This window comes from Empedobacter sp. EJD.6dd (assembly GCF_057369435.1).
Window position 1 is genome coordinate 1,441,790 of sequence record NZ_CM170667.1, and the last position, 57,671, is coordinate 1,499,460.

Below are 57,671 nucleotides of genomic sequence, written 5' to 3' on the forward strand. Positions count from 1 at the left end.
GAAATTGTTGCTATATCTTTAGATTATGATCAAAAAGCATTTGACAACGCTACAAAAGATTTAAATTGGTACAATTACACTGATCTTTTAAGATGGGATTCTCCAATCGCTGCTGAATACGGAATTGAGTCAACTCCTACTCTATTATTAGTAGATAAAGACAATAAATTAATCAAAAGAGTCAATCATATTTCCGAATTAGGTGTATCGAAATAATCATAAAAATAAAAAAGCTACATTTTATAAAATGTAGCTTTTTTTATGTATCTATTTTTAAATAAATCCTTGACTATTTTTGTAATGAATGATTAAGAAAATTCCAATCAAAATAGTGAACCCCCACAACGAACTACCTCCATAACTAAAGAATGGTAACGGAATTCCAACTGTAGGAAAAAGACCAATAACCATTGAAATATTAATGAAGAAGTGGAAAAATAAAATTGAGGCTACAGCATATCCATAAAAACGAGCAAATCTATTTTTTTGATGTTCGGCTAAGAAAAATAATCGTCCGACAAAAATTGCATATACAATTACCAATGCTGTACTTCCTATGAAGCCCCACTCCTCTCCAACTGCTGTAAAAATGTAATCGGTTTGTTGTTCTGGTACAAATCGTCCTTTCTTAATTGTTCCTTGATTATATCCTTTTCCATACAATTCTCCAGATCCGATTGCCGTTTTTGCATACAATAAATTATATCCAGAAGTATCTCGGTATTTCGCTTCTCCTTCGTACAATACCATTACACGTTCTTTTTGATGTTTTGGTAATTTTTCGAAAATAATTGGCGAAATAAAACTGACTGTACTCGCAAATAATAATAAAACGATTGAAACTATAATACTAAAATTTAGCACATTTGCGGCTAAACCATTTTGTGTTTTGAAAGGTGAATTATTTATCTCTTTTTGTTCTGTTAATTTTAAAATTAATATTGGAATAATTGAGATAACAAAACCTATTAATCCAAAGAAAACGGTATTAAAAAAGATTGGTTCGGAGAAAAATAATGAACGCATTGGAAAAAGATGTCCAAAAGATTCTCTCGTTGTTTCTGATAAATCTTCTACTAAATAACAGATTGCAATTAACAATATAAAGTAAATTGATAAACCTATCAAAATACCATGCATCGCATCAATTACATTTTGATTGTAGTTAAATGCTAAGATTATTAAAGCTATTGAAAGAACTATAAAACCTACAATCAATAGTACGTAAAATGGTATTTGTACAATAGAGATTAAAAAGATAATCAATAAAATAATAGGTGCAATAATAATCCAAGGATTAAGTCCTTCGCGGTATAATGCTATACTTAAAGAGCAGAAAATAATTACCGAACCTAGATCGGGTTGTAATAAAATTAGTACAACGGGAACTGCAATTACAAGTAAAATTTTACCTATAAAGCTGATATCTTTTAGATTAGCATTAGAATGATTGATAAAATTGGCTATCAATAAAGCTGTTCCAATTTTTGCAAACTCTGCAGGTTGCAAACTCAATGGACCAAAACGATACCAAGCTTTTGCTCCATTAATTTCTTTTCCCACAATCAAAACGCCAACCAAGAGGACTAATGAAACTATATAAAAAACGGGACTATAAATCTCGAAAAAATTACGATTGTTTCCACTCGCTATAATCAAGGCTAAAATCATCACCATTCCAAGTCCAAACCAAATCAGCTGTTTTACGCCTAAATCTGGATTGACACTATAAACGTTCATAATTCCGAAGGTTACTATGAGAAACCCAAGGATCAAAACTGTCCAATCAATTCCTTTTAGTAATCTGCTTTGACTCATTTTTTAATTTTGCTGAATCTTTCTTTAATAATTTTAAGGTATCTATTTTATTTCCGAAAGAATCCTTTTTAACGGGTTCTATATATAATCCTTTTCTTTTTAAATAATCTATCCATTGACGACGATATTCTCCTTGTAGATTACCATTTTTCATACGCTCTAATAACGGCTTACGTTTTATAGTATCTGTAAGGTATAATTCTGCAACTAAACTTGTCATCGGACCAGCCCAAGTGGCTCCGTAGTGTCCGTTTTCTACAATTGCAGCAATTGCAATTTTAGGCTTATCAGCTGGAGCAAAAAGAATAAACAAAGAGTGATCTTGACCTTGTGAATTCTGTGCAGTTCCCGTTTTCCCATATTGTACAAAAGCAGCTGTCTCAAAACTACGGGCAGTTCCTATGGTAAATACATTACGCATTCCACGGTGAATAATATCAAAATATTTCGGATCAACCAATGTTTTTTTCTTTACCATATATGTTGAATCTGTCAATGGCTTTCCATCAATACTGTGTACAATATGTGGTGTATAGAAAAAACCTTTATTTGCTATAGCGGCAGTATAATTCGCCATTTGCAAAGGTGTTGTATTGATATCTCCTTGTCCCATTCCGTTGAAAATAATACGATAAGGATTCCAAACTCCTTCCCCAAAGCGATTATCATAAAATTCAGAAGTAGGAATAAGCCCTTTACTACCCACAGGTAAATCTGTTCCCATGAATTTTCCTAAGCCAAAACTATTCATAATAGCTGCCCATTGATTCATCCCAACACTATAATCGTTTGGATCTTTTTTAACAATATCTCGATAAGCTTCAGAGAAATAATTATTACATGATTTTCCAATCGCATGCTCTAAACCTTGTGGTGCATAATACATTCCACAATGACAACCAATATGCATACGCCCATAACGATAACCATGTTTACAAACATAGGTCGTTTGTTCTGTCATCGTTCCCATTTGCATTCCAGCCAAAGCTGTCATTACTTTAAAAGTAGAACCTGGTGGATATGCTCCTTGTAACGCTCTGTCATATGTAGGACGAGAAATAGAATCGTTAATTAAAGCATTTCTCAATTTAGAATTCAAATAATCATTTGGATTAATTGTAGGTGCTGAGGCTAATGCTAAAATCTCCCCATTTGAAGGATCAATCGCGACAATTGCTCCTCGCTTATTTTTTAACATTTGTTCAGCTAATTCTTGCAATCGAAAATCTATAGTTAAATTAACTGTTTTACCACTTTTTACTGGTCGATCATAATCTCCATTTTTATATGGACCAACAACATTCATTGTTCTATCTACAATCCAGTTCTTTACTCCTTTTATACCTCGTAAATCTTTCTCATACGATTTTTCTACACCTGCAATACCAACCAAATCACCTGGTTGATAATAGGTAGAATCACTTTTAATATAAGACTGATTTGCTTCGTTTATATAACCTAATATATTTCCTGCAGAGGCAACCATATATTTACGCTCAGGACGTTTGATAATGCTAAATGCAGGATACAAGTACAATTGCTCTTGCATTCGAGCAAAATTTTCTCGAGAAATATTTTTCAGAAATGGATAAGGCGATAATTTTTTATAATCTTTTGCAGAAGTAATTTTTCCTAAAATAGAATCAAATTGTTTTGTCGAAATACCGACCATTTTAGAAAACTTCGATTTATCAAAATCATTTATAACTTCTCCATCTTTGTCCACAACTTTAGCTGGAATAACATCTAATTCGTATGAATAGGTATTACTTACTAATAATTTTCCGTTACGATCAAGAATATCACCACGATTTGGATAGACAATCTCTTGTTTGATTGATGTATTAAACGCATTCAACGTATAACGATCTGTAAATAATTGCAAATACGCCAAACGCCCTATAAATAGAAAAACTATAAATAGGATTAACGCATAAACAACCATCAACTTTTTCATACTCCAACTTTATTTTTAAATAAAATTTTATAAATGAAGACAAACACAAAAGTTATTCCTGAATTAATCAATGCTTTTAACATTAATGGACCAATTCCTGATGGTTTAAAATTTTCTAGGAGTAATAAAATAATATGATGAGCAAGGATTAAAATAATTAAATAGAATAACCATTGTGCAAAACTAAACGAATTGAACGAGAAAAATTCCATTTCATAATCTTGTTTACCTGCTAACAACTTAATAATTGGACTGCGTAAAAAAGCTACAAGCGTTAATGCAAATGCATGTATTCCTCCAGTATATTCAAAAATATCAATCATTAATCCTAACATAAAAGATAGAATTAACAAAGCATATTTGTTTTGATAAGGTGGATAAAACAATACAAAAACAATATAGATATACGGTTGATAGCTTCCTAAAAAGTTGATGTGATTGAAGACAAAAACTTGTAGTAAAGCTAAAATTATAATCTTGATAATATTGATTAAAAAATCTTTATTGAACATTTTGTCTATTTGTTATTGTATCTGATTTTTCGACTTGTTGAATTTCAACTTTATTAAGGTTCGTCACCACATAAGCTTGTGCTAAATTGGCAAAATCTTGTTTCAATCTTACTTGAACTTTCATTTCTCCAGTTTCGTCAATTCCTTTGCTTACAACTTTACCAATAATAATTCCTTCTGGGAAAACTGGTGATTTACCATCTGTTTCGATGATATCACCTTTTTTGACTTCGATGTATTTCGGAATTTCATATAATTGAACAAAACGAGGATCTTTTCCGTCCCATTTTACTGTTCCAAAATATTGATTTCCTTTGATACGCGCATTAATATTGATGTCTTTGTTTAATAAAGATATTGCACGAGAATAATTTTTTCCAGCAAAAGTCACAATACCAATTACACCATTATTTGTGATAATACCATCACCTTTTTCTATTCCATCGTTTGTCCCTTTATCAATCGTCAAAAGATTTTGCGTTTTGATAATAGAATTATTTACAATTTCTGCCGGAACAAAAGAATACGTTTGATGATAACCTAAAGTATCTGCTTTATAAAACTTTTTAGTTTTCGCATCTTTGATACCTAAATGCACCAATTGCTCACGCAAGAAGGCATTTTCGTCCATCAAATCTTTATTCGTTTGCGGTAATTGAATAAAGTTTGTCACCTTCGCAATTTTATCATCTACATAACCTGTAAAAGACGTACTCGCAGAGGCAAGAATAGTTTCGTGATAAATATTTTTCTTAAAGACAAGAAACAATGCAATTAACTCTAAAAAGACAAAAATTAATAGCATTCCATTTCTTCTAATCGCATTCAGAATATATTGCATTGCTCTTTACTCTTCTATTTCATTAAGAAAGTGAATTTATCAATATTTTTAAGTGCAATACCTGTTCCACGAACAACAGCACGTAAAGGGTCATCAGCCAAGAAAACTGGTAAACCTGTTTTTTTAGAAATACGTTGATCCAAACCTCTCAACATAGCTCCACCACCTGCCATATAAATACCTGTGTTGTAAATATCAGCAGCTAATTCTGGAGGAGTTTGAGATAATGTTTCCATTACACCATCTTCTATACGTAGAATTGATTTGTCTAATGCACGTGCAATTTCACGATAATTTACAGTAATTTCTTTTGGTTTTCCTGTTATTAAATCACGTCCTTGTACTGGCATATCTTCTGGTGCATGCTCTAATTCTTCTACAGCAGCTCCTACTTCTATTTTAACACGCTCGGCAGTTCTTTCTCCGATATATAAATTGTGATGGGTTCTTAAATAATATGCAATATCATTTGTAAAGACATCTCCTGCAATTTTCACAGACTTGTCACAAACAATACCACCTAATGCAACAACGGCAATTTCTGTTGTACCACCACCTATATCAATAATCATGTTACCTTTTGGTTGAGTGATATCTATTCCAACTCCTATTGCAGCAGCCATTGGTTCGTAAATAAGACGAACGTCTTTCGCATTTACGCGTGCACAAGAGTCCTTTACAGCACGTTTTTCAACTTCTGTAATTCCAGAAGGAATACAAATTACCATACGTAATGAAGGGGAAAATAATTTACCTTGAATTCCAGGAATTTTCTTGATGAACTCTGTCAACATGAATTCTGAAGCTTCAAAATCTGCAATTACTCCGTCTTTCAAAGGACGAATTGTTTTTATATCGTCATGCGTTTTTCCTTGCATGTGTTTTGCTTGTTCTCCAACAGCAATAACTTTATTTGTTCTTCTATGTATAGCGACGATAGATGGACTATCTACTACAACCTTATTATTGTGGATAATTAAAGTGTTAGCAGTCCCCAAGTCAATCGCAATTTCTTGCGTGAAAAAATCAAATAATCCCATCGTTGATTATGTCTCAGTATTATTAAAAATGAATGTACAAAAGTATAATAAATTTGGATGATTATAAAAGAGAATTTAATTTTTTAATCATCTAAATATTTTTACTAAAATAGGAAGTTTTTAACGAAAAAAAAGGGTTAATAAAAAATTAACCCTTTTTTATGATTTTTATTGAATTTGAATATCATAAGGTAATCGTAATTGAACACCTTTTTGTTCATTCATCATCTTTATTTCTTTATAAATTCTAATTCCATCCGAACCTAATTCTTTTGCGATTGCAGCTTCTGTATTTTTTCCTTTTAAATTATCCATAAATTCTTCGAAAGAATCTTTACGTTTTGGAAAACTTTCTGTCGAATATTTTTCGATTTTCGCCAATTTCGCTGCTTCTTTTATTGCTGTTTCTAAACTTCCAAAATCATCAACCAAACCAATCTGTTTTGCACGAGTACCAGACCAAACACGTCCTTCACCTATTTTATCCACTTGGTCGTAAGTTAATTTTCTATTAGCAGCAACATGATTTACAAACTTACCATAGATTAATACAATCGATTTTTGCATTGTATTTTTTGCAGTTGGTGATAAAGGCGTTGTCAATGATTTCAACTGATCTGCATTTGCATTCGTTTTTACTTCGTCAAAATCTAATCCAATATTATTGAATAATTTTTGCGCATTTGGTATCATTCCGAAAACTCCAATCGAACCAGTAATTGTATTGGGTTGAGCATAAATTTTGTCAGAAGCTTGTGCGATATAATATCCACCAGATGCCGCAACATCACCAAATGACACTACAATCGGCATTTTCGTTTTTAATTGCATCAACTCATATAAAATTTCTTCAGATGCATTTGCACTTCCTCCAGGAGAATTTACACGTAAAACTAACGCCTTAATTTTATCATTTTCTGCAATATTACGAATTGCATCAACATAGGTTTTGGACTGAATTCCGTCAAAACCATCTCCTTCTGTAATTGTTCCAGAAGCATAAAGGACTGCAATTTTATCTTTTTCTGATTTTTCTGATAAAGTTTCAAAATAATCTTCAACCTTTATTGTATGTTTCTTTAAAACCTCGAAAATCGTTTTTGATTTTTCTTCTTTTAAACCAAGCTTTTCAAATAACATTTTTTGATAATCATTTTCTTGCGCGATGATATCATATATTTTATTCTCCTTTCCAACTTCAGGAATAAATGCATATAAACTATCTGTTACAAGATTAAACTTCTCAGGAGATATTTTTCGAGATTTTGAAACAGAACCAGCAACATTTCCCCAAACATCATTCAATAATTCTGATAATTGTAAACGATTTTCATCAGACATATTCGTTCTCATATAAGGCTCTACAGCGCTTTTGAATTGTCCGTGACGAATCACTTGAAAGTCTACACCATATTTATCACCTGCATTTTTATAAAACATAATGTTTGAACTTAATCCCTGTAAAAGAGTTCCTCCTAAAGGGTTTTGATAAATTTTATCTGCAACACTGCTTATATAATATGATAATTGGCTTCCTGAATTTGAATAAGAATAAACAAATTTTCCAGATTTTTTAAAATCTTCTAGAGCATTACGAATATCTGTAGCTTGTGTTGCTCCACCAGAAAACTGATCAAGCTTCAAACTAATTCCTTTAATCTTATCATCATTTTTAGCTACTTCTATTGAATGTAGAATATCTTGTAAAAAAACACTTGATTCTTCTGACATATTAAATAATGATACTGAACGATCCATATCACTTTCCATAATTGGATCTTCGAGTGAAATTTCTAAAACAGAACCTTCTTTCACACTTTTGGAAGGTGTAGATAAAGCTGAAACAAATATCAAAACGAAAAGCAGAATGATAAAAACACTAAACGTTAATAGATTTCCTATAATTGTTGAGAATACTCTCCCGAAAAAGTTCTTCATTTTTAAATTATTATTACTTTTGCACTATATGTCGCAAAATAAAGTCATTTTGTTACTAGGAACAAACTTAGGTGACAAAAAAAACAACATAAACTCAGCTAAAGAGTTTATAAACAGAGAGATTGGAGAAATTAAAAAAGAATCAAATATTTTAGAAAACAAAGCAGAAGGCTTTACAACAGAAAATTTATTTCTAAATCAAAAAATCGAAGTATCAACATCTTTGTCTCCTTTCGAAGTTTTACAAAAAGTAAAAGAAATTGAAAAGAAAATGGGAAGAATATATATTCAACCTAAAGGAAATGAACAATATGTTGATCGCTTAATCGATATTGATATCTTATTCTATAATAATCTTTTAGTTGATTCTAATCGATTAAAAATACCACATCCACAAAATTTTGAAAGAGACTTTATTAAAAGTTTATATTTTTTTTAAGATATTAATTATTAATTCATTAGTTTTGTATAATATATTAATTATGCTTTATATTAGTTATAAAAATAATTCTAACCTATGAAAAAACTTTTATCTTTATTAATCTTGGGAGCTGCTGCATGTGTTTCTGCACAGACCAAGTACGATGAAAAACCATTCAACAACAGTAAGAAAGAATTCAATGATTGGTCTGTTTCTGTATTTGCAGGAACTAATGCCATTCAAAATTCAGATTTAGTTTCTTGGATGGGCGGAGGATATTTTACTCCTGGATATGATTTTCAACTTCAAGTTAATAAACAAATTTCGCATGCATTTGGTCTTAGTTTACAATATCAATTAGGTCAAACTAGACAAAAAGGTATGATATACGATAATACTCCCTGGGGAAATGCATATCAGGGCAAAGCTCATGGAAAAACTAAATACCAAGGTGTATCAATTTTAGCTGATATAAATGCTTCAAACTTATTGAGAAGAGTTGATAATAGAACAGAATTTAAATGGGCTATGCATTTATATGGAGGGTTTGGTATCTTAGGATATAAAGCTTATCGTCAACATTATTATGGTTCTGGCAACGATTATGGTCTTGTAACTGATCAAAAATTAGCAGACAAATCTGTATTTGGACAAGTTGGAGCTGGTTTACGTTATAAACTAAGTGACAAACTTGATTTAGAATTACGTGGAATGTATGTAATGTCTGGTGACGAAGAGTTTGATGGCTCTGGAAAACCAGAACCTAAATACTGGACTGCTGCTGATACCGAAGAAGGTCGTGATGATAATATGATCACTTTCTCTTTAGGTTTACATTACAAAATTGGAAAACATAAAGATGCATTACAATGGGTATCTCCTTTAGCTTACAAAGCTCCAGTAGAACAAACTCCATTTGAGTGTATTGATGAAGATCGTGACGGTGTTTGTGATCAATGGGATAAATGTCTTGGTACACCAGAAGGAATTCGTGTAGATGGATCTGGATGTTCTTTAGATTCTGATGGTGATGGTATTCCAGATAGTGAAGATAAATGTCCTACAATCCCTGGTCCTCCAACAAATGGTGGTTGTCCAGAGAAGGTTGTAAGAATTTCTGGCGAAGATGTAGCGACTACGATTAATGCTTATTTAGAAGGTATTGAGTTTGATTATAACTCTGATCGAATTAGAGAGCAATCTTACGAAAAATTAAATCATGCTGCTGAAGTTTTATTAGCAAACCCTGATTTTAAATTCGTAGTTGAAGGTCATACGGATGCTGCTGGTGGTGTTGATTACAACCAAAAATTATCTGAAAGACGCGCTGCTTCTGTTGTTCGTTATTTAGCTAATAAAGGAGTTGACACAACTAAATTATCTTCTGTTGGTAAAGGTAAATCTGACTTAAAATGGGCTGAATGTAACCCTGTTACTAACTGTCCTGCTTGGAAAAACTTAGAAAACAGACGTGTAATCTTCAAAGAAATTAAATAAAATAGTTTCATATAAAAACAAAAAGGTCAGTATTAAACTGACCTTTTTGTTTTTTTCAATTATAATAATAAAGGCTTAGAATTTTACTTTCTAAGCCTTTATTATTACTATTATATTTTAAATTAATCCAATAATACAAGTTGATTTGGATTAGATGAAACTTTATAAAGAAAATACTTTAGCATATTTTTTATTTCATCTGTTTCTTGAATAGGAATTAAAATATTATGAATTTTTTCAAGAGATTTTATTTGATGATGAAATTCATAATAACCATATCCTTTAAATTCTCCATTTTCAACTAAATAAAAAGATTTTTCAATCCCTTTTCTTCCTTTATCTATAATTAAAAAAGTCTCAGAAGGATATTCTGTTGTCCTAATAAAATCTTCAATTCTTTTATTATAATCTTCTCGTGATTCTTTTTTCACGCAAGCACCATTACATTTGTTGACTTTATATTGAAAACAAGGTTCGTCTGATTTCACACCTGCATTTACTTGTTGACAAAGGTAATAATCATTCAAAATCTTTTCTAAAACTTCTTTTGCACGTTCCTTTGTTTTGAATTTTAATACCGGCTCAGCCTTTCTAACTTTGCCAATTTCCAAACGAGAGTACCCTCTTTTTGATTCTAAATAATATAATCCATATGGATATATTTTATTTTCAATCAATTTAAGATTATACATGGGTTGATTATTCAACACTTCATTATTTTCTTTAATGGCTGCTAAAAATCCACTTCCAGTTTCTTCAAATTTTATGGAACGTGTATAACGTTTAAGCTTATTCGCCTTTAAAGTTTTAGATGTAAAAATCTGATTGATAGATCGTGCAATATTATTACTTCTACTAATATAAATCAATTGCTTTCTACTATTATATAAATAAAAAACACCAATTGTATTTGGCAAATTCTCTAATAATTTCTGATATTTTGAATGTGCTTTTTTAGGTTGTTTTAAACCTGTTTTCTTTGTAATAATTTTCTCTGAATCTTTATCCAAAAGCATTTTAAATAAAGAAATAGTAGCTCGAGCATCTCCTGAAGCCCTATGACGATCAGTTACCACAATACCTAAAGATTCGCAAAGCTTACCTAGCGAATAAGAAGGTAAACCTGGAATTAGCTTCTCACTATATTCGAATGTATCAATCCATTCTTTTTCAAAATTGTATCCTAAACGCTCAAACTCTTGTTTCAACATTCGATAATCAAACATTACATTATGTCCAACTAAAATACAATCCTCTGTAATTTCAACAATTCTCTTCGCTACTTCATGAAATTTAGGCGCTGTAAGCACCATTTTATCTGTAATATGAGTTAGTTTTTGCACATATTTATCAATCTTTTTTTCAGGATTAACCAATGATATAAATTGATCGACAATTTCTTTTCCATCATATTTATACACAGCAATCTCTATGATTGACTCTTCTCCTACTTTCCCGCCAGTCGCCTCTATATCTAAAATCGCGTACACTTGCTTATTTTTTTCCTTTTAAAAAATTAGTTAACATTTTCATTCCAAAATCAATCAATTTTCGAGTTGCGGTACGACTTACTTCTCTTACCACAGGATTATCTGTCCAATCTTTTTCTTGCGGAACTCTTTTTGTCGAAGTTGTTTTACTTGTAGACTGTTCACTATTTTTTTGTTGTTCTAATTTTTGTGATAATATTTCGTTTGCTGATTCTCGATTAACGTCAATAGAATATTTATTAACTAAATCAGAATTAGAAACTATTGTATCAATTTCATTCGAAGTCAATACGTCCATTCGTGAATTTGGAGCCCGCATATATGTATATGCTAAAGTCGTTGGAATTCCTTTTTCATCCAAAGCTGTTACAAAAGCTTCCCCAATTCCCAATTGCGTGATTACCTCATCGGCTTTATAATAAGTCGTTGTCGGATAATTTTCAATTGCTTTAGTAATTTCCTTGCGATCTTTTGCTGTAAAACCTCTTAAAGCATGCTGAACTTTAAGCCCTAATTGACTTAAAACGGCATCTGGAACATCGCCAGGAACTTGTGTTACAAAATATAAACCGACTCCTTTTGAACGAATTAACTTCACCATTGTTTCAATTTGATTCAACAAAGCCTTTGTTGCTTCTTTAAAAATCAAATGAGCTTCGTCAATAAAAATAACCAATTTTGGTTTGTCCGCATCTCCAGATTCAGGAAATTGAGAATAAATCTTACTCAATAAACTCAACATAAAAGTTGAAAATAAATTGGGTTGATTCTGAATATCAATCAATCGAATAATATTTACAATTCCTTTTCCATCTTTTGTTTTCAACAGATCTTGTACATCAAAACTCGGTTCTCCAAAAAACTTAGTTGCTCCTTGTTGTTCTAACGCAACAATTTTACGCAAAATAGCTCCTAAAGAAGCTGGCGCAATTGTTCCATAATTCGAATTCAATTCAGCTTTTCCTTCAGCAGAATCTGTCACATATTGCAAAACACGGCGAATATCTTCCAAATCAATCAATGGTAAATTTCGATCTTCACAATATTTAAATATAATTGAAATAATACTTTCTTGCGTTTCATTCAGTTCTAAAATTTTACTGAATAAAATTGGTCCAAAATCTGTTACAGTTGCACGAAGTCTTGCTCCTGGTTCATCAGAAATTGATAAAAATTCTACAGGTGAAGCCTGAGGACTAAAAGGCAAGTTAAGCGCTTCCATTCTTTCTTTTGCATTCGCATCTTCTGCATTTGCTGCTGCCCCAATTCCTGATAAATCTCCTTTGATATCCATCAATAATGTTGGAACACCTTTTAAAGATAGTTGTTCTGCTATAATCTGTAGTGATTTCGTTTTTCCAGTTCCTGTTGCACCTCCAATCAAACCATGTCGATTCATTGTTTTTAAAGCAACAGAAACCTCTGCTTCTTCTACAATTTCTCCATCTAATTTGGCTTTGCCTAAAATTATTTTATCATTTTTATAGGAATATCGACTTTGAATTTCCTGAATAAAGCTTTCTTTCTGGTTCATTTTGATTGATTATTGACTAAATATAGGAAAAATTTATTCTGCAAGTTTATATTTTACAACCACAGGATAATGATCTGAGAATTTTTTACGGATTACATATGCTTCAACTGATTTAAAATCCTTTGAATGAAATAAATAATCAATTCTAATTGGAAATTTAAATCCATGAAAAGTTGTGGCATTACCTTTGCCTACTTCAATATATGAATCGTGAAGATATTTTTTCAACTTTTCATATTCATACGAAACAGGTGTGGAATTAAGATCCGTTCCTAAAATAACTGGATGACGAGACGATTTGATATATGGAATAATTGCCTCCAATTGTTTTTGGTGTTTTTGCATTCCTTTAACCAATTTCAACTCTACTTTTCTACTCGAAATTTCGGCTGTTTGAGAATTATCTGACTGAATAATTTCTTTCACCATCGCTTTATCAATATACATTGGCTCCAAATAAACATTAATTACTCGAATCGTATCCGTTCCCAAATCGATATCCGCATATGCAGCAAGACCATTCAATTCTTCGTTATCTTCTGGTGTTATTTTTTTGGTTTGAATAATTGGATATTTACTATATATCGTCAATAAACCATAAAATTCTGAATAATAATTTTTAAAGTCTTTGTTTTTTAAGCTTTTCTGTTGACCTTCATACGCTTCCTGAAGCAACATAATATCTGCTTTATTATTAATCAAAAGTTCTTTTGTTCCCTCTTCTTTAAAACCATGCGTATTGTAAGTCAAAACTGTTAAATCAGCTTTTTTATCTTCTACTTTATTAAATTGAATAATTGGATAAGATAAATAAATTGGATAAAATAACCCGGCTGAAAGAACCAAAATCAATAAAAAATGACGCCAGCTAAACATTAACCAGTACAACAAAAAAAATACTCCAAATGCAAATAAAATAGGAAAACCAATCGAAATAAAATTGAAATAAGGGATTTCGGTAGGAGTAAAAATTTTATTTAAATAAACACAATAAGCCACCAACAAAAAAACGATATTAATTGTTAGCACTAAACGATTAAAATAATTTAGTTTAAACTTACTGATTATACTCATCTTACCTACCTTCTTTAAATAGAAAGTCTTTTTCTTCTTTAGACAAACTCTCGTATCCTGAACGTGAAATTTTATCTAAAATTATATCTATTTTCTTCTGTTTTTCAACTTTTTGATGATTAAAATCGTAATCATCTTTCGGAACATTTGTTCGACTTGACGTTGAAGAAGTATTTTTATATGTTTTGAACGTTGTTTTTTCTTTCTTTTGAAACAATCCTTCTATTTTAAAAATAAAGTTACCTAAAAAATCATTTCCTTTCTCAAATTGTTTCATATAAAGGTAACCAAAAATAGCTCCTCCTAAGTGCGAAATACTTCCACCTGCATTTTGGCTCGCTATAATATTATACACATCAAATGCAATAAAAACATAACCAACATATAACAACGGAAACGAAGTTGGAATTAACAACAAACGAACTGGCATTTTTGGATTATACGAAATCATTCCAAAAAAAACGGCATAAACAGCTGCTGATGCTCCTACTAAATGTTGATAATTAAACACATTCTGAAACAATAAAAAGAAAATTCCGCCCGCTATTCCACCAAACAAATAGAATGTAATCAAATTTCTGTTTTGAAATTGCTGCAAAAACATTTGTCCAACAAAATACAATAAAACCATATTCATAATCAAATGGAAAAGATTTCCATGTAACCAAGAATATGTTAGGACTTGCCAAGGTCTTACAATCAAATCATCGAAAGATGACAAAGCAAACAAACCAGTTGTTGTAATCGTAGAATTTACTACCGTTCGAAGAACAAAATCAACAATTAACAATGTAAAAAACAGCACAACGTTAACGTAAATTAATTTTGTTGCGCTATTTCCTGATGAATATTTTAATTTTAAATCGTCTAAGATATTATTTGCCATTTCTTAATTCCATCTATATAAATTCTTTTTCCAATGTCTTGTTAACAAGAAACCAATCAATCCACCTCCTAAATGCGCAAAATGTGCTACATTTCCAATATTTTGATATCCCATATAAAACTCAATTAATACCATAATTGGAATAAAATATTTTGCTTTTATAGGAACTGGGAAAAAGATTAGCATCAACTTTTCGTTTGGATATAACACTGCAAATGCCAACAACAAACCATAAATTGCACCTGAAGCCCCAACCATTGGTGTAACATAATTTGTCAAAAGTTCTGATGCAGCTTGATTACTTTGTATAATTGAATTTGTATGATATGCGCCTTGTAAATTTAATTTTGCAGCTTCATAAATCTGACTCAGACCAATTCCTTGTGACTGAATTGTTGTTTTCAATTGTTCTATTTGAAAATAATTCACTGCATTAAAAAGAATAAATCCTCCCAAACCAGCTAATAAATATAATGTGATAAACTTTTTTGGTCCAAAAGTTTGCTCCACTACAGAACCAAACATCCACAACGCAAACATATTAAACAAAATATGCGAAAAATCGGCATGCATAAACATATGCGTCAAAATTTGCCAAAATTTGAAGTTAGGAGATTCTGGATAAAAAGCACCTAAAATCACTCTCAAATCGATTCCTTTCGTATTAAAAACAAAAGTCGCAAGAAAGAACAAACCATTTATTATCAGTAAATTCTTTGTAATTGGTGGTATAGATTGTCTCATTTGGTTATTGTAATGTTTTTTTGATATCACCCGTGTTCATCTGCACAAAAATTGGTCGTCCGTAGGGTGTATAATTTGGATTTGGTAACTTTAGCAATTCTTCGACCAAAGTTTGCATTTGTTCAGCTTTTAATGAAACTCCTTTTTTAACAGCAGCATTTTTCGCTAAAATTTTCGCAAATGTATTTTCTAATTCAATTGATTCTTGGTATTCTAACTCTTCGATAAAATCCATAAAGACAGATACTACATCTTCTTGCTGTACATCTACAGGAATCGCATTAATCTGAATTGCTTCTTCGTCTAATGAAATGTCAAAACCAAAACTCAACAATTGATGTTCTACGTTGATTAATTTCTGACGATCATTTGGCGAAAGCTCCAATTCTATCGGGAAAAGCATTTGTTGTACCAAAGCACTTCCGTTATTTGAATGAATAAATTTTTCGAATAATATTTTTTGATGTGCTCTATGTTGATCTATTATTAACAATTCGCCACGATATTCCACAACCAAATATTGATTCATCCATTGAATTACTTCAAAACTATCATGAAAATCTTCAGATTCAAATAATTGATGCGCATGATTATTTTCAATTTCTAACTCAACAGCATCTTTATAAAAATCCATATTCGCACGAATATCAGATGGTTTTGGAGATCTTGTTTGTTGATGTTCAAATGGATTAAAACTTGAATCTACGGTAATTTCAGGCATTTTAATCTCTGTATCTTCTGTTGCAGAAGGTATAAATGCCCAGTTTGGATCTTGTTCAAAATCCAACGAAGGAATCACATTAAATTGTCCCAAAGCATGTTTTACAGCAGCTCTAAGAATGGTAAATATCAACGCTTCATCTTCAAACTTTATTTCTGTTTTGGTTGGATGAATGTTAATATCAATTTTTGAAGGATCAATTTCTAAATACAAAAAATAAGAAGGACTATAACCTGTAGGCAACAAACTTTCGAAAGCATCTACAATTGCATTATGCAAATATCCACTTCGAATGAAACGATTGTTAACAAAGAAAAACTGTTCTCCACGCGATTTCTTGGCTGCATCTGGTTTCCCTACAAAACCTTTTACTTTTACAATTTCTGTATCTTCTTCAACCGATATAATTTGAGAACTTAATTTCTTTCCAAAAATCTGAGCAATTCGTTGCTTTAAATTCCCTGCTTTCAAATGATAGATTTCAGCATCATTGTGATGCAAAAAGAAACTAATATTTTCATGCGCCATCGAAACACGCTGAAATTCATCTTGAATATGACGAAATTCAACCTGATTTGATTTTAAGAAATTACGGCGAGCAGGTACATTGTAAAAAAGGTTTTTGACAGAAATAGAAGTTCCGACAGGACAAACAACTGGATCTTGATTACGAACCTCTCCGCCCTCTATTATTAATTGTGAGCCTACCTCATCTTCTTCTCTTCGCGTTTTCGTTTCTACTTGTGCTACAGCAGCAATAGAAGCCAAAGCTTCTCCACGAAAACCTTTTGTATGAATATTATAGATATCCTCTGTCTTTCTAATTTTAGAAGTTGCATGACGCTCAAATGCCATTCGAACATCTGTCACACTCATTCCCGAACCATTATCTATTACTTGAATCAAGCTTCTACCAGCATCTTTTACAATAATCTGAATAGAAGTCGCTCCAGAATCCACCGCATTTTCAATCAACTCTTTTATCACCGAAGCTGGTCGTTGCACAACTTCTCCTGCGGCAATTTGATTCGCTACATGATCTGGCAATAATTGGATAATATCGTTCATCTTTTCGTATAAATTGATTTAATATTTGACTATTTTTTTAATCAAACTTTACAAATATACAAACAAATCTCCCTTTTTTACCCATTTCGAAGAAGTGAAACTTATCAACAATTTGATGAATTTAGAGTTCTCAGTTATCAAGAGGAAACTAATAATTTTCTATCATAAAAAAAGGTAGACAAACGCCTACCTCTTTTTAAAAGTTTATTTATGTAATTATTTCTCTTTCAAAACAGTTTTCATTTCTTCAAATTCTTTATCAATTTCTTGATTTGGTTTTTGAGTCAATAACGAAACAACATAAATTGCAATAACCGAAGAAACAAATCCAGGAATCATTTCGTAACAATCTTTATATGCGTGATTTGCATAAACCCAAGTTAACACAACAATTCCTCCTGTTAACATTCCTGCTAAAGCACCTTGCCAAGAAGTTTTTTTCCAGAAAAGTGAAAAAACAATTACTGGTCCAAATGCAGAACCAAATCCAGCCCAAGCATTTCCTACTAAATTTAAAATTGAATCTTTTGGTGTTAAAGACAATAAAACTGCAATAACTGCAACAATTAAAACTGATAAGCGACTTGCTGTTAACAATTGTTTTGGTGTTGCTTTCTTATTTAAAAATGCTTTGTAAATATCTTCTGTTAATGAACTTGATGTTACTAATAATTGTGAAGAAATTGTACTCATTACGGCCGCTAAAATTGCTGATAACAAGAATCCTCCAACTAATGGATGAAATAAAACACGCGAAAAAAAAATGAATATTGTTTCTGCTTCTGTTTTAGAATTGTCGAATGTAAGCATTGTTGTTTGATCATATTTCATCAAATAAGCAATTCCCACTAAACCAACTAACAAAGCTCCTCCAACCGTAAAAATCATCCATGTAATTCCGATATTTCTTGCTTTTGCTAAATCTTTTGGATTTCCAATCGCCATAAAACGAACTAAAATATGCGGCTGTCCACAATACCCAAGTCCCCAAGCCATCAAAGACAAAATACTAATCGTTGTTGTTCCTTTAAATAAATCTAAATATTTATCACCTTTATCATTAATCAAAGAAAAAGTTTCCCCAACTCCTCCAATCTCAGAAATCGCTACAATTGGCACAATAACCAAAGCTAAAACCATGATTGTTCCTTGCACAAAATCAGTTAAACTAACCGCTAAAAATCCTCCTAAAAAAGTATATAAAACCACAACAAAACTTGTCATCCAAAGTCCTGTCATATAATCCATTCCAAAGGCAGATTCAAATAATTTTCCTCCAGAAACCATTCCTGCAGATGTATACAAAGTAAAAAAGACTAAAATTAAAATTGATGAAACGATTCTTAATAATCGTGATTTATCTTTGAAACGATTTTCGAAAAATACGGGTAACGTAATCGAGTTTTGAGCAATTTCTGTGTAAATACGCAGTCGAGGCGCAACAAAAATATAATTTAAAAAACATCCCGTTGTCAATCCAATCGCAATCCATGCACTCGACAATCCAGTGAAATACATTGCTCCAGGAACTCCCATCAACAACCATCCACTCATATCTGCTGCTCCTGCTGAAAGTGCGGTTACCGCTGCTCCCATTTTTCGACCTCCAATTAAGAAATCTTCTGAATTACTTGTTGACTTTCTGTAAGAATAAATTCCAATCCCTATCATCAAAGCCATATACGCACCTATAGAAATATATTCGTAAACGTTCATTATTTATAATTTTTTTTCGAAAATATAATTTTTCATCCACAAAAATTGTACGAACTTTAAATAATTAAAGAATATAAATGAATTTTCAACAAAATAATCTCAAAATTGCGACAAGTCCATATTTAAAACAACACGAAAATAATCCTGTTTGGTGGCAAAGTTGGAGCGATGAAGTATTGAATTATGCAAAAGAAATTAATAAACCTCTTTTAATTTCAATTGGTTATTCGGCTTGTCATTGGTGTCACGTAATGGAGCATCAATCATTTGAAGATAAAAAAGTCGCAAAAGTAATGAATGATTATTTTGTTTGTATAAAAATTGATCGCGAAGAACGCCCTGATTTAGATGCTTTATACATGAATGTTTCGCAATTGATTCATCAATCAGGAGGTTGGCCTCTCAATGTTTTTGCTTTACCCGATGGTCGACCATTTTATGGCGGAACTTATTTTCCGAAAGTTCAGTGGGTTGAGTTATTAGAAAATATTCAACAAATGTATCATCAAAATTATCCTAAAACATTAGAATATGTTCATTCGATTGCTGATGGTTTAAATAAAATGGAAACGATCGAATTAAAATCAACTTCTACTTTTTCAGCTTCTAAAATAGATGAAACGTTCGAATTTTGGCAACAGCAATTTGATAATGAATGGGGCGGTTTCAATCGTGCACCAAAATTTATGTTACCAAATGCCTGGGAAACGATTTTGCGTTATGGGATTCAAACTAAAAACGAAAACTGTTTAATTCAAACCAAAATAACGTTAGACAGAATGGCTTTTGGAGGAATTTACGATCAATTGAAAGGAGGTTTTTCGCGATACTCAGTCGATCCGTATTGGAAAGTTCCTCATTTCGAAAAAATGCTTTACGATAACGGGCAATTGCTTTCGCTTTATTCTAATGCATATAAAGTTTTTGGTGAAAAAGAATATAAAACAGTTGTTGAAGAAACTATCAATTGGTTAAAAGATGAAATTCTTTCGCCAGAAAATGTTTTTTATTCAGCAATTGATGCAGATTCTGAAGGGGAAGAAGGGAAATATTATGTTTGGAAATCGGATGAATTAAAATCAATTTTGAATGATGATTTTGATTTATTTCAAAAATATTACAATGTTGATGAATTTGGCGAATGGGAACATGGAAATAATATTTTGATGCGATTAACGGATGACGAAGATTTTGCATCACAACAGAACATCACAACAACCGAGCTTCAAACTAAAGTTTCGGAATGGAAAAAAATACTTAATCCAATTCGTGAGCAACGCACAAAACCTCATCGCGATGAAAAAATATTAACTTCTTGGAATGCTTTAATTATAAAAGGCTTGTGCGATGCAACTATCACTTTCGAAAATACTGAATATCTTGATTTAGCAAAAAATGCAACACATTTTATTTTAGAAAATCAATGGAATGGCGAAATTTTATTTAGAAATTATAAAGACAAGCAAACAACAATCCCCGGATTTTTGGATGATTATGCTTTAATGATTGAAGCATTAATCAAATTATATGAAACTACTTCGGAAATTAATTATTTAGAAACTGCCCAAACATTAACGGAAGAAAATTTTAATCAGTTTTACAATCACAAAAATAAAATGTTTGCCTACAAATCTCATTACGATACGCCTTTGGTAAACGAAACATTCGAGATTTATGATAACGTTATTTCTTCTTCAAATTCTATTATGGCAAATAATTTATTCAAATTAGGAAAAATTTTGAATGAAGAAAAATACATCGAACAAGCAAAACAAATGCTAACAAATATTGATGAAAAAATCCATGATTACCCAACTGGTTTTGCAAATTGGATTCAGTTGTATTTAAATTTTAGTTATCCGTTCAAAGAAATTGTTATCGTTGGTAATGAAGCCCAAGAATACTCGAAACAAATCCAACAATGTTATGTTCCGAATGCTATTTTTGTTGCTTCTAAAACAGAACAATTAAAGATTACTAAAAACAGATTGATTGAAAATAAAACATCCATTCATATTTGCGAAAATTACACCTGTCAATTACCCGTTTATTCGGTAGAAGATGCTTATAAAAATTTATCATTATGAGTAAACAAAGTTGGAGTGACGAAAAACTTATTTCTCGATTAATAAACTACAAAACTGATAAATCTCGCTGGGAAACAATTCGGATTTTAAGAAGCCGTCCAAGTAAAGATTTATTTGATAAATGTGTTGAATTTATTAATTCTAATGATCAAAACAAAAGAATTATCGGGATTAGAATTTTAACTCAATTAGGTATTCCTCCAAGACCTTTTTTAAAAGAAACTATCAACATTTTTTTTAATCTATTAAACTCAGAAAAAGATGTTGATGTATTATTTGCAGTATTCTTCGGAATCAGTCATAATAATTCTGATTTAAATAAAAAAACAAATTAATAAAATCTGTTCTTTTCAAAATTCAAATAGTATTTTAATCAAACAAGAAATTGTAAACGCTCTTGGATTTGTTGAAGATGAAAAAGCTATTAATGTTTTGATTAAATTCTCAAAAGATAAAGCAAATCACATAAGAGATTGGGCAACATTTTATATTGGTCAAATAGATTTTGATAATGAAAATATTCGAAAAGCTTTATATGATAGAATTAATGACAAACATTTAAACACAAGAATGGAAGCTATCGCTGGATTAGCTAAAAGAAAAGATAGTAGAATTAATGATATCATTATTCAAGAACTAAAAAAAGATAATTTTGGAACTTTATTATTTGAAGCCATTTTAGAAACAGAAAGTAAAGAGTTCATTCCACTTTTACAACAAGAACTTGAGGAATCGAAAAATATCAAAATCATAAATCCTGATTGGATAAAAGAACTTGAAAAATGTATTTATGATTTATCTGAATTATAAAAAATATAAATTACATCATGGAAAAAACACGTTGCGCTTGGGTAAATAAAGACCAAGATTATATAGATTATCACGATAACGAATGGGGAAAACCAGTGAAAGACGATAAAATTTTATTTGAATTTTTGATTTTAGAATCTTTTCAAGCTGGATTGAGTTGGTATACTATTCTCAAAAAACGTGAAAACTTTAGAAAAGCATTTGCAAATTTTGAAGTAGAAAAAGTAGCCAATTTTGATGAAACTAAAATAGAAGAATTAGTCCAAAATGAAGGAATTATTCGTCATCGAGGAAAAATTTCTGCTGCAATAAATAATGCAAAGTTATTTATCGAAATACAAAAAGAGTTTGGATCATTCTCTGATTTTATTTGGAGTTACGTTGACCACAACCCCATTATCAACAATTGGAGTTCAATAAAAGAAGTTCCTGCAACAACCGAAATTTCGGACAAATTAGCAAAAGATTTGAAAAAACGAGGTTTTAAATTCTTTGGTTCAACTACAATTTATGCGCACATGCAAGCAACTGGAATGGTAAACGATCATACCAACGACTGCTTTTGTAAATAAATTTGTGTTTGTAAAAAGCGCCAACTTTCGCATCTTTGCGCAAATTTAGAAAATGAAAATCGAATTAAAACATTGGATCATCCTTGGTATTTTGGCATTAACATGGGGAAGCTCATTTATTCTCATCAAACAAGGATTGGTCGCTTACACGCCATATCAAGTAGGAGCTTTGCGATTAACAATTGCTGGAGGAATTTTAGCTATTTGGGGAATTCCAAGTCTTTTTAAAATTCCAAAAAATAAATTAAAATATGTTGCTTTGGCAGGATTTTGTGGAAATTTTATTCCAATGTTTTTATTTCCGATGGCTCAACTACATGTTTCGAGTTCTATGGCAGGAATCTTAGATTCTTTGGTTCCACTTTTCATTTTACTATTTGGCGCATTATTTTTCAATATAAAAGGAACTAAAAATCAAGTAATTGGTGCAATTATAGGTTTTTTTGGTGCTGTATTATTAATTGGCGGCGATGGTTTTTCTGGTGAAAACAGTTTAACACATTGTTTACTAATCGTTTTAGCAACTGCACTTTATGGTTTAAACAGTTTAATTTTAACGCGCTATTTAAACGACGTTCCATCTTTTCAATTATCATCTGCTTTATTTACAATTTGGCTGTTACCATCTATTACAATATTATTTATTTCAGGATTTTTTGATGTTTTCGAAGGAACAGAACAACAATTAAGAAGTTTAGGTTTTGTAGCCATATTAGGAATTTTAGGAACTGCTTTAGCAATGATTTTATTTTATCGATTAATACAAGTCACAGGTTCTATATTTGCATCGATGGTGACTTACATTATGCCTATCGTTTCTGTTTTTTGGGGATTTTTAGTTGGCGAAAAAATCACTTGGATTCATATCGTTGGTTTTGCTATGATTTTATCAGGTGTTTATTTAACACAGAAAAAAGAAAAAGAACTTCAAAACGGTTAGGCTATATTCGAAATAGATTCCTATTTTTATTAAATAATTAACACAACAATAGTCTAACGTAGATTATTTAATAAATTTAAAATGATTCATTTCACCACAATCTCAAGAAAACTTTCGCTTACTCTCTTACTATTATCTTCGCAACAAACTATTTTCGCGCAAGCTAAAATTGATAGTTTAGAATTTGTTCAATTACAAACTCAACTTCAATCAAACATTAAAATTAACAACAAAGCTGTTCAGCTTCCAACACAAACCAAATACAATCTCGAATTAATTGGTTCTGATAATCGATCAATCATTGGTTTGGATGGAAAAATAAATCAACCTTTAGTTCCTAAAACGGTTAATTTACTTTATAAATTAACTCGAAAATCAGATAAAGCAACAGCAGAAATTCCTATAAAAAATTTAAAAATACAAGGAAAATATACAAATAAAGGTATTAACCCAAAACCTTTTGTTATTCCCTCTTTGCGTGAATGGTATGGAGAAAAAGGAGAGTTTAATATTACTTCTTCTTCAAAAATTGTAATCGAACAAAATACTTCTGAGAATTTAGAAGTAGCAAAATTATTACAAGAAGATTTACAAAAACAATTTGGTTACAAATTAGAAATTACTTCAAACCAAAAAGCTACAAAAGGAGATATTTTTATCTCAAAGAAGAAAGATACAACTTTAGGAAACGAAGGTTACGCAATGGAAATTGGTGATTATCTTCAATTTTCGGCACCAACTTATACGGGAAATGTATTTGCAACTCGCACAATTTTACAATTATTAGATCAATCAACTAACAAAAATAGTATTCCGAAAGGTGAAATTAGAGATTATCCGACTTATTCAGAACGTGGATTAATTCTAGATGTAGGACGAAAATTTTTTACAATTGATTTTTTAAATGATTACGTCGAAATTTTATCTTATTATAAAATCTCTAATTTTCAAATTCATTTAAATGACAATGCATTTCATAAATATTTCAATTTTGATTGGGATAAAACACCTTCAGGTTTTCGTTTAGAAAATGATACTTATCCAGGTTTAGCTTCAGCAGATGGGCATTATACCAAACAAGAGTTTAAAGATTTACAGAAAAAAGCTTTTCGATATGGAATTAAAATTATTCCAGAAATAGATGTTCCCGCACATTCTTTAGCCATTGCAAAAGTAGTTCCTGAAATTGGAAGTGATAAATACGGAAAAGATCATTTAGATTTAGCTAATCCAAAAACATATGAAGTTGTTCAAGCTATTTTTGATGAATATACAAAAGGAAAAGACCCAGTATTTATCGGAAAAGAGGTACACATCGGAACAGATGAATATGATAAAAAGGAAGCTGAATCATTCAGAAAGTTCACAGACTTTCTTATAAAAGCAGTTCAGAAAAATGGAAAAGATGTTCGTGCTTGGGGTGCTCTTACGCATGCGCAAGGAAAAACACCTGTTACATCGAAAAATGTTGTGCTAAATATGTGGTACAATGGTTATGCAGATCCTATCGAAATGAAAAAATTAGGATACAAACAAATTTCTACACCAGATGGTTGGCTGTATATTGTTCCTGCTGCCGGATATTATTACGATTATCTAAACGTTAACAACATTTACAACAATTGGGAGCCACGTAACATTGGGAATGTAACATTCGAAAAAGGAGATCCAACAGTTGTGGGTGGAATGTTTGGAATTTGGAATGATATTGCAGGTAATGGAATTTCTGAAAAAGATGTTCACAATAGAGCTTTTCCCGCTATACAAGTTTTAGCTGAAAAAATGTGGACAGCAAGTGATCATAATTTAGCTTTATTCGATTTTAATCAGAAAAAAGTAAATGTTGCTGAAGCGCCTGGACTTAATTTAAGAGGATATTTTGGTGAAGAAACGCGTCAAATTCTTCATCTTCCGTTTGAAAATTCTGTAGAAGATCTTGTTGGTTTCTTCAATGAAAAAGTTAATACAAACAATCCTTCATTTACAAAAGGAATCATCAACAATTCATTGAATGGTACAACAACTTTACATCTTCCATTAGAGGAAATTGGAAATAGTTACACCGTTTCTTTTTGGTTAAAATCTGACACTGCAAATGCAACTATTTTATTCAAATCTAAAAATGCAACTTTTGAACTGAATAAAAATTCAGTGGAATATAATCGTGATGGATATTCATATCAAATGACTGATAATTTAAATCTAAATGATTGGAGTTTTATCACAATTACTGGAAATAAGGAAAATACTACTTTGTATGTAAATGGAAAATTGGTAAAAAAAATGGAAACAGAAAAAATCATTTTACCTTACAAAGAAAAAAATGGAAAAGATATTTCATTTAATAAAGTAAAAACGTTGACTTTTCCTTTAAGACAAATTTCATTAAAAAATGTTAGTTTGGATGATTTAAAAGTTTACAACAAAGAATTTTCAAAAGACGAAGTTTTAAGTGAATATACATCTGTTGAACAATAAATAAAAACCTCGCAAACGTAACGTTTGCGAGGTTTTTTATTTAATATATTTTTTTAAATCTTCTGCTAACTCCTTTGTAAAAGCATCTGCACCTTTGTAATTCATGTGAGTCGTATTGTAAAAATATTTTTGTTGATAACTAATCGAATCGCTCGAATAATCTAATAACTTAAGATGATGTTTTTGTAATGTTTGCTGATAACGATTAATCACTTCACCTCTATTCAACATATAATCTTGACCTTTGTAAAACTCTGGCGCAATCGTAAAAATAAGTTGAATATTTTCTTGTTCGCATTTCGTAATTAATTCTTCTAAAAGTTTGTAATCAGTCGAATCAAAATCAGAATTTTTCTTTTTCATCTTCTTCCAATCAACATCCCATTTACGATTATATGATTTGAAACCATCGTCACGAAAAAGTCCATCTTTATGCAACTTTTCTTTCTTTGATTTTACAATTTGATCTTTCCAATAGGTTTGATCTCTGTAGCGATAAAGTGGTACAATAAAATCAACCAATTTCGTGTCTTTATACTCTTTTAACGCATCATACAAATTGAAATTCCACAACATAAAAGGCGTGTATTGATTTGGTTGAAAAACTTCTTCGATATGTGAAAACGAAAACGTGTCTAAATTCCACACCACAATTTTAGGTTTCGGATTATGTTTAAGATATAAATTGAAACGATAGAATTGCATTTTGAATTTACTTCCGTTCAATCCAAAATTATGTGTTTTCAATTTTAAATCTTGCTCTAAAATTGTCGGGTTAATTTGAATAAATGCGCGCGAAGAACCAAAAACAGCTAATTCTACATTCGTTTTTCCTTCTTCTATTTGATTCCATTCTTGCACTTCTCCGCTAAACAAAGCCATTTTTTTAAGTTGATTCGAATAATAGACATCAACCAAAACAGCTACGATAAAAATGGTCAATAGCGAAATGAAAATGTATTTAATGAGTTTCATTATTTTCTCAACATTTCGATATGTGGAATATCATCTTCTAAATATTCTTCAGAAACTTGTTCAAAACCAAAAGATGAATAAAATTCTTTCAAATAAGATTGTGCCGAAATACGAATTGAAGACGTTTTAAATTGATTTTCGATCACTTGAATCGAATTCTTCATCAATTGTTTTCCTAATCCATATCTGCGAAACTTTTGATTCGAAATTACACGACCAATAGACGGTTCATTTTCGTACGAAATTCCTTTCGGAACAATTCGAGAATATGCAGCAACCTCATCGCCAATCGTTGCCCAAAGATGCCCACAAATCAAATCCTTATCATCACAATCTTGGTAAATACAATCTTGCTCTATCACAAAAACTTCGTTTCGCAATTGTATTATTTTATATAGCTCTTTCGAAGTTAAATCTTCAAATGATTTATAATACCAAATAACCTCTTCCATCTATTAATCTAATTTTGAATATTTTGCAATAATATTTTCGAACATTTTTTGAGGTAAAATATTTTTCAAGGTTACAGAGAATTTCTGCATCGATTTACCAATATAATAATGAGGTTTCAAATTCTTTTGAGCTAAAATATTTTCGATAATCGGAATCAAATTTTCTGTTGGTGTACCATCTTGTACTTCGTGATCAATATCTGCTACCATTGCATCATATCTTTTTTGATAGAATTTTGACACAAAAGTTTTCACACGTCCCTCTGCAATATTGGTTTTGATATCTCCAAAATTCAACGTAGCAATTTCTACTCCCGTGTGACGATTTTCTAAACGAGCCGATTCTATTAACCGATCAATCATTGCTTTCGAAGCTGAATAATACCCTCTAAAAGGTAAACCATTGTTACTCGCAATCGACGAAACATTCAAGATATAACCGTTTTTTTGAGAACGCATTGTAGGCAAAACTTCTTGCATAGTGTAAATTGGTCCATAAACATTAACGTCCAATAATTTTTCGATATCTGCTTTCGACGCATCTTCCACAGCACCTAACATTCCAATTCCTGCATTATTGATCAACACATCAATTTGATTATTTGTTTCCGAAAAAATCTGCTGAAAACTACTTTTTACATTTTCTTTATTTGAAACATCTGTTGCAATATGTTTGAATTTCTCTTGTCCTTTAGCCGTTCTTGATAAACCATAAACTTGATGTCCTTTATCGTGAAAATAATTTGCCAAAGTCAATCCTACACCCGAAGAAGAACCTGTAATTACAATAACTTTTGATTGCATGATTCGATTAATTTAACCGCAAAACTACATAATATCAGACAAATATTTATAGTTAAATAATTTTTTGAAGGGTTAATAGAAGATTCTCTAAATTTGTGCGTTAATTATCAAAAGATTTCAATTGAATCCAAAAACTAAAAAATATATTATAACGGGAGTTAAATTAACCATCAGTATTGCGTTAATCTATTATATCTTCTTTGTTAAATTACATATTTTTGATATTTTCAGTCATTACAAAAATGCAAATTGGGCATACATTTTTATAGCTGTTGTACTTTATGTTGTTTCGCAAGCGCTCTCTATTTTTCGATTAGATTATTACTTTCGAGACATTAATCTGGATTTATCTTACAAATCAAATGCGCGTTTATATTTTTTAGGAATGTTTTATAACACCTTTGTTCCAGGCGGAATTGGTGGCGATGCCTATAAAGTTTATGTCTTGAATAAAAATTATAAAATCAGTTTGAAAGAAATTTCACAAGCCGTTTTTCTTGATAAAATTATTGGTTTATGTGCAATGCTATTAATCATTATATTCCTAATATATCTTTCAAACTTGACAGATTATCCTTGGATACAATATGGTTCATTAATTCTATCTCTGATAGGTTTTATAGCTGTTCCATTTATTTTAGGAATAATTTTCCCAATTCATAAACGTACATTTTATAACTCGATGATTTATTCTATCGTTTTACAATTGATACAAGTTGGTATGTTGTATTTCGTTTTAGAAGGATTAAATATCCATCCAGATAATTTTAGTATTTATTTATTGATTTTTTTAGTTTCTGGTATATTATCAATTATATCATTTAGTGGATTTGGGATTAGAGAAGCTGTATTTATGTACGCTGCACATCGATTCAATTTTGATGAAACTTTAGCCACAAGTGCGGCATTTATTTTCTCTATCATCACCATTTCTATCTCATTTATTGGGATTATTTACCTGTTTAAAGGGGTTAAAATTGAAGAGAAAAAGAAAAAGACGAATATTTCTTTTTAAAATCTGAAAAATTATTTCTTTGAAACGAAAAGAGTTAAGCCCTAACATTAAATTTTATTTAATTTTTTTCATTTTAACTATTTGGATTATTCAAAAACAGCCCTATATTTGCAATCCAATTACGAAGGTCTCTTAGCTCAGTTGGTTCAGAGCACCTGCCTTACAAGCAGGGGGTCACTGGTTCGAATCCAGTAGGGACCACATAAAGACAATAGAAAGTCTTTTAAATAAAATTCTAAATAGGTCTCTTAGCTCAGTTGGTTCAGAGCACCTGCCTTACAAGCAGGGGGTCACTGGTTCGAATCCAGTAGGGACCACTTAAAGACATTAGAAAGTCTTTTAAATAAAATTCTAAACAAGGTCTCTTAGCTCAGTTGGTTCAGAGCACCTGCCTTACAAGCAGGGGGTCACTGGTTCGAATCCAGTAGGGACCACATAAAGACATTAGAAAGTCTTTTAAATAAAATTCTAAAAACAAGGTCTCTTAGCTCAGTTGGTTCAGAGCACCTGCCTTACAAGCAGGGGGTCACTGGTTCGAATCCAGTAGGGACCACATAAAGACATTAGAAAGTCTTTCAAATAAAATTCTAAACAAGGTCTCTTAGCTCAGTTGGTTCAGAGCACCTGCCTTACAAGCAGGGGGTCACTGGTTCGAATCCAGTAGGGACCACATATTAAAACTCCTTTCAAGAAATTGAAAGGAGTTTTTTATTTTAAATTATAAGTTCAACACAAATGTTACAAATTGACTACATTTTAAAATTATTTAATTTGTTCTGAATTAATGATAAACTGATTTTTCAAGTCTTCATCAATATTAGAAATTATCTTGTAAACATAAGGGTTTTCAAATAATTCATAAGGATTGAATATTACAATCAAATCATTAATACTATCATTATTTATCGCAACGAATATTTCTAAAGTATCATTTTGTATATCTAGAGATTTCTCTTTAACGATTGTGATTATATCATTCAAAGAAATATTTTTATTTATTAAGCTCTTATCATATGAACAGCTATTGACATGATAAATCGTAACATATTTAGATAAATCATTCTTGTCGTAACTTTCAATTAAAAGGTTAATCCAACTAATCATAAATCTATTGTTATTGAAATAAATATAATAAAAAAATCCTCGATAATTAATTATCGAGGATTTATCTTTTTAAAATCTTAATCTTACACCATTATCAGTTGTAAAGGCTTTTTTACGGAAAAGGAACAAAGTAAGTCCTCCAATAAATATAGCCGAATCTGCGATATTAAATACAGGCTGAAAGAACTTATAATGTTGTCCTCCTATGATTGGTATCCAAGTAGGCCAATCGAACTCTACAATCGGAAAATAAAGCATATCTACGACACAGCCCGTAAACCATCCCGAATAACCAGCAAAGTTAGCTTGTGCGACTCCTTGATAGCCTACCCAATCTTGAAACATTTCATTGTAAGTAGTTCCTTTATCGAAAATTACACCATAAAAAATTCCATCAATCACATTCCCAATTGCACCTGCCAAAACAAGCGCAATCGGAATGATAAAGAAATTATTATTTAGTTTTTTCGACCATGCATTAATATAGTAGATAATAGCACCAATTAAGGCGATTCGTAGAAGTGATAAAACTATTTTACCTGTTTCTCCTCCGAAATGCATCCCATAAGCCATTCCTGGGTTTTCTACAAATGCTATTTTAAACCAACCTAAGACATCTACATCTTCACCTAAAAAAAAGTGTGTTTTGACGTAAAATTTTGAGATTTGGTCTATGATTAAAACCAAAATGGTAATGAGTACTACTTTTTTCAAAATACTTTATTAACGTTGCATATTTTTAGCCTCGATACTTAATGTAGCATGCGGAACTAATTTCAAACGATCTTTGTTAATTAATTTTCCTGTTACACGGCAAATACCGTATGTTTTGTTCGAAATACGTAATAATGCATTTTTCAGGTCGCGAATAAATTTATCTTGACGCGCTGCCAATTGTGCATTTTGTTCTTTCGACATTGTTTCAGAACCTTCCTCAAAAGCTTTAAAAGTCGGAGATGTATCATCCGTACCATTATTACTATCGTTTGTGTAAGCTTCTTTTAATAATTCATAATCTTTTATCGCTTGATCTAATTTTTCTTGAATTATCACTCTAAACTCTTCCAATTCTGCGTCAGAGTATCTTACTTTTTCATCTGTTGTTGCCATACGCTTACAATTTAGTAATCGCAATTTGCGTCATCAATCCATTAATTTCAACCTCTGTTCCATTAGCTACTTCATCTTGTAAAACAAGATCTTCTGTTAATGTCTCAGAACAAATGTAATCTTTGTTTTGCTCGACTGCATTTACGATTGATTCATCATTTTTTAAGTTAAGTATAATTTTGTCGGTTACTTCTAATCCAGTTTCTTTTCGTAAATTTTGAATTCTATTTACTAATTCGCGTGCTACACCTTCGTTAATTAACTCTTCAGTTAATTGTAAATCAAGCGCTACAGTTAATGTAGAATTAGAAGCTACAGTCCATCCTGGGATGTCTTTTGTAGCGATTTCAAAATCTTCTAAATCTAAAGTTAATGTTTTGTTGTCAATTAACAAATCTATTTGACCTGATTGTTCTAATTTAACAATTTGTTCATTCGTCAATTCAGCAGTAGCAGCCGAAATAGCCTTCATTTCTTTTCCATATTTTGGACCTAAAGTCTTGAAATTAGGCTTAATAGATTTTACTAAAAGATTTGAAGCTTCTTCGTTTGTTAATAACTGTATTTCTTTAACATTAACTTCTTGTTTCAATAATTCTGATACAGCTTCTAAATTTGCTTTCATTGTATCATTCAACACAGGTATCATTACTTTTTGTAATGGCTGACGTACTCTATTATCGCTCAATTTACGAAGTGATAAAATCATACTTGTCGCTGTTTGTGCTAAATGCGTTTGCTCTTCCAATTCAGGTTTTATTAACGATTCATCTACAACAGGGAAATCTGCTAAGTGAACAGATTCTGCTGCATTTTTACCAGTTGCTGCATTTAAATCTTTGTACAAACGATCCATAAAAAATGGTGCAATTGGTGAACCTAAAATCGCAACAGTTTCTAAAACTGTGTACAATGTTTGGTAAGCAGCAATTTTATCTTTCGAATAATCACCTTTCCAGAAACGTCTTCTTGATAAACGAACGTGCCAATTTGATAAATTATCAATCACAAATTCTTGAATTGCACGAGCAGCTTTTGTAGGTTCATAATCTGATAAGAAACCATCTACTTTTTTCGTTAAGGTATTCAATTCAGAAATAATCCATTGATCTAATTCTTCTCTTTCATTTACAGGAATTTCTTCTTCTGCAAATGAGAATCCATCTACATTCGCATATAAAGCGAAGAATGAATAGGTATTGTATAATGTTCCGAAGAATTTACGACGAACTTCGTCTACTCCAGCAATATCAAATTTTAAGTTTTCCCAAGGTTGTGCATTCGCAATCATATACCAACGCGTAGCATCAGGACCATAAGTTGCCAATGTCTCAAATGGATCTACTGCGTTACCCAAACGTTTTGACATTTTTTGACCATTCTTGTCTAAAACCAATCCGTTTGACATTACATTTTTATAAGCTTTCGAATCAAAAACTAATGTTCCGATTGCATGTAACGTATAGAACCATCCACGTGTTTGATCGACACCTTCTGCAATAAAATCAGCTGGATACATTGTTCCGTTATCAATCAATTCTTTATTTTCGAATGGATAGTGAACTTGTGCATAAGGCATTGCTCCAGAATCAAACCAAACGTCAATCAAATCAGCTTCGCGTTTCATCGGTTTTCCAGACGCAGAAACTAACGTAATTTCATCGACAACATTTTTATGTAAATCGATTAAATCATAGTTTTCTTCTGTCATATTTCCAACTTCGAAATTTTGGAAAGGATTTGATTGTTGAATTCCAGCCGCGATAGATTTTTCAATCTCAGCAACTAATTCCTCAACAGAACCTATTACAGTTACTTCATCACCTTCTTCAGTTCTCCAAATTGGTAATGGAATTCCCCAATAACGAGAACGAGATAAATTCCAATCGTTCGCATTTTCTAACCAGTTTCCAAAACGTCCTTCTCCAGTCGCTTTAGGTTTCCAATTGATTTCTTTGTTCAATTCAACCATACGATCTTTCACTTCCGTTACTTTGATGAACCAAGAGTCTAATGGATAATATAAAATTGGTTTGTCTGTTCTCCAACAATGCGGGTAACTATGTTTATATTTCTCTACTTTGAATGCTTTATTTTGCTCTTTCAATAAAATCGCAATTTCTACATCAACCGATTTTTCAGGAGCAGTTCCGTCATCATAGTATTCATTTTTCACGTATTTACCTCCATAACCTTCTGGTAAATCTGCTACAAAACGACCTTGTAAATCTACTAATGGAACAGCATTTCCATGAATATCTAACACCAACATCGGAGGAACTCCAGCATCTTTCGCTACACGTGCATCGTCCGCCCCAAAAGTAGGTGCTGTATGTACGATACCTGTACCATCTTCTGTTGTTACGAAATCCCCAGGTATTACTTGAAAAGCATTCTCTACATTTTCATAAGGTAAAGCCCATGGTAATAATTGCTCATAACGCGTTCCAACTAAATCAGAACCTTTGTACTCACCTACAATTCTGTAAGGAATTGTTTTATTTCCTGCTGCATAAACTTTAAAATCTTCTTCTGTTTCTGCTAAGAAATATGGTTTTCCAAATTGTTTTGAAACTAATGGTTTTCCTAAAATAACTCGAATTGGTTCAAATGTATATTGATTAAATGTTTCTACAACAACATAATCGATATTAGGACCAACTGTCAACGCTGTATTTGAAGGCAAAGTCCAAGGAGTTGTTGTCCAAGCTAAGAAATAAACATCTCCATCAAAATCATTAAATAAATCTGTTGATTCTTTCTTTACTTTAAATTGAGCAACAATCGTTGTATCTGTAACATCTTGATAAGTTCCTGGTTGATTTAACTCGTGCGAAGATAAACCTGTACCAGCTTTTGGAGAATATGGTTGAATTGTATATCCTTTGTACAACAAATCTTTGTTGTAAATTTGTTTCAATAACCACCAAACAGACTCCATATATTTAGGTTTATACGTAATATACGGATCTTCCATATCTACCCAATAACCCATTTTTTCAGTCAAATCATTCCACAAATCAGTGTAACGCATTACTGTACGTTTACATGCTTCGTTGTATTCTTCAACTGTAATTTTAGTTCCGATATCTTCTTTGGTAATTCCTAATTCTTTCTCAGTTCCCAATTCTACTGGTAAACCGTGCGTATCCCAACCAGCTTTACGGAAAACTTGTTTTCCTTTCAACGTTTGGAAACGACAAAATATATCTTTGATAGAACGTGCTAAAACGTGGTGAATTCCTGGCTTTCCGTTTGCAGAAGGAGGTCCTTCATAGAACACAAAAGATGGATTTCCATCGCGCGTAGAAATACTTTTCTCGAAAACATTATTCTGTTTCCAATCTTCTAACGTTTCTGTTGAGACTTTTACCAAGTCTAAGTGCTTATATTCTCTAAACTTTTTTGCCATCGAATTCTTTGTTATTTCTTCTAAATCAAGGAGTGCGAATATAAGAAATTTTTACATATTTTTATCGTTATAGAAACGAAAATCATATTAATAATTGCTTAAATTTATCCCATTAATATTGAAATTTTTATTTTTTGATAAATAACAATAAAAAATATATTTAATTCAATTTTAATCAATCAGTTAAAACAACATCCCATACTATTTTCATATGAAAAAGGTTTTCAAATATTATTCGATATTATTCATTCTTTTACTTTTTGCAAGTTGCTCCAAAAACGAAGATTATACTGTTTTAATCCCAACTGATGCAGATTTTGTAGCATTAATTAATCCAAAATCAATTGCAGAAAAAGGTAATTTTCAGAAATTAGATCAATATAAAATTTATCAATTAGCAGAAAATGAATTAAAAAATCAAGATCCAACTTTTGATCAATTACTTAACGATATAAAAAGCAATCCAACTTCTGCAGGTATAGATATCATCAGTCCAATTTATCTTTTTGGACAAAAAATGAATGGTAAAAACATGGTTGCGTTGATTACCAATATGCGCGACAAAGATCAATTTGAAGAACATTTATCAACCATATACAAAGGACTATATAAAAAAAATATTTCGTTTGAGAAAAAAGAAGGTTTTACGACAATTTCTGGATTCAATAAACCTTTTATGACTTGGAACAAATCTCAATTTTTATTGATTGTTTCTGAATTTGGCGTTACAGAAAAAACGATTCAAGATTATTTTACAAAAATTATTAACGACAAACATTCACTTGCAAAAGAGAATAATAGTTTTGGAGATTTTGTCAAAAACTCGCAAGATATTAACATTTGGTACACAGGGAATTTCTTGAAAAACTTCTCTAAACACGAAAATTCTGAAAAGAAAAACCTTGATTTCACAAAAAGTTCTTGGGTAAATTTTATTTCGTTCACGTCGGACGGAATTAGTTTTACACAAAAATTTCATCCAGATGCGATTACAAAAGTTGAATTGGAAAAACATCCGATGTGGAAATCTAAGATTAATACAGACTTTTTTAAATATTTCCCAGCACAAAGTTACATGAATATTGGACTTGGAATTTACCCTGCAAACACACGATATGTATTCGAAAATCAAAATTTCTTAACTACTTTTTTAGAGCAATACGAAATTGATTTAAAAACATTAGAACAGAGTTTTGAAGGCGAGGCTTTGTTTAGCATCTACGATTTTGAAATTGGAAAAGCATTCAATCCAACTGATTTTTTTGGAAAGAAAGAAACTTTTATTAAGCAAGTTGTTTATCCTCAATTTGTATTAGGAGGAAAAATGAAAAACGATCTTTTCTTCAATGAGTTTATAAAATCTCATCAAGGAAATATTCAAAAAATTGGACCTTATTACAGGTTCCCAATTTCTACAAATATGAAGATTTATATGACGTACAAAAACAATTTGATGTACATTACAAATAATCAATCGATCATGAATCAATATTTGAACAATATGGTAAGTTCTTCAAATTTTGTCACTTCAGAATATGCGACAAATGCCTCAAATCCGATGTTTGGTTATGTGAATATAAATTTTGATCAATATCCAAAAGAGGTTCAGAATTATATTTATCAACAAATTCCGTTCGGAAACACAAAAGAAATGCAAACGGTTTTATCATATTTTGATCACATTGATTATCGAGTTTCGAATGAATATACTAAAACTGGAAAAATACACATGAAAAAGACAGATAAAAACAGTTTAGAAGTGATTTTGTTACTTTTAGATCAAGCTTATTCTTTATTTTTCAATCAAGCGCAACAACAAAATGGAAATTAAAATCAGCCAACTTGTTCCTCATCCTTTAAAAGAATTTGGTTTTGAACAATCTAAAATTTGGAAAAACGAGTATACTTTTTCCAGCGGAAAAATTTATCAAATCGTCGCGCATTCTGGTGTTGGAAAATCAACATTGATCAACATTTTATATGGCGATAGAAAAGATTATGATGGACAAGTATTATTTGATAATCAAAATATCAACACGTTCAAATTAAATGATTGGACCAAAATTAGACGCAAAAAAATTGCGTATGTTTTTCAAGGTTTACATTTATTTGAAGAATTAACCTTAATGGAAAACATTCAATTAAAAAATGTATTAACACAACATCAATCTGAAAATAAAATCATCGAATGGATTGAAAAAGTTGGTTTAAAAAGTCACTTAAATCAAAAAGCGATTCATCTTTCTTATGGTCAACGTCAGCGAATAGCTGTGATTCGTGCACTTTGTCAACCATTTGATTTTTTACTTTTGGACGAACCATTTAGTCATTTAGACGAAATAAATCAGCAACTTTTAACTGATTTAATCACCGAAGAAGCTGCAAAAAATAATGCAGGAATCATTTTCACCAGCTTACACGAGATTCACGATAAACGCCTTTCAAATGTCATTCAACTCTAATACTTTAATCGAAAAATTAGTTCGTAAAAACCTAAGTTTCTTGCGAATTACAACCTTTTGTTTTTTCTCTATCATCGGATTTTTTATTTTGATTTTAGCTGGAACAATTTATTTAGATTATGCTAAAAACTTTGGAGAAGATAGTTCGGTTTGGAAAGCAAATTATGTGGTTTTAAACAAAAAAATATCGTCGTTGCAAACTTTTACAGGTGAAAAACCAAATTTTAGTGAAGATGAAATTAATGATTTGAAATCTCAAAATTTTGTTGCAAAAGTTGGAACTTTCAAAAGCAGTCAATTTCCAGTAAAATTACAAGTTGGTGGCGTTGTTGGAATTCGAGGTTTTTCGACAGATTTATTTTTCGAATCTGTTCCAGAAGACTTTATCGATGTTAAAGAATCGGATTGGAAATGGAAAGAAGGACAAGACTTTATCCCGATTATTATTCCAAAAAGTTATTTGAATTTATACAATTTTGGTTTTGCTACAAGTCAAGGATTACCACAAGTTTCAGAAGGTTTGTTTACCAAAATTCCTTTTCAATTAATTTTAGGAAAAGGAGAAAATCAAAAAAATTATCAAGCAAGAATTGTCGATTTCACAACAAAAATTAATACCATTCTGGTTCCAGAAAACTTTTTGGAATGGGCAAATCAAACGTATGCACCTCAAAAAAGTTCAGCACCATCACGAATTGTAGTTGAAACAAAATCGCAAGGAGATGAAAATGCTTCGACTTATTTTGAGCAACAAAATTATGACATCAACAAAGATGAATTGAAAAATAATGAATTGACCTATTATTTGAAATTGGCTTTTTCGTTGGTTTTATTCATTGGATTAATCATCGTTTTTGCTGCAATTTGGCTCATGATTATCAACTTTCAATTAATGATAGAAAAAAATAAACACAAAACGAAAGATTTATTTTTGATTGGATACAACATCAATCAATTGGCTCGTCCATATCTTAAATTTTCGATTATTTTTATGTTAATCAGTTATATTATTGCTATTCCATTGGTTTATTTTGTTTTGAATATGATCAATGAAAAAGTTGGGAAATTTATGACAACAGAAGCTTCGCACGTTTGGGAAGTAATCGGTTTTGGATTAATCATCGTGATTATTTTATACCTTATTAATAAAATAATCTTGACACAATCGATCAAAAAAATTGCGCTAAAAGATTAAAAATAAAAAAGGATTCTGAAAATTTTCAGAATCCTTTTTTGCTTATCTAATATTCGATTAAAACGAATATCCTACACCTAAAGAGAATGAATGATTTTTCACATCTGCTCCTGTTGCTGTACCATTGTTTGTATTTTCAGTAATTTTAGTTAATCCCATATAATATCTTGCTCCAACGTTAATATTGTCAGTCACATTATATCCCAAACCAAAGTTTACACCAAAATCAAAATTCTTTACATTATCTTTAATATCTGTTGTATGAGCCTCCGTAAAAACCGTATTATTTGCGTAAGTATCTATTTGATCTTTATTACTTGCATACATATTAAAGCCAAATTGTGGTCCAGCTTCAATATTAAAACGTGATCCTCCTGGATAATATTGAAACATTACAGGAACTTGAATATAATCTAATGTTGTTTTATTTTTAGTTTTAACCGTTGTATTTCCTGCTTCTACAACTTCGTCCTTATACTTTCCTCCCATTCGAGTAAAATTAACCTCTGGTTGAACAGCAAAACGATCAGTTAATGGAAAATGTCCATAAACACCTGCGCTAAATCCTACTTTATAATCATTATCATTTACATCTTTTCCATTAAAAGAAGACATATTTACACTTGATTTGATACCAAATTGTGATGATGTCGTTTTTTCTTGTGCGCTCAAACTTACAACACCTAACATTGCAGCAGCAATAAAAAATAATTTTTTCATCTTTTTAAAATTTTATAGTTCTAATTATGATGTATGCATAATTTCAAGTCTTATGCCAAACTATGTTAAAATATTAAATATTAACACATAACATATTCATATAAAATGCTTTAATATTAAATTTTTAACATTTTTTAAAATGATTTTGATAAAAAAAGCTACATCGAAAGATGTAGCTTAATCAATTATAAGTTATTATTTGATTAGAATTTATAAGCAAAACCAACTGCTACTGCACTTGAAGCAGCGTCATATTTTACGTTTCCAAACTCTCTTTTAGATTCTAAACCTTTGTATGCTGCATAGACATCAAAATTAGCCCCTGAATAACCAACTTTAGGTTGATAATATAAACCTCCTTTCCAGTTATCTCCTGTAGCAAAAGCATAACCTAAATCAGCTCCAACGAAAAAGTTTTGAGCAACATCAAATTTAGCTGAAGCAGCTAATGGAATAAATCCATAATCTTTACCTCCTAAATCTTTGTATTTACTATCTGCAATAAAATGATCATATCCTGTAGCAACCCCTAATCTTACATTAGAAGCAACTGGATGTAAGTATGCTAAATCTACACCTAAGTTGAAAGAAGAATAATCTGCCGCATCACCTACTGGAATACCTACGTGAACTCCTCCTTCTACTCCTGTTGTTTGCGCTGAAACTCCTACCATACCTGCTACTGCGAAAGCAGCTGTTAATAATACTTTTTTCATTTTTATAATGTTTTAAAATATTTACAATTTTGTTAAACTTATTTGTATAATTTCAATTTATGTGCCAAACTTGATTTTTAAAAACCAACAAAAAGCATAAAAGACAACAAATACTTAAAAATCAAAATATTATTAAACAAAAAAGCTCCAAAATTATTTTGGAGCTTTTTACTTTTATTAGGTTTGAACTATTGCCCAACCATTTTATATAAAATATTTTGTTGTTGCTTTGCATAATTCGTGTCAATTTCTGCCGCAACACCTATCATTTCGTCTAAATAATTAAACTGATTCATGATTTTTGCTTGATCTGCAGCATCAACTTTTCCGTCAGCCACAACTTCTTTATATAATGTTTCGAATTTTTTCAAAACAGGATTATAAGCTGATTCAAAAACTTTCAATGCTTTATCCTTGTCTCCTCTTTCTCCTAAAGCTGAAGCTTCGTTGTAAATAGACATCATCAAATCATTTTTAGCAGATGCTAAATCAGATCCAATTGAATAACCTTTTCCAGAAGATAGAGACTCGAAGAAATCAATTTTAGCATTTGCTTCTTTACGAACATGTGCAAACAATTCTTGTGCTTTTTTATCCTCTCCTGCTTTCAAATAAATTCCTGCAATTCTACTTACTCCATATCCAATATCGTATTTTGCTAAAGCAGGTATTTCTAACATAACTTTATCCAATACTTGAATCGCTTCTTTTTTACGTCCAGCATTTAATAGATCATCTGCCAAACGAACCGCAGTATTTCTATATGTAGAAGAATAGTTACGTTCTGTTAAACTAAATGAAGCATCAGGATTATTGTATCCAGACCATTTGTATGAGTTAAATGTTTTTAATAACATATCGTTATCAGAAGCTCCAATAATTCCACCTTTTCCGAAAGGTGTATAAATCGGAACTAATTTATAACTCATTCCTGCATTCAGTAAATAATCATTCATGTAGAACGTATTTTCTGGATCAGAAATTCCACCTCCACTGAAATAAATAGGACGATCCCAATTATATTTTGCCATCATTGACAACAACATTAAATTGTTTTTGAACAAGCTTGATGCTTTGATATTAATTGTAATAGAATCTACCATTTTATCTGCATCTTTAGGATTTACAATTCCATATTTCAACGCATTTGCTTTGTTTACAGGAACTACAATTTTAGAAACAGGTAAATAATTCGCTCCACCAATTGGGTATCCGAAGTAATCCGCTAAAGCTTGTTTTTCTGGAGATTTATTATCTAAGATAAAATCCATCGCTTCTTTTGCTGTCATGCTATCTGTTACCAAATATTTCTGCAATGGTTTTAGATTATTGTAAACCGTCATTACTTGATTTGGATCAATTTCTGGATCAACAAAGTATTGTCCTACTTGATCAATTGGCATTTTACTTAACGATTCTAACGTTTGATTAGATTCAGGTTTGATAAAACTATTTAATTGATCGAAAATATTTTTAATAGAACCTCCAACGACAAATATTTGATCATTTGTTCCCGATTGATAATCTTTTGGTTTCAAATCACTTGAAATTGCCGCTGCATTATACGTTTTGCGTAATAATTGCTCTAAATTCCATGGAGAAGCAGCTAACGTTAAATTCGCTATTTTTACATCATCACGGAAGTTTTCTGTTTCTTGTAATCCCCAAAGTGGATAAGTATCATTATCTCCATACACAAATAGAATAGCGTTTTTGTCTAAAGGATTTAGATAATTGTAAGCTAAAGAATAAGCAACAGAACGTTCAGAACGATCGTGATCGTCCCAGTTTTGAGCTCCCATTAAAATTGGAATTCCAGCTAAAATTACAGTTGTACCGATTGCTAAAGAAGGTTTTAATTCTTGCTTCATTAATTTCTGAATCAATAAATAAACTCCCTGTACACCTAAACCGACCCAAATAGAGAAGGCATAAAAACAACTTACTAAAGCGTAATCACGCTCACGTGGCTCGAAAGGTTTTACTGATGTATAGAAAATAATTCCGACACTTGTTAATATAAATAGTGATAACAATGCCCACCAATTAACGAAGTTTCTATTTAATTGTGTGAATAAACCAATTAATCCTAAAATTAATGGTAACATGAAATAGACATTAGTTCCATCATTTTTGTATTCATCTGGTAATTTTGATTGATCTCCTAAACGAGGGTTATCAATAAATGGAATACCTGAAATCCAGTTACCTTTTGTGATTTCGAAATTCCCTTCTAAATCGTTTTGACGACCAGAGAAATTCCACATAAAGTAACGGATAAACATATAGTTTATCTGATAATCAATAAAATAATTAAATTGTTCACCAAATGTAGGAGGTTCAATATCTAAAATCTCTCCATATTTTTTAAGTTCAGCAACTTTTAATTGTCTGTTTTGACGTTTTTCTACCAATTGTGCATACATCTGTTGCGCTTCTTGATCTCCAGCATATTTAGCATTTAAAGAGAACTTTGGAAAAGCATAAACTGCTGCATAATTTTCCATCACACTTGGATCTGGACTAAACATTTTCGGAAAAAACTTTACATATTTATCTTCGTATGTATAGTCTAAACGATCTGAAACTTTTAAATATTTTCCTGTACGCTGATCTTTGATATATTCTGAACTACGAACTGTGCTCTCTGGTGCTCCATTTGCATCGCGCTTAATTCCCTCATTTGCAATATGAGCTGTAAAAACTGGTCCGTACATCACTGGCCAAGAACCATATTGTTCACGATTAAAATAGTCTAAAACTCCCAAAGCTGTATCAGGATCATTTAAATTCATATGAGGGTTTGCATTCGCACGGATTGGAATAACCAACCAACATGAGAAGCCAATCAGCATAAAAATTACACACCAAGAAATTGTATTCAGTAGAGCTGAACCGTATTTCTGTGTTAATTTAATTGCAAAATAGAAAACTGCAATTAAAATAATTGTTGCGATAATTGTCCCTGAATTAAATGGCATTCCTAAATTATTCACCACATAAATCTCTGTTCTACCAAAGAATGTCATGACAACCGGAAATATAATTTTAAATACAAATGCTAAGATTACCAACGTAATTACATTTGCTAGAATAAAACTTTTGATCGTAAATCTATATTTACGCGCATAATAAACGAAACAAACTGCAGGAATTGATAACATCGCCATTAGGTGTACACCAATTGATAAACCTATTACCAATGAAATAATTACTAACCATTTGTTTCCTCTCGGCGTGTCAGCTACTTGATCCCATTTTGTGATCAACCAAAATAATAAAGCAGTAAACAAAGAAGCCATAGCATAAACCTCTCCTTCCACAGCTGAAAACCAAAAAGTATCACTAAACATAAAAACTGCTGCTCCTACTAATCCACTTCCTAATGCTATTATTTTTTGAGAAGTGCTCATCTCAATTGCATCTACATTAATCGGATCTTGTGTTTTAGCAAACATTTTTCGAACAAAATATGTAATTGTCCAAAACAATAACATAATTGTAACTGCACTATATAAGGCAGATGTACTGTTAATTAAAATTGCATATTTACTGCCATCTCCAAATGCTAAACCTGACCAAACGGCTCCCACAATTTGAAACAAAGCTGCACCTGGCGCATGCGTAATTCCTAATTTCGCTGATGATACAATGTATTCACCGCAATCCCATAAACTTAGGTAGCGTTCCATCGTCGAAAGGTATAAAACCGAGGCAATCAAGAACATAGCTAAACCTAAAATGTTATTCCATTTTTTGAAATTTATCTCCATCTTATTCAATAAACTATCTTGCGAAAATAAGATAAAAATTTGATATAGCTTAGGATTGAAAAGATTAAATTCTGATTAGAATCACTTTATTACAACAATGATTTTACGATTATATAAAATTTATTTTTCCGATTTCTAATCGTTTAATTATCATATTAACAAAACATCAAATGAATTAAAAACTAGATACATTTTCTCAAATAGTTTTGATACTAAACTTTTTTCATCTAAATTTGCAATGCAAAAAGCAATGCCTTTAACAGACAAAATTCTACAAACGGGCTTCACTTTTGACGATGTGTTATTAGTGCCAGCCTATTCAGAGATATTACCGAACCAAGTATCTCTTCAAACAAGATTCACAGACAATATAACACTTAACATTCCGATAGTTTCTGCTGCAATGGATACAGTATCCGAAGCAAGATTAGCGATAGCGTTAGCACGTGAAGGAGGTTTATCTTTCGTTCACAAAAATATGTCTATCGAAGAACAAGCGAACGAAATTGATATGGTAAAACGTTCAGAAAACGGAATGATTTCTGATCCAATTACATTATCTCGTCATCACAAGTTACAAGATGCTGTTAACTTAATGGAGAAGTATAAAATCTCTGGTTTACCAGTTGTTGAGGAAGACAGAACATTGGTTGGGATTATTACTAATCGTGATATTCGTTACCAAGAAAACTTTGACCAATTGGTAGAAGATGTAATGACAAAAGAAAATATCATCACTTCTGATATTGATACTGATCTTAAGAAAGCAAAAGAAATTCTTTCTCGTTACCGCATCGAAAAATTACCAATCGTTGATGAAAACAATAAATTAATTGGATTAATTACGATTAAAGATATTGACAATTTAACTGAGTTTCCTAATGCATGTAAAGACACAAAAGGTCGTTTACGTGTTGGCGCAGGAGTTGGTGTTGGTGCAGATACTTTAGAGCGTGTTCAGGCTTTAGTAAATAAAGGTGTTGATATCGTTGCTTTAGATTCTGCTCACGGACATTCTGCTGGTGTAATCAGTAAAGTTGCAGAAGTTAGAAATGCATTCCCTGGATTAGATATCGTTGGAGGAAACATAGTAACTGCTGAAGCTGCAAAAGCATTGATTGATGCTGGGGCAAATGCTTTAAAAGTTGGTGTTGGACCAGGTTCTATTTGTACAACTCGTGTTGTAGCTGGTGTTGGTGTTCCTCAATTATCTGCAATTCATGATGTACATTCTTATGCAAAAACAAGAAATGTTTCAATCATTGGAGATGGTGGAATCAAATTATCAGGTGATATTGTAAAAGCAGTTGCTGCTGGTGCTAACTTGGTAATGTTAGGAAGTTTATTTGCTGGTACAGATGAAGCTCCAGGAGAAGAAATTATTTTCCAAGGACGTAAATTTAAAGCTTATCAAGGAATGGGATCATTAGCTGCGATGAAACGTGGATCTAAAGACCGTTATTTCCAAGCTGATGCTAAGAAATTAGTTCCAGAAGGAATTGAAGGTCGTGTTCCTCACAAAGGTTCAATTGCAGAAGTTGTTTACCAATTATGTGGTGGTTTACGTGCCGGAATGGGATACTGTGGAACTCCAACCATTCAAGATTTAATTGAAAACGGAAAATTTGTACGTATCACAGGTGCTGGTTTACACGAATCACACCCTCACGATGTTGTCATCACAAAAGAAGCTCCTAATTATTCAAATTAAGAGAGGAAATTATTATAGAACAGATAGCAGGCTAATAAATTAGCCTGCTTTTTTTATGTCTAAATTTTAGCTATAAAAAAACCACCTCATAAGAGGTGGTTTAATTTATTAATATGATTTTAATTATTTTGCAAAGAATAATTTAGAATCAATTTCGTCTTTATTAGATAATTTATTAGCTGCAGCTAATCTACTTTCACCATTTAACGTTTGTTGAATAGCTGGGTATCTTAAACGAGCGGGAATATCTTTTGCTACAACATTTCCATTTCTCATTGGAGTAAAAATGTATTTAGTTGTACCATCTAACATTGTACCTTCTTCACCTGGTAATAATAAAATACTAGTGTTTGGGTAACCTGTTCTACGATATTCGTTCCAAGCTTCATCAGCTTGTAAGAATAAAGCGATATACTTTTGCGTTAATACATTTTCTTGGTTAGCAGCAGCTAAACCTGTAATATATGTTGCAATATCAGCATCAGAAACATTCCATTTTTTCATAGATTCTTCAATACCTTTGATATACTCAGCTTGGCTCCATCCTTTATTTTCTGATAATAAGAAATTTACCTCAGAAGCCTCTAATAAAACTTCTGGTCTCGTTGCATTCAATACTTCTTTAGAAAAGAAATTAAAATCTCTAAAATTCGCCACTTGAGCTTTTAAAGCATTTGTAATACCATAAGGTAAACCTACATAATTTTTAGGATCATTTAAATCTATTCCTAAACCTCCACTAGCAACAGGTTTTGCCCATTGATCAGGTGTCATATCTTTATAATTAGACCATCCTAATCCTTTTGGAGCAGCATAGACAAACATACGTGGATCTACTTTCTTAAAAGTTCCTGTATTACCTCTTAATAAATCAATTAATGTTTTATTAGGAAAGAAATCTTGACGTGGCGTTCCAGTGAAGAATGTTTTCCAAAATGGATTACCATTTGCAGAAGAGTTTTCAAATCCTAATTGTGCATTATCTGAATTATCTGTAATTACTCCTTTCGCAATTGCATCTGTAATATGATCATTTGCTGCAGGTAGTTTAGCTTTCACACGATTTGCAATTCTTAATCGTAAAGAGTTCGCAAACTTTTTCCATTTTGCTACATCTCCACCATAAATTAAATCTCCTTGAACACCAGCTTTAGATGCTGATAATTGTGCTTCTGCTTCTTTTAACTCTTTTAAAATATCTGAATAGATTTTTTCTTGACTTGCATAAACAGGAGTTTTAAATTTATCAATTTGTAACGCCTGGAATTCTGCATCTTGAGAACCATAAGACCAATAAGGAACATCACCAAAGTGAGTAACTAAATTATCAAACGTGTAAGCTAACATGATTCGAGAAACAGCAATAGTATTGTCTCCATCTGTATATCCATAGCGTACTAAATAATCAGCATCACTAGCGTACTTAATGACTTGTTGATAGTTTGCCGCAGTTCTATACAACTCAGTCCATCCTGATTGTACTTGACCTGCATCACGGTATGCATATTTATCCTCATCGATGTAAACATTTTGAGCAGAATATTGCATCCATGGTGAAGATAATCTATAATGCCACCAACCATTTCTTGATTGTTCCATTAAATATCTAGTCGTTCCGTTAAGCAAAGCCGACATTGGAACTTCTTCTGGATTATTTGGGTTTGTATTAATCTCTTCAAATTCATTATCACAACTCGTTAGTCCTACTGTCGTAAAACCTAATGATAATGCAATTAATAATATTTTAACTTTTTTCATTTCTTCTAAATTTAGAATTGTAATTTAAGATTCATACCAAAAGATCTTGTAGAAGGTAAAGAACCTCCTTCAAATCCTTGTACATTTCCAGAACCAGCTGTTGACATTTCAGGGTCAAAATTCTTGTTATCTAATCCCCATGTTGCTAAGTTTCTACCAAATGCAGTAACAACAACATTTGCAAAAGGACCTCTGAATTTTTCAGGGAAAGTATACGATAATGTCACCTCTCTTAGTTTAAAGTAATCTGCGTCAAATACATTTTGTGCAGCGGGTCCTGAATAGTAATGTACAAAATAATTTTGTGCATCAACATTCTTTGTATTTACAGCTGTATTTGTAACAGTGTATGTACCATCTGCATTTTTAGATACGTTTCCAGTTACACCATTAGATACGATTCCATTTTCACGTACTCCATTTGCAGCTGTTTCTTCTAACATACCTGAGTACATTCCAAATTGATTTGAAACAGAGAAGAATTTACCTCCTTTCTGAATATCTAATAATGCACTTAAAGAGAATCCTTTATATGAAATACTATTACGAATACCTAAATTATAATCTGGTAAGATTGATCCTAAGTTTTTAACATCGCTCGCTAAATATAGACCATCTGCTCCTACAACTTTATTACCTTGATCGTCATAAATAAAGTCAGTTCCTCTAATTTGGCCATATTTTTCACCAACTGTAGCAACTAATTGAGCATTAAATGGAGCTGTTCCAATAATTAAATTCTTTACACCGTCTGTTAAAGAAACTAATTTATTTTCATTTTTAGAGAAATTAAATGACATTCCCCATTCAAATTCTTCAGTTCTAACAGGAACAATGTTCACCATTGCTTCAATCCCCTTATTAACCATTTCTCCTGCATTCATCCACTCATTATTGTATCCTGTTTCAGGTCCTAATTGGACAGGGAAAATTAAATCAGTAGTTGTTTGGTTATAATAGGTAACATCAAAAGATAATCTACTTTTGAACATCGCCATTTCAATACCAACCTCCCAAGATTTCTTTGTTTCAGGTTTTAAGAATTGATTGTTTTTTGCTGTATTCATTAAGAACCAAGGTTGATCACCAAAACTTACACTATTGTATGTGTTGTTTACATAAACATCTCTTAATCTGTAAGGATCAGTATCATTTCCAGATTTAGACCATCCTCCACGAATTTTACCAAATGTTAACCAATTTTGTTTAATTGCTTCCGAGAAAACAAAACTCATAGTAGCAGATGGATAGAAGAAAGAGTTATTTGCCATTGGTAATGTAGAAGACCAGTCATTTCTTACTCCTAAATCTAAAAATACCATATCTGCAAATCCAAGAGAAGCTCCTCCCATTACAGAATTAATTCTTTTATGGAATGATGAATTCGTAACCGTAGAAGCTTCATAACCATTAGATAAGTTATATAATCCTGCTACAATTAATCCACCATTTGTTTGACCAATTAAACTTGATTGTTTAAAATCACGTCTATTTACTCCAGCAAATGCATTAATACTAAATTGATCCCATTTTTTATTATAATGTAAACGTCCTTCGTAGTTAACTTCAGTTAAATCTCTTCTTTGTTCAGAATAACCTGAAGTAGAAGCAGACCCAACAGCTACACGTTCTTGAACTTTTAAATCATAGTGATCAAACATTGCTTTACCAACTGCATATAAACCTGGTAAGATATCATACTTTAACTCAACGTTACCATATACACGATTACGTTTATCATTAGAAGTATTTTCGTAAATCAACCAATATGGATTATCAGAGTATTTAGGTGTCCCATCATCCCAAGAAATTCTATTCCAAGGTTTTTGTACTCCAGCAGCAGTTTTATAATCTTTCATTTCATTATAATCTAACTGACGTTGCCCAAATTGAAGCATTTTCTGCATTACTGAGTTGTCTCCATAACCAATTTCTGGTCTATTAAACGCATCAGAAACAACATAGTTCATATTTGCAGACGCAGAAAATTTATCATTAAACTTTGTATCAACAACTAAACCAACTGAAGTTCTTTCTAATTCTGTATTTGGAACAATTCCCGTTTGACTTACATTAGATAATGATAAACGAGCTGTTGTATTCTCATAAGATTTAGCAAAAGCTACAGAGTTTGTATAAGTAATTCCTGTATTAAAAAATGATTTCACATCATTTTTAGGAGCAACCCAAGGGGTTTCAACAAGATACTTTGATTTAACATCTGGATCAAAAGCATTCCAAGCTAAAACCATTTTATTTGGATCATATTTTGGTCCCCAACTCTCATCAACAATATATTGTACTAAGTTATACTTTTTACCATTTATTGTTGCTTCATCGAAATCTGGACCTGAACCACCACCATATAAGCGTTGTAGTTTTGGTATAATTGAAACACTTTCTAAAGATACACCTGTATTTAAAGTAATTTCATCACGTCCTTTTTTACCACGTTTTGTAGTAATTAAAATTACACCATTACCTGCACGAGAACCATAAAGAGCAGTAGCTGGCCCTCCTTTTAGAACACTCATTGATTCAATATCATCTGGATTGATATCAAAAGAAGCATCACCATAGTCACGACCTCCCGCACCACGTTGAGTATTCGTTGTATTATAGTTGGAGTTATCCATTGGTACTCCGTCTATTACTATTAAAGGTCTATTTTCTCCTGTAATAGAACTAATTCCACGTAAAGTAATACGTGCAGAACCTCCAATATTTCCACTAGGAGTAGAAATTTGTGCTCCTGCTACATTACCAGATAAAGCAGCTAATGGATTTGAAGATCTTGAATTTGTTAATAAATCTCCCTTTACTTCTTGCGATGCATATCCTAATGATTTTTTATCACGTGTAATCCCTAACGCAGTTACTACAGCCCCTTCTAACTCAACAGTTTCAGAAGGTTTTAAAGAAACTTTATAATCTGTTCCTGCTCCAACTGCAAATGTTTGAGTTGGTAATCCCACTGCTTCTACTGTTACTAAATCTCCTTGTTTAGCTTCGATACTAAACACTCCATTTTCATCAGTAAAAGCTTCTTTTCCTGATGTTGTCTTTACAACTGCATCAGCAACTGGAAAACCTTCTGGATCAGTTACAGTACCTGTAACTGTCTTTTCTTGTGCATATAAAGAAGCTCCTAAAAGAAGTCCTCCTAATACAAACAAGTTTTTTAAATTTCTCCTCATCTGTTAAAACATTTTTAAAACTTCCATAAACTTAAGATTTCTATAACATTTACAAAACTTTTTTATGCTAAATTTTAATAACTTTGTTAAAATATTAAAAAATTGCATAAAGTTTTATCAAATCACGAACATGAAATTGGTTGTGACGAAGCAGGAAGAGGATGTTTGAGTGGTCCAGTTGTAGCAGCAGCTGTTATTTTGGGTGAGAATTTTGAAAATGATATTATTAACGACTCTAAACAATTAACTGAAAAGAAAAGAAACTCTTTGAGAGTATTTATTGAAGAAAATGCAAAATATTGGGCTATTGGAATTGTATGGCCGAATGAAATTGATGAAATTAATATTCTTAATGCTAGTTTTTTGGCTATGCATCGTGCTATTGATCAATTAGATTGTCCGAAAGATCTTATCATAGTTGATGGAAATCGTTTCAATACATATAAAGATGTACCACACGAATGTATTGTAAAAGGCGATTCTAAATATATGAATATTGCTGCCGCATCTATTTTAGCGAAAACTTATCGGGATGAGTATATGGAAAAAATTCACAATGAATTCCCTATGTACGATTGGAAAAAAAACAAAGGTTATCCTACAAAAGCTCATCGTTTAGCAATAAAAGAATTTGGAGCTTCTCCATATCATCGAATGACTTTTAAATTATTACCAGATCAACTGTCATTAGATTTATAAATAAAAAACGCCCATCAAATTGATGGGCGTTTTCTTAATATTTAACTTTTTACTTTTTAGTAATTTTTTGTGTATAACTTCTTTTATCAGTTTTGATATTCAGTAAATAAATTCCTTTAGGATAAGATTCTAAATTTATTTTCACATCTTTTTTATTTAATTTACCTTTCTCTGTTAATAATTTTCCTCCCATATCATAAACTTGATAGCTAATGATATTATCTTTTGTTTCTACATTAACAAAATCAACAGTTGGATTTGGAAAAATATTAAACTCTAATGTATTGATCTCATTAATTCCTAAACTACTACAATTAATTTTTGCAGCCCATCCTTTTAATTCTAATCCTCCATCAGAGATAAATCGGATAGTAATAGCCCCTGAATCATCTGTTGATACAAAAGGACCTGGAATTGTATTTCCATTTAAATTTTTTCCATTTGTAAATAATTTACTTGAATTTGTGGAAGTTCCATTATATACATTCATATAATCATATACTTCACCTTTTTCTCCTGCAGGCTCAACATCAAATTCAGTAAAAGTAATAGAAACTTTTTCTCCTGCAACAAAAGGTTTAAATACCTTTAAGAAATTTTCATTTGGCGAATAATTACCATCTGCTCCACCTGAATCATAATAAATATCTCCATTACAGTAGTCTCCTGGTATTTCTATAATTGATGTTACTGGAGAAGAATTTGATGTTTCAGAACATTTATTTGCTACCTCAATTCTATAATAAGCGTTTCTATCTAAATTATCGAATGTTAAATTTTTTGTAGTTGTTTCTTTCCATTGCGCATCTGCTGCACCTATTTTCTGGAATTTATATATCCATTTTGCACCTACTTCATCATTAATCACATATGAAATACTTTGTCCATTTAATGTTCCTGTAACGGATTTGATCGTTTGTTGACACGTCATACTACAATCAGTACTTAAACAAATTTTACCATCTACTGTTGCGCGAATTAAATTACCTGGTTGTTGACCAAATCCATTAGAAAAATTAATTCCTACACCACCAATTAAATGACAATAACTCATAATTGTACCTTTATCTGCATAAGGTATAGGACCTGTTGGGCAAGTTCCTTCTGCTAATTTCGGATCATAAGTTGGTGCACAACCATCTATAGCAGTTCCATCTCCGTTCCAAGAGCAAGCATGTGTATGTGGAGAACCTAAGGCATGCCCCATTTCATGCGTCATCGCCATAATTGTCCAAGAATAAACTGGTACATTATTATAAGTCATATTAATACCTGAATATGCATAATGATATTCATTATTACACATCGAGTTTAAATATGCAACTGATGTAGTAGAAGGATAATTTACTAAATGAGCAAAATCTCCATCAAAATCAGTTCTTGTTGTTCTAAATTTATTCAATTGAGCACTATAATCACCTGTATATGGATCTTGTTCTTTCCAAATCATTACCTTAGATAATGACGTTCTAATATAATCATTCGTATAAAGCGTTGCAATATTGTTATGAATTGCTGTTAACCAATTTAGTGTTTTTGCTTCGTCTAAACCATTTTGTCTATAAGGAGCATATGCAATTTCATAATAAACACGAACGCATTTTTCAGTCATTTCATTCGTCGTTTTATTTAAAATTTTAGGATCATAATTAGGCTTATAATTTTTATTCTCTTCTAACTGATCTACTGCACATTTTATATTGTTTTTAGCTTCAATATTATAAGATGAATACGTTACATATTCTTCTGAATCTTGTAATTTACCAATTACAACATCACCTAAAGCTGTAGAAGAAGCTACCCCAATTACTTGATCTTCGAAAATAGAAATAGCAACAACAGAAGTTTTATCTCCAGCAATTATTCCTTGATAGTATAAACCAGGTTGATAATTAATTAGTTTATTATTTTGATCTACTGCTTTAAAATTATCTGTAAATAGTGCTTCATTTTTTACTAATTCTAAGCTAATTTCTCTTCCTTCAAATGGAATTGTTAATGATAAAGATGTAGGTTTTGCTTGATATAATTTAGATAATTCTGCTTTTTCTAAATTAAAAACAGAAACCCCTTTTGCAAAATCAGCAAATTGATTCCCTTTTTGTTGTATAACGTTTCCAAATACATTATAAGATTTGAAACTGCGACTTGTTAATTTAGCTTGATCTACTTTTGTAGCTATTGGTCTTTGTTGACCAAACGTAATTGTGCTAAATACAAATGCAATTAATAGTAAAATTAATTTCTTCATATTTTTCATTTTGTGTTAATTGTTGTAAATGTATTACTTTTCAATTTTTATAACAGAAAAAAAAAGAGTAGATGTTTATCTACTCTTTATATTTTAACAAAATAATTCTCTAAATCCTCACTACATCTGGAACTAATATTTCATATTTCCCTCCGTTTCGCATTACATCTCGAACTATACTAGAGCTTATATATGCTTTACCAGAAGATGTTAATAAGAAAATAGTTTCGATGTTATGATTTGTTATTGCACGGTTTGTATGCGCAATTGCTTTTTCAAATTCGAAATCGGCAGGATTACGAAGTCCACGTAAAATAAATTGTGCATTTACCTCATCACAAAAATCAACTGTTAATCCATTATAAGACATCACTTCTACATTTTCAAATTTCGCAACCGAATCTTCGATAAACTTGATTCTTTGCTCCAACGAAAACATATAATTCTTAGAAGAATTTGTTCCTATTGCAACAATAATTTTATCAAATAAAGGAACTGCTCGCTCTATAATATCTAAATGTCCGATTGTTATAGGATCAAAAGAACCTGGGAAAACTGCTATTCTATCCATGGCGATGGTCTATTTAAAGCAAATTCTATCTCGCTATCCATTAAATCTTCCAATGCAATTCCTGCGTAAGCTGCTTGCTGAGGAAAAATACTTGCAGGAGAAAAACCTGGTAAGGTATTCATCTCAATAAAATGAGGCTCTCCGTTTACAATAATATATTCTGAACGAGAAAAGCCAGACATGTTAATACATTTATATGCTTTTGCTGCAATATCTCGTACACGCTGTTCAACTTCTGGAGTTAAACGAGCAGGCGTAATTTCATCTGATAAACCATTGTACTTTGCGTCGTAATCAAAGAATTCCGTGTGCGAGACAATTTCTGTAATTCCCAACACCATAGTTTCTCCTTTGTAATTTAATACACCTACAGAAACTTCCGTCCCATCTAAGAAAGATTCAATCAAAACTTCTTTATCTTCAAGAAAAGCTTTTTGCATAGCAGCTTCAAATTCTTCTTCTTTGAACACTTTCGAAATTCCTAAACTTGATCCTGAACGATTTGGTTTTACAAAACAAGGTAAACCAACTTGATCAATAATTTCCTTTGCAGAATATTGATCTCCTTTGTTGATATAAATTGATTTTGCATGAGGAATTCCATATTTGCTCAATACTGCAATACAATCTTTTTTATTAAATGTTAAGGCAGATTGATAAAAAGGACATCCATTATAAGGCAAACCAATCATTTCAAAATACGCTTGCAAATAACCATCTTCGCCTGGCGTACCATGAATTGTATTAAAAACGACATCAAACGTAATTTTTTCTCCATTTTTTTCAAATGAAAAATCACCTTTATTGATTGGATATTTTTCGCCTTCAATTTCGGCAAACCAACCTTCTTTTAAGATTCGAACCCTTGTTCTGTCGTACTTTTCTGGATTTAGACTTGAGTAAATTAACTCGCAACTTTTCAACGAAACTACACTTTCGTCGGAGTATCCACCTGCTACAACTGCTACTCTTAACATGTTTAATTTAAAATTTATTCAAATATAGAACTTTGACATCAATCATAAATATTATTTTTAAACTATATTTGTGCGACAATTTATCATTTCAATGAAAGGAGTAAAATCAATCATTCAAGTTTTGCTGAATGTAGCTATTGTAATAGCGCTATCATTTGGACTTTACCATTTTATTTTTAACGTTTGGTTAGATTCATATACAAATCACAATGAATTTGTTGAAGTACCAGATTTATCAAAAATGAATATTACAGATGCTACAGCTAAGTTAGAAGAGCTTGGTTTAACATACGAAGTAGATAGTTCTCGGTTTGATCCAAATACGAAACCTTTTGCAATTATGGATTTTTATCCGGCTGCAGAATCGCGTGTGAAAGAAGGTCGTCGTATTTTTATTAAATCAAATCCGAAAACTTATCGTCCAGTTGAATTACCAGATTTAGTTGGTAAATCAAAACGTTTAGCATTTACTCAATTAGAAATTTCTGGACTTAAGATCGGTAAGATTATTTACGAACCAGATTTAGCTAAAGATGCCGTTCTTAAAATATTATACAACGGAAAAATTGTAAAAGCAGGTGAGCAGTTGCCTCGTTTTGCGACGGTTGATTTGGTTTTAGGACGCGGAATGTTATCTGGTGTAAGAATGCCTAATTTGGTTAATTTAACGTTGACTGAAGCAAAGAAATCAATCAAAGATAACTTCTTCGAGATTGGTCAAATTAAATTCATTGGAGCTTCGAATGATACAATAAATGCAAGAGTTGTATATCAATTCCCATTTGCAACAGACACTTACGATCAAGGTCAACCGATTGATATTTGGTTATCAACAGAACCTCGCGAAAAAATTAGAACGCAATTAAAAGAATTGGATATTCAGTACAAAAACTTTGGCGAAGATACAATTAGCGGTTCTCAATACAGAGATATTATAACACAAAAAGCTGAACAGCAGATCAAAGATATGCAACAACAGCAACAACAAAGTAATCCATCAACAGAGCAGCCAAAGCCTACAGAGGCACCAAAAGCTCCGGAAGAGATTATTATAGAATAGAAAGAGAATAAATGACAGAAGATTTAGAAGATTTCTTACAAGAGGAAGATAACAATAAACTATACGAGCATTTTTCAATAACGGTTGACAAAGGTCAATCGTTATTGCGTATAGATAAATTCTTGATGGTTAGAATTGAGAATGCTACACGAAATAAAATTCAGCAAGCAGCTGATAACGGGAACATTTTAGTAAATAATGAAGCTGTAAAATCAAATTACAAAGTAAAGCCTGGTGATTTTATTCAGATTATGTTAGAAACTCCTCCTCGTGAGAATGAAGTTATAGCAGAAAATATTCCGATCAAAATTGTTTACGAAGACGATCAAGTTGTCGTAATCGATAAAGAACCTGGAATGGTTGTACATCCTGGACATGGAAATTACACAGGAACTTTGGTTAATGCCTTGAAGTTTCATTTTGATAATTTACCATCTATGTCAGATCAAATGGAACGTCCTGGTTTAGTACACCGTATAGATAAAGACACAAGTGGACTTTTAGTGATTGCTAAAACGGAAGTTGCAATGACAAGTTTAGCTGAACAATTTGCAGCACATACTACAGACCGTTTATACAACGCTTTAGTTTGGGGAGTTTTGAGCGAACAAGAAGGTACTATTACTGGACACATTGGTCGACACCTAAAAGATCGTATGCAAATGGCTGTTTTTCCTGATGGAGAACAAGGAAAACATGCTGTAACACATTATAAAGTAATGGAGAATTTTTCTTACGTTACGTTGGTCGAATGTAAATTAGAAACTGGTCGTACACATCAAATTCGTGCACATTTCAAACATTTAGGACATCCTTTATTTAATGATGCTCGTTATGGTGGAGATCGTATTTTAAAAGGAACAACATTCAACAAGTACAAACAATTTGTTGACAATTGTTTTGCTGCTTGTCCGCGTCAAGCTTTACATGCTCGTACATTAGGATTTGATCATCCGACAACAGGAGAACGTATGTCTTTCGAATCACCATTACCAGCAGATATTTTAGATATTTTAGAGCGTTGGAGAAATTATTCGGTAAATTCTGTGCATGCTACAGAACCTGATTCTCCTATTGATCGTCACGCAAAAGAATTAGAAGATTAATTACCTATCTAAATAAAAAAGCACTTCACTTTGGAGTGCTTTTTATTTCTCATTCAATCTGATTATTAAATCTGATTAATAAATTATTCAATAAATGAAATTCACTGAATTAAATATAATCGAACCAATTTTAAAAGCAATTGAAGAAGCTGGTTATACAGAACCAACCGAAATTCAAGAGCAATCTATTCCACTTGTCTTAGAAGGAAACGATATTATTGGTTGCGCACAAACAGGAACAGGAAAAACAGCTTCGTTTGCGATTCCTATTCTACAAAACCTAACTAATACACCAAGCAAAGGAAAAAAAGTTAGAACATTAATCTTAACTCCTACGCGAGAATTGGCAATTCAAATCAATGATAGTTTCAAATTATATGGAAAACATTTACCTTTAAAACATATCGCTATTTTTGGAGGTGTTAATCAAAATCCTCAAATCGATGCTATAAAAAATGG

The 57,671-nt window shown here is 31.4% G+C and carries 46 protein-coding genes and 5 tRNA genes (2 of these 51 running past the window's edge); 23 read left to right on the forward strand and 28 right to left on the reverse strand.

Annotated features, from left to right (window positions below):
• On the forward strand, nucleotides 1–216 hold the final stretch of the coding sequence (locus AC2I98_RS06790) for a TlpA family protein disulfide reductase (protein ID WP_486413843.1). It extends 1,077 nt beyond the left edge of the window; only the last 216 of its 1,293 coding nucleotides appear in the window; its start codon lies beyond the left edge, outside the window; its stop codon occupies nucleotides 214–216.
• A gap of 57 nt (nucleotides 217–273) precedes the next feature.
• Here AC2I98_RS06790 and rodA read toward each other — a convergent pair whose 3' ends face one another.
• From rodA to sppA, 6 genes are all read right to left on the reverse strand, one after another.
• Entirely contained in the window at nucleotides 274–1,818 is a 1,545-nt protein-coding gene (rodA, locus tag AC2I98_RS06795; RefSeq protein ID WP_486413844.1) for a rod shape-determining protein RodA, read from the reverse strand.
• The gene (mrdA, locus tag AC2I98_RS06800; protein ID WP_486413845.1) at nucleotides 1,787–3,775 is read right to left on the reverse strand and encodes a penicillin-binding protein 2; all 1,989 of its coding nucleotides are present in this window, start codon (nucleotides 3,773–3,775) and stop codon (nucleotides 1,787–1,789) included. Before mrdA ends, rodA begins: the two co-directional genes overlap by 32 nt.
• Nucleotides 3,772–4,287 carry a rod shape-determining protein MreD gene (mreD, locus tag AC2I98_RS06805; RefSeq protein WP_486413846.1) on the reverse strand — a complete coding sequence of 172 codons (516 nt, stop codon included), beginning with the start codon at nucleotides 4,285–4,287 and terminating at the stop codon, nucleotides 3,772–3,774. The genes mrdA and mreD overlap by 4 nt, the downstream gene beginning before the upstream one ends.
• Nucleotides 4,277–5,128 carry a rod shape-determining protein MreC gene (mreC, locus tag AC2I98_RS06810; RefSeq protein WP_486413847.1) on the reverse strand — a complete coding sequence of 284 codons (852 nt, stop codon included), beginning with the start codon at nucleotides 5,126–5,128 and terminating at the stop codon, nucleotides 4,277–4,279. The genes mreD and mreC overlap by 11 nt, the downstream gene beginning before the upstream one ends.
• 14 nt (nucleotides 5,129–5,142) lie before the next feature.
• Nucleotides 5,143–6,168 carry a rod shape-determining protein gene (locus AC2I98_RS06815; RefSeq protein WP_019975837.1) on the reverse strand — a complete coding sequence of 342 codons (1,026 nt, stop codon included), beginning with the start codon at nucleotides 6,166–6,168 and terminating at the stop codon, nucleotides 5,143–5,145.
• 168 nt (nucleotides 6,169–6,336) lie between these two features.
• A complete protein-coding gene (gene sppA / locus AC2I98_RS06820) occupies nucleotides 6,337–8,106 on the reverse strand; it encodes a signal peptide peptidase SppA (protein WP_486413848.1) in 1,770 nt (589 codons plus the stop codon).
• Between the two features lie 49 nt (nucleotides 8,107–8,155).
• Here sppA and folK point away from each other — a divergent pair, with 49 nt between their 5' ends.
• Both folK and AC2I98_RS06830 read left to right on the forward strand, forming a co-directional pair.
• Nucleotides 8,156–8,545 carry a 2-amino-4-hydroxy-6-hydroxymethyldihydropteridine diphosphokinase gene (folK, locus tag AC2I98_RS06825; RefSeq protein ID WP_486413849.1) on the forward strand — a complete coding sequence of 130 codons (390 nt, stop codon included), beginning with the start codon at nucleotides 8,156–8,158 and terminating at the stop codon, nucleotides 8,543–8,545.
• A 78-nt stretch (nucleotides 8,546–8,623) separates the two neighbouring features.
• Nucleotides 8,624–10,024 carry an OmpA family protein gene (locus AC2I98_RS06830; protein ID WP_486413850.1) on the forward strand — a complete coding sequence of 467 codons (1,401 nt, stop codon included), beginning with the start codon at nucleotides 8,624–8,626 and terminating at the stop codon, nucleotides 10,022–10,024.
• A gap of 122 nt (nucleotides 10,025–10,146) precedes the next feature.
• Here the strand turns inward: AC2I98_RS06830 and AC2I98_RS06835 are convergent, their stop codons facing one another.
• From AC2I98_RS06835 to putP, 7 genes are all read right to left on the reverse strand, one after another.
• Nucleotides 10,147–11,514: an exonuclease domain-containing protein gene (locus AC2I98_RS06835; protein ID WP_486413851.1), complete on the reverse strand. Its 1,368-nt coding sequence runs from the start codon at nucleotides 11,512–11,514 to the stop codon at nucleotides 10,147–10,149.
• A 4-nt stretch (nucleotides 11,515–11,518) separates the two neighbouring features.
• Nucleotides 11,519–13,048: a helicase HerA-like domain-containing protein gene (locus AC2I98_RS06840; protein WP_486413852.1), complete on the reverse strand. Its 1,530-nt coding sequence runs from the start codon at nucleotides 13,046–13,048 to the stop codon at nucleotides 11,519–11,521.
• A gap of 33 nt (nucleotides 13,049–13,081) precedes the next feature.
• Nucleotides 13,082–14,122 carry an endonuclease/exonuclease/phosphatase family protein gene (locus AC2I98_RS06845; protein ID WP_486413853.1) on the reverse strand — a complete coding sequence of 347 codons (1,041 nt, stop codon included), beginning with the start codon at nucleotides 14,120–14,122 and terminating at the stop codon, nucleotides 13,082–13,084.
• 1 nt (nucleotide 14,123) lies between these two features.
• Nucleotides 14,124–15,008, reverse strand: coding sequence for a rhomboid family intramembrane serine protease (locus AC2I98_RS06850; RefSeq protein ID WP_486413854.1), 885 nt, complete (start codon nucleotides 15,006–15,008; stop codon nucleotides 14,124–14,126).
• Nucleotides 15,009–15,011: 3 nt separating this feature from the next.
• Complete coding sequence (locus tag AC2I98_RS06855; RefSeq protein WP_486413855.1) at nucleotides 15,012–15,752, reverse strand: rhomboid family intramembrane serine protease; 741 nt, start codon at nucleotides 15,750–15,752, stop codon at nucleotides 15,012–15,014.
• 4 nt (nucleotides 15,753–15,756) lie between these two features.
• Complete coding sequence (mutL, locus tag AC2I98_RS06860) at nucleotides 15,757–17,541, reverse strand: DNA mismatch repair endonuclease MutL (RefSeq protein WP_486413856.1); 1,785 nt, start codon at nucleotides 17,539–17,541, stop codon at nucleotides 15,757–15,759.
• 216 nt (nucleotides 17,542–17,757) lie between these two features.
• On the reverse strand, nucleotides 17,758–19,257 hold the full coding sequence (putP, locus tag AC2I98_RS06865) for a sodium/proline symporter PutP (protein ID WP_486413857.1): 1,500 nt from the start codon (nucleotides 19,255–19,257) through the stop codon (nucleotides 17,758–17,760).
• Between the two features lie 77 nt (nucleotides 19,258–19,334).
• On the opposite strand from putP, the gene AC2I98_RS06870 reads away from it, so the two are divergent.
• From AC2I98_RS06870 to AC2I98_RS06895, 6 genes are all read left to right on the forward strand, one after another.
• Complete coding sequence (locus AC2I98_RS06870; RefSeq protein ID WP_486413858.1) at nucleotides 19,335–21,344, forward strand: thioredoxin domain-containing protein; 2,010 nt, start codon at nucleotides 19,335–19,337, stop codon at nucleotides 21,342–21,344.
• The gene (locus AC2I98_RS06875) at nucleotides 21,341–21,679 is read left to right on the forward strand and encodes a hypothetical protein (protein WP_486413859.1); all 339 of its coding nucleotides are present in this window, start codon (nucleotides 21,341–21,343) and stop codon (nucleotides 21,677–21,679) included. The genes AC2I98_RS06870 and AC2I98_RS06875 overlap by 4 nt, the downstream gene beginning before the upstream one ends.
• A gap of 97 nt (nucleotides 21,680–21,776) precedes the next feature.
• On the forward strand, nucleotides 21,777–22,154 hold the full coding sequence (locus AC2I98_RS06880) for a hypothetical protein (RefSeq protein WP_486413860.1): 378 nt from the start codon (nucleotides 21,777–21,779) through the stop codon (nucleotides 22,152–22,154).
• A gap of 17 nt (nucleotides 22,155–22,171) precedes the next feature.
• Nucleotides 22,172–22,726 (forward strand): DNA-3-methyladenine glycosylase I, encoded by a 555-nt coding sequence (locus AC2I98_RS06885; RefSeq protein ID WP_486413861.1) that lies wholly within the window; start codon nucleotides 22,172–22,174, stop codon nucleotides 22,724–22,726.
• Nucleotides 22,727–22,778: 52 nt separating this feature from the next.
• The gene (locus AC2I98_RS06890; protein WP_486413862.1) at nucleotides 22,779–23,666 is read left to right on the forward strand and encodes a DMT family transporter; all 888 of its coding nucleotides are present in this window, start codon (nucleotides 22,779–22,781) and stop codon (nucleotides 23,664–23,666) included.
• An 81-nt stretch (nucleotides 23,667–23,747) separates the two neighbouring features.
• Nucleotides 23,748–26,144: a family 20 glycosylhydrolase gene (locus AC2I98_RS06895; RefSeq protein ID WP_486413863.1), complete on the forward strand. Its 2,397-nt coding sequence runs from the start codon at nucleotides 23,748–23,750 to the stop codon at nucleotides 26,142–26,144.
• A gap of 36 nt (nucleotides 26,145–26,180) precedes the next feature.
• Here AC2I98_RS06895 and AC2I98_RS06900 read toward each other — a convergent pair whose 3' ends face one another.
• From AC2I98_RS06900 to AC2I98_RS06910, 3 genes are read right to left on the reverse strand one after another with little or no spacing between them, the layout of a single operon-like run.
• On the reverse strand, nucleotides 26,181–27,119 hold the full coding sequence (locus tag AC2I98_RS06900) for a hypothetical protein (RefSeq protein ID WP_486413864.1): 939 nt from the start codon (nucleotides 27,117–27,119) through the stop codon (nucleotides 26,181–26,183).
• On the reverse strand, nucleotides 27,119–27,571 hold the full coding sequence (locus AC2I98_RS06905) for a GNAT family N-acetyltransferase (RefSeq protein WP_486413865.1): 453 nt from the start codon (nucleotides 27,569–27,571) through the stop codon (nucleotides 27,119–27,121). The genes AC2I98_RS06900 and AC2I98_RS06905 overlap by 1 nt, the downstream gene beginning before the upstream one ends.
• A 3-nt stretch (nucleotides 27,572–27,574) precedes the next feature.
• On the reverse strand, nucleotides 27,575–28,375 hold the full coding sequence (locus AC2I98_RS06910; protein ID WP_486413866.1) for an SDR family NAD(P)-dependent oxidoreductase: 801 nt from the start codon (nucleotides 28,373–28,375) through the stop codon (nucleotides 27,575–27,577).
• 121 nt (nucleotides 28,376–28,496) lie between these two features.
• On the opposite strand from AC2I98_RS06910, the gene AC2I98_RS06915 reads away from it, so the two are divergent.
• The 6 genes from AC2I98_RS06915 (at nucleotide 28,497) to AC2I98_RS06940 (ending at nucleotide 30,060) form a co-directional block, all read left to right on the forward strand.
• Entirely contained in the window at nucleotides 28,497–29,390 is an 894-nt protein-coding gene (locus tag AC2I98_RS06915; RefSeq protein WP_486413867.1) for a lysylphosphatidylglycerol synthase transmembrane domain-containing protein, read from the forward strand.
• A 126-nt stretch (nucleotides 29,391–29,516) separates the two neighbouring features.
• Nucleotides 29,517–29,591 (forward strand) — tRNA-Val (locus tag AC2I98_RS06920).
• A gap of 41 nt (nucleotides 29,592–29,632) precedes the next feature.
• Nucleotides 29,633–29,707: transfer RNA gene (locus AC2I98_RS06925), tRNA-Val, on the forward strand.
• A 42-nt stretch (nucleotides 29,708–29,749) separates the two neighbouring features.
• Nucleotides 29,750–29,824, forward strand: a tRNA-Val gene (locus AC2I98_RS06930).
• A gap of 44 nt (nucleotides 29,825–29,868) precedes the next feature.
• Nucleotides 29,869–29,943: transfer RNA gene (locus AC2I98_RS06935), tRNA-Val, on the forward strand.
• Between the two features lie 42 nt (nucleotides 29,944–29,985).
• A tRNA-Val gene (locus tag AC2I98_RS06940) sits at nucleotides 29,986–30,060 on the forward strand.
• Between the two features lie 92 nt (nucleotides 30,061–30,152).
• Here AC2I98_RS06940 and AC2I98_RS06945 read toward each other — a convergent pair.
• From AC2I98_RS06945 to ileS, 4 genes are all read right to left on the reverse strand, one after another.
• Nucleotides 30,153–30,494, reverse strand: a complete 342-nt coding sequence (locus tag AC2I98_RS06945; protein WP_486413868.1) for a hypothetical protein — start codon at nucleotides 30,492–30,494, stop codon at nucleotides 30,153–30,155.
• Between the two features lie 69 nt (nucleotides 30,495–30,563).
• Nucleotides 30,564–31,208 (reverse strand): lipoprotein signal peptidase, encoded by a 645-nt coding sequence (locus tag AC2I98_RS06950; protein WP_486413869.1) that lies wholly within the window; start codon nucleotides 31,206–31,208, stop codon nucleotides 30,564–30,566.
• A gap of 9 nt (nucleotides 31,209–31,217) precedes the next feature.
• Entirely contained in the window at nucleotides 31,218–31,604 is a 387-nt protein-coding gene (locus tag AC2I98_RS06955; protein ID WP_486413870.1) for a TraR/DksA family transcriptional regulator, read from the reverse strand.
• A 4-nt stretch (nucleotides 31,605–31,608) separates the two neighbouring features.
• Nucleotides 31,609–35,016: an isoleucine--tRNA ligase gene (ileS, locus tag AC2I98_RS06960; protein WP_486413871.1), complete on the reverse strand. Its 3,408-nt coding sequence runs from the start codon at nucleotides 35,014–35,016 to the stop codon at nucleotides 31,609–31,611.
• 211 nt (nucleotides 35,017–35,227) lie between these two features.
• Here ileS and AC2I98_RS06965 point away from each other — a divergent pair, with 211 nt between their 5' ends.
• From AC2I98_RS06965 to AC2I98_RS06975, 3 genes are read left to right on the forward strand one after another with little or no spacing between them, the layout of a single operon-like run.
• Complete coding sequence (locus AC2I98_RS06965; protein ID WP_486413872.1) at nucleotides 35,228–36,847, forward strand: DUF4836 family protein; 1,620 nt, start codon at nucleotides 35,228–35,230, stop codon at nucleotides 36,845–36,847.
• Complete coding sequence (locus AC2I98_RS06970) at nucleotides 36,837–37,478, forward strand: ATP-binding cassette domain-containing protein (protein WP_486413873.1); 642 nt, start codon at nucleotides 36,837–36,839, stop codon at nucleotides 37,476–37,478. The genes AC2I98_RS06965 and AC2I98_RS06970 overlap by 11 nt, the downstream gene beginning before the upstream one ends.
• Complete coding sequence (locus AC2I98_RS06975) at nucleotides 37,462–38,673, forward strand: FtsX-like permease family protein (RefSeq protein WP_486413874.1); 1,212 nt, start codon at nucleotides 37,462–37,464, stop codon at nucleotides 38,671–38,673. The genes AC2I98_RS06970 and AC2I98_RS06975 overlap by 17 nt, the downstream gene beginning before the upstream one ends.
• A gap of 57 nt (nucleotides 38,674–38,730) precedes the next feature.
• Here the strand turns inward: AC2I98_RS06975 and AC2I98_RS06980 are convergent, their stop codons facing one another.
• The 3 genes from AC2I98_RS06980 to AC2I98_RS06990 form a co-directional block, all read right to left on the reverse strand.
• Entirely contained in the window at nucleotides 38,731–39,393 is a 663-nt protein-coding gene (locus AC2I98_RS06980; protein ID WP_486413875.1) for a porin family protein, read from the reverse strand.
• 203 nt (nucleotides 39,394–39,596) lie between these two features.
• Nucleotides 39,597–40,109, reverse strand: a complete 513-nt coding sequence (locus AC2I98_RS06985) for a hypothetical protein (RefSeq protein WP_486413876.1) — start codon at nucleotides 40,107–40,109, stop codon at nucleotides 39,597–39,599.
• 188 nt (nucleotides 40,110–40,297) lie between these two features.
• Nucleotides 40,298–43,882 (reverse strand): glycosyltransferase family 117 protein, encoded by a 3,585-nt coding sequence (locus AC2I98_RS06990; RefSeq protein WP_486413877.1) that lies wholly within the window; start codon nucleotides 43,880–43,882, stop codon nucleotides 40,298–40,300.
• Nucleotides 43,883–44,132: 250 nt separating this feature from the next.
• Here AC2I98_RS06990 and guaB point away from each other — a divergent pair, with 250 nt between their 5' ends.
• Nucleotides 44,133–45,593 (forward strand): IMP dehydrogenase, encoded by a 1,461-nt coding sequence (gene guaB / locus AC2I98_RS06995; RefSeq protein WP_486414065.1) that lies wholly within the window; start codon nucleotides 44,133–44,135, stop codon nucleotides 45,591–45,593.
• A 123-nt stretch (nucleotides 45,594–45,716) separates the two neighbouring features.
• On the opposite strand, the gene AC2I98_RS07000 is transcribed toward guaB, so the two are convergent.
• The gene (locus tag AC2I98_RS07000) at nucleotides 45,717–47,351 is read right to left on the reverse strand and encodes a SusD/RagB family nutrient-binding outer membrane lipoprotein (RefSeq protein ID WP_486413878.1); all 1,635 of its coding nucleotides are present in this window, start codon (nucleotides 47,349–47,351) and stop codon (nucleotides 45,717–45,719) included.
• An 11-nt stretch (nucleotides 47,352–47,362) separates the two neighbouring features.
• Complete coding sequence (locus tag AC2I98_RS07005) at nucleotides 47,363–50,548, reverse strand: SusC/RagA family TonB-linked outer membrane protein (protein WP_486413879.1); 3,186 nt, start codon at nucleotides 50,546–50,548, stop codon at nucleotides 47,363–47,365.
• Between the two features lie 102 nt (nucleotides 50,549–50,650).
• On the opposite strand from AC2I98_RS07005, the gene AC2I98_RS07010 reads away from it, so the two are divergent.
• On the forward strand, nucleotides 50,651–51,247 hold the full coding sequence (locus AC2I98_RS07010; protein WP_486413880.1) for a ribonuclease HII: 597 nt from the start codon (nucleotides 50,651–50,653) through the stop codon (nucleotides 51,245–51,247).
• A gap of 49 nt (nucleotides 51,248–51,296) precedes the next feature.
• Here the strand turns inward: AC2I98_RS07010 and AC2I98_RS07015 are convergent, their stop codons facing one another.
• The 3 genes from AC2I98_RS07015 to AC2I98_RS07025 all read right to left on the reverse strand — a co-directional run bounded on the left by AC2I98_RS07015 (nucleotide 51,297) and on the right by AC2I98_RS07025 (nucleotide 55,046).
• Nucleotides 51,297–53,498, reverse strand: coding sequence for a M12 family metallo-peptidase (locus tag AC2I98_RS07015; RefSeq protein ID WP_486413881.1), 2,202 nt, complete (start codon nucleotides 53,496–53,498; stop codon nucleotides 51,297–51,299).
• 109 nt (nucleotides 53,499–53,607) lie between these two features.
• Nucleotides 53,608–54,069, reverse strand: a complete 462-nt coding sequence (gene coaD / locus AC2I98_RS07020; protein ID WP_486413882.1) for a pantetheine-phosphate adenylyltransferase — start codon at nucleotides 54,067–54,069, stop codon at nucleotides 53,608–53,610.
• Nucleotides 54,057–55,046, reverse strand: coding sequence for a D-alanine--D-alanine ligase (locus AC2I98_RS07025; protein ID WP_486413883.1), 990 nt, complete (start codon nucleotides 55,044–55,046; stop codon nucleotides 54,057–54,059). The genes coaD and AC2I98_RS07025 overlap by 13 nt, the downstream gene beginning before the upstream one ends.
• 70 nt (nucleotides 55,047–55,116) lie before the next feature.
• On the opposite strand from AC2I98_RS07025, the gene AC2I98_RS07030 reads away from it, so the two are divergent.
• The 3 genes from AC2I98_RS07030 to AC2I98_RS07040 form a co-directional block, all read left to right on the forward strand.
• Nucleotides 55,117–56,106, forward strand: a complete 990-nt coding sequence (locus AC2I98_RS07030; protein ID WP_486413884.1) for a PASTA domain-containing protein — start codon at nucleotides 55,117–55,119, stop codon at nucleotides 56,104–56,106.
• An 11-nt stretch (nucleotides 56,107–56,117) separates the two neighbouring features.
• Entirely contained in the window at nucleotides 56,118–57,212 is a 1,095-nt protein-coding gene (locus AC2I98_RS07035) for an RluA family pseudouridine synthase (RefSeq protein ID WP_486413885.1), read from the forward strand.
• Between the two features lie 94 nt (nucleotides 57,213–57,306).
• Nucleotides 57,307–57,671: the beginning of a DEAD/DEAH box helicase gene (locus tag AC2I98_RS07040; protein ID WP_486413886.1), read on the forward strand. The gene runs 868 nt beyond the window's last position; 365 of the gene's 1,233 nt are visible here — the first part of the coding sequence; its start codon is at nucleotides 57,307–57,309; its stop codon lies beyond the right edge, outside the window.

Coding starts and splice junctions, on each gene's coding strand:
- rodA (WP_486413844.1), bottom strand. CDS start 1,818: ATGAGTCAAAGCAGATTACTAAAAGGAATTGATTGGACAGTTTTGATC.
- mrdA (WP_486413845.1), bottom strand. CDS start 3,775: ATGAAAAAGTTGATGGTTGTTTATGCGTTAATCCTATTTATAGTTTTT.
- mreD (WP_486413846.1), bottom strand. CDS start 4,287: ATGTTCAATAAAGATTTTTTAATCAATATTATCAAGATTATAATTTTA.
- mreC (WP_486413847.1), bottom strand. CDS start 5,128: ATGCAATATATTCTGAATGCGATTAGAAGAAATGGAATGCTATTAATT.
- AC2I98_RS06815 (WP_019975837.1), bottom strand. CDS start 6,168: ATGGGATTATTTGATTTTTTCACGCAAGAAATTGCGATTGACTTGGGG.
- sppA (WP_486413848.1), bottom strand. CDS start 8,106: ATGAAGAACTTTTTCGGGAGAGTATTCTCAACAATTATAGGAAATCTA.
- AC2I98_RS06830 (WP_486413850.1), top strand. CDS start 8,624: ATGAAAAAACTTTTATCTTTATTAATCTTGGGAGCTGCTGCATGTGTT.
- AC2I98_RS06840 (WP_486413852.1), bottom strand. CDS start 13,048: ATGAACCAGAAAGAAAGCTTTATTCAGGAAATTCAAAGTCGATATTCC.
- AC2I98_RS06845 (WP_486413853.1), bottom strand. CDS start 14,122: ATGAGTATAATCAGTAAGTTTAAACTAAATTATTTTAATCGTTTAGTG.
- AC2I98_RS06850 (WP_486413854.1), bottom strand. CDS start 15,008: ATGGCAAATAATATCTTAGACGATTTAAAATTAAAATATTCATCAGGA.
- AC2I98_RS06855 (WP_486413855.1), bottom strand. CDS start 15,752: ATGAGACAATCTATACCACCAATTACAAAGAATTTACTGATAATAAAT.
- mutL (WP_486413856.1), bottom strand. CDS start 17,541: ATGAACGATATTATCCAATTATTGCCAGATCATGTAGCGAATCAAATT.
- putP (WP_486413857.1), bottom strand. CDS start 19,257: ATGAACGTTTACGAATATATTTCTATAGGTGCGTATATGGCTTTGATG.
- AC2I98_RS06870 (WP_486413858.1), top strand. CDS start 19,335: ATGAATTTTCAACAAAATAATCTCAAAATTGCGACAAGTCCATATTTA.
- AC2I98_RS06875 (WP_486413859.1), top strand. CDS start 21,341: ATGAGTAAACAAAGTTGGAGTGACGAAAAACTTATTTCTCGATTAATA.
- AC2I98_RS06885 (WP_486413861.1), top strand. CDS start 22,172: ATGGAAAAAACACGTTGCGCTTGGGTAAATAAAGACCAAGATTATATA.
- AC2I98_RS06890 (WP_486413862.1), top strand. CDS start 22,779: ATGAAAATCGAATTAAAACATTGGATCATCCTTGGTATTTTGGCATTA.
- AC2I98_RS06895 (WP_486413863.1), top strand. CDS start 23,748: ATGATTCATTTCACCACAATCTCAAGAAAACTTTCGCTTACTCTCTTA.
- AC2I98_RS06900 (WP_486413864.1), bottom strand. CDS start 27,119: ATGAAACTCATTAAATACATTTTCATTTCGCTATTGACCATTTTTATC.
- AC2I98_RS06905 (WP_486413865.1), bottom strand. CDS start 27,571: ATGGAAGAGGTTATTTGGTATTATAAATCATTTGAAGATTTAACTTCG.
- AC2I98_RS06910 (WP_486413866.1), bottom strand. CDS start 28,375: ATGCAATCAAAAGTTATTGTAATTACAGGTTCTTCTTCGGGTGTAGGA.
- AC2I98_RS06945 (WP_486413868.1), bottom strand. CDS start 30,494: ATGATTAGTTGGATTAACCTTTTAATTGAAAGTTACGACAAGAATGAT.
- AC2I98_RS06955 (WP_486413870.1), bottom strand. CDS start 31,604: ATGGCAACAACAGATGAAAAAGTAAGATACTCTGACGCAGAATTGGAA.
- ileS (WP_486413871.1), bottom strand. CDS start 35,016: ATGGCAAAAAAGTTTAGAGAATATAAGCACTTAGACTTGGTAAAAGTC.
- AC2I98_RS06965 (WP_486413872.1), top strand. CDS start 35,228: ATGAAAAAGGTTTTCAAATATTATTCGATATTATTCATTCTTTTACTT.
- AC2I98_RS06970 (WP_486413873.1), top strand. CDS start 36,837: ATGGAAATTAAAATCAGCCAACTTGTTCCTCATCCTTTAAAAGAATTT.
- AC2I98_RS06975 (WP_486413874.1), top strand. CDS start 37,462: ATGTCATTCAACTCTAATACTTTAATCGAAAAATTAGTTCGTAAAAAC.
- AC2I98_RS06980 (WP_486413875.1), bottom strand. CDS start 39,393: ATGAAAAAATTATTTTTTATTGCTGCTGCAATGTTAGGTGTTGTAAGT.
- AC2I98_RS06985 (WP_486413876.1), bottom strand. CDS start 40,109: ATGAAAAAAGTATTATTAACAGCTGCTTTCGCAGTAGCAGGTATGGTA.
- AC2I98_RS06990 (WP_486413877.1), bottom strand. CDS start 43,882: ATGGAGATAAATTTCAAAAAATGGAATAACATTTTAGGTTTAGCTATG.
- guaB (WP_486414065.1), top strand. CDS start 44,133: ATGCCTTTAACAGACAAAATTCTACAAACGGGCTTCACTTTTGACGAT.
- AC2I98_RS07000 (WP_486413878.1), bottom strand. CDS start 47,351: ATGAAAAAAGTTAAAATATTATTAATTGCATTATCATTAGGTTTTACG.
- AC2I98_RS07005 (WP_486413879.1), bottom strand. CDS start 50,548: ATGAGGAGAAATTTAAAAAACTTGTTTGTATTAGGAGGACTTCTTTTA.
- AC2I98_RS07015 (WP_486413881.1), bottom strand. CDS start 53,498: ATGAAGAAATTAATTTTACTATTAATTGCATTTGTATTTAGCACAATT.
- coaD (WP_486413882.1), bottom strand. CDS start 54,069: ATGGATAGAATAGCAGTTTTCCCAGGTTCTTTTGATCCTATAACAATC.
- AC2I98_RS07025 (WP_486413883.1), bottom strand. CDS start 55,046: ATGTTAAGAGTAGCAGTTGTAGCAGGTGGATACTCCGACGAAAGTGTA.
- AC2I98_RS07035 (WP_486413885.1), top strand. CDS start 56,118: ATGACAGAAGATTTAGAAGATTTCTTACAAGAGGAAGATAACAATAAA.